The organism is Cellulomonas sp. NPDC055163 (genome assembly GCF_053607065.1).
In genome coordinates this window covers 1-47,665 of sequence record NZ_JBSGSU010000017.1, presented here as the reverse complement: position 1 = coordinate 47,665, position 47,665 = coordinate 1, and the positions used below count along the sequence as shown (strand labels likewise).

At 75.0% G+C, this 47,665-nt stretch carries 44 protein-coding genes and 1 pseudogene; 18 read left to right on the top strand and 27 right to left on the bottom strand.

Going from position 1 to position 47,665, the window contains the following annotated elements:
• The 15 genes and pseudogenes from ACWFNE_RS20950 to ACWFNE_RS20880 form a co-directional block, all read right to left on the bottom strand.
• Nucleotides 1-598 (bottom strand): annotated as a pseudogene (locus ACWFNE_RS20950) (hypothetical protein); the annotation flags it as partial.
• Nucleotides 595-1,293, bottom strand: coding sequence for a C40 family peptidase (locus ACWFNE_RS20945; RefSeq protein WP_452124360.1), 699 nt, complete (start codon nucleotides 1,291-1,293; stop codon nucleotides 595-597). The pseudogene ACWFNE_RS20950 and the gene ACWFNE_RS20945, both read right to left, overlap by 4 nt.
• Entirely contained in the window at nucleotides 1,290-1,742 is a 453-nt protein-coding gene (locus ACWFNE_RS20940) for a flagellar FliJ family protein (RefSeq protein ID WP_452124359.1), read from the bottom strand. Before ACWFNE_RS20940 ends, ACWFNE_RS20945 begins: the two co-directional genes overlap by 4 nt.
• Nucleotides 1,739-3,082, bottom strand: a complete 1,344-nt coding sequence (locus ACWFNE_RS20935; protein WP_452124358.1) for a FliI/YscN family ATPase — start codon at nucleotides 3,080-3,082, stop codon at nucleotides 1,739-1,741. Before ACWFNE_RS20935 ends, ACWFNE_RS20940 begins: the two co-directional genes overlap by 4 nt.
• The gene (locus ACWFNE_RS20930; protein WP_452124357.1) at nucleotides 3,079-3,903 is read right to left on the bottom strand and encodes a FliH/SctL family protein; all 825 of its coding nucleotides are present in this window, start codon (nucleotides 3,901-3,903) and stop codon (nucleotides 3,079-3,081) included. The genes ACWFNE_RS20935 and ACWFNE_RS20930 overlap by 4 nt, the downstream gene beginning before the upstream one ends.
• Nucleotides 3,896-4,900 (bottom strand): flagellar motor switch protein FliG, encoded by a 1,005-nt coding sequence (gene fliG / locus ACWFNE_RS20925; RefSeq protein ID WP_452124356.1) that lies wholly within the window; start codon nucleotides 4,898-4,900, stop codon nucleotides 3,896-3,898. The genes ACWFNE_RS20930 and fliG overlap by 8 nt, the downstream gene beginning before the upstream one ends.
• Nucleotides 4,900-6,501, bottom strand: coding sequence for a flagellar basal-body MS-ring/collar protein FliF (gene fliF / locus ACWFNE_RS20920; protein WP_452124355.1), 1,602 nt, complete (start codon nucleotides 6,499-6,501; stop codon nucleotides 4,900-4,902). The genes fliG and fliF overlap by 1 nt, the downstream gene beginning before the upstream one ends.
• Nucleotides 6,501-6,836 carry a flagellar hook-basal body complex protein FliE gene (locus ACWFNE_RS20915; RefSeq protein ID WP_452124354.1) on the bottom strand — a complete coding sequence of 112 codons (336 nt, stop codon included), beginning with the start codon at nucleotides 6,834-6,836 and terminating at the stop codon, nucleotides 6,501-6,503. Before ACWFNE_RS20915 ends, fliF begins: the two co-directional genes overlap by 1 nt.
• Nucleotides 6,836-7,237, bottom strand: a complete 402-nt coding sequence (gene flgC / locus ACWFNE_RS20910) for a flagellar basal body rod protein FlgC (RefSeq protein ID WP_452124353.1) — start codon at nucleotides 7,235-7,237, stop codon at nucleotides 6,836-6,838. Before flgC ends, ACWFNE_RS20915 begins: the two co-directional genes overlap by 1 nt.
• Complete coding sequence (locus ACWFNE_RS20905; protein ID WP_452124363.1) at nucleotides 7,237-7,581, bottom strand: flagellar basal body rod protein FlgB; 345 nt, start codon at nucleotides 7,579-7,581, stop codon at nucleotides 7,237-7,239. The genes flgC and ACWFNE_RS20905 overlap by 1 nt, the downstream gene beginning before the upstream one ends.
• A 311-nt stretch (nucleotides 7,582-7,892) precedes the next feature.
• Nucleotides 7,893-8,270 carry a hypothetical protein gene (locus ACWFNE_RS20900; RefSeq protein ID WP_452124352.1) on the bottom strand — a complete coding sequence of 126 codons (378 nt, stop codon included), beginning with the start codon at nucleotides 8,268-8,270 and terminating at the stop codon, nucleotides 7,893-7,895.
• Nucleotides 8,260-8,715: a flagellar export chaperone FliS gene (locus ACWFNE_RS20895; protein WP_452124351.1), complete on the bottom strand. Its 456-nt coding sequence runs from the start codon at nucleotides 8,713-8,715 to the stop codon at nucleotides 8,260-8,262. The genes ACWFNE_RS20900 and ACWFNE_RS20895 overlap by 11 nt, the downstream gene beginning before the upstream one ends.
• 66 nt (nucleotides 8,716-8,781) lie before the next feature.
• Complete coding sequence (gene fliD, locus ACWFNE_RS20890; protein WP_452124350.1) at nucleotides 8,782-10,155, bottom strand: flagellar filament capping protein FliD; 1,374 nt, start codon at nucleotides 10,153-10,155, stop codon at nucleotides 8,782-8,784.
• 158 nt (nucleotides 10,156-10,313) lie between these two features.
• On the bottom strand, nucleotides 10,314-11,489 hold the full coding sequence (locus ACWFNE_RS20885) for a flagellin N-terminal helical domain-containing protein (RefSeq protein ID WP_452124349.1): 1,176 nt from the start codon (nucleotides 11,487-11,489) through the stop codon (nucleotides 10,314-10,316).
• Between the two features lie 206 nt (nucleotides 11,490-11,695).
• A complete protein-coding gene (locus tag ACWFNE_RS20880; protein WP_452124348.1) occupies nucleotides 11,696-12,574 on the bottom strand; it encodes a sigma-70 family RNA polymerase sigma factor in 879 nt (292 codons plus the stop codon).
• Between the two features lie 461 nt (nucleotides 12,575-13,035).
• Between ACWFNE_RS20880 and flgN the strand changes: the two genes are divergently transcribed.
• The 6 genes from flgN to ACWFNE_RS20850 all read left to right on the top strand — a co-directional run bounded on the left by flgN (nucleotide 13,036) and on the right by ACWFNE_RS20850 (nucleotide 17,956).
• Nucleotides 13,036-13,521, top strand: coding sequence for a flagellar export chaperone FlgN (gene flgN, locus ACWFNE_RS20875; RefSeq protein ID WP_452124347.1), 486 nt, complete (start codon nucleotides 13,036-13,038; stop codon nucleotides 13,519-13,521).
• 10 nt (nucleotides 13,522-13,531) lie between these two features.
• Complete coding sequence (gene flgK, locus ACWFNE_RS20870; protein ID WP_452124346.1) at nucleotides 13,532-14,965, top strand: flagellar hook-associated protein FlgK; 1,434 nt, start codon at nucleotides 13,532-13,534, stop codon at nucleotides 14,963-14,965.
• Nucleotides 14,966-14,968: 3 nt separating this feature from the next.
• Nucleotides 14,969-15,850: a flagellar hook-associated protein FlgL gene (gene flgL / locus ACWFNE_RS20865; protein WP_452124345.1), complete on the top strand. Its 882-nt coding sequence runs from the start codon at nucleotides 14,969-14,971 to the stop codon at nucleotides 15,848-15,850.
• On the top strand, nucleotides 15,847-16,284 hold the full coding sequence (locus tag ACWFNE_RS20860; RefSeq protein ID WP_452124344.1) for a flagellar assembly protein FliW: 438 nt from the start codon (nucleotides 15,847-15,849) through the stop codon (nucleotides 16,282-16,284). Before flgL ends, ACWFNE_RS20860 begins: the two co-directional genes overlap by 4 nt.
• Before the next feature lie 83 nt (nucleotides 16,285-16,367).
• Nucleotides 16,368-17,591: an EAL and HDOD domain-containing protein gene (locus ACWFNE_RS20855; protein WP_452124343.1), complete on the top strand. Its 1,224-nt coding sequence runs from the start codon at nucleotides 16,368-16,370 to the stop codon at nucleotides 17,589-17,591.
• 131 nt (nucleotides 17,592-17,722) lie between these two features.
• A complete protein-coding gene (locus ACWFNE_RS20850) occupies nucleotides 17,723-17,956 on the top strand; it encodes a DUF2530 domain-containing protein (protein ID WP_452124342.1) in 234 nt (77 codons plus the stop codon).
• Between the two features lie 56 nt (nucleotides 17,957-18,012).
• On the opposite strand, the gene ACWFNE_RS20845 is transcribed toward ACWFNE_RS20850, so the two are convergent.
• The 4 genes from ACWFNE_RS20845 to ACWFNE_RS20830 form a co-directional block, all read right to left on the bottom strand.
• A complete protein-coding gene (locus tag ACWFNE_RS20845; protein ID WP_452124341.1) occupies nucleotides 18,013-21,483 on the bottom strand; it encodes a sacsin N-terminal ATP-binding-like domain-containing protein in 3,471 nt (1,156 codons plus the stop codon).
• Nucleotides 21,480-22,826, bottom strand: coding sequence for a DUF3027 domain-containing protein (locus ACWFNE_RS20840; protein WP_452124340.1), 1,347 nt, complete (start codon nucleotides 22,824-22,826; stop codon nucleotides 21,480-21,482). Before ACWFNE_RS20840 ends, ACWFNE_RS20845 begins: the two co-directional genes overlap by 4 nt.
• A 1-nt stretch (nucleotide 22,827) precedes the next feature.
• Nucleotides 22,828-23,211, bottom strand: a complete 384-nt coding sequence (locus ACWFNE_RS20835) for a cold-shock protein (protein WP_452124339.1) — start codon at nucleotides 23,209-23,211, stop codon at nucleotides 22,828-22,830.
• A 136-nt stretch (nucleotides 23,212-23,347) separates the two neighbouring features.
• Nucleotides 23,348-24,604, bottom strand: coding sequence for an EAL and HDOD domain-containing protein (locus tag ACWFNE_RS20830; protein WP_452124338.1), 1,257 nt, complete (start codon nucleotides 24,602-24,604; stop codon nucleotides 23,348-23,350).
• A 139-nt stretch (nucleotides 24,605-24,743) separates the two neighbouring features.
• On the opposite strand from ACWFNE_RS20830, the gene ACWFNE_RS20825 reads away from it, so the two are divergent.
• Nucleotides 24,744-27,722: a helicase-associated domain-containing protein gene (locus ACWFNE_RS20825; RefSeq protein WP_452124337.1), complete on the top strand. Its 2,979-nt coding sequence runs from the start codon at nucleotides 24,744-24,746 to the stop codon at nucleotides 27,720-27,722.
• A complete protein-coding gene (locus tag ACWFNE_RS20820; RefSeq protein ID WP_452124336.1) occupies nucleotides 27,715-29,409 on the top strand; it encodes a DNA repair helicase XPB in 1,695 nt (564 codons plus the stop codon). Before ACWFNE_RS20825 ends, ACWFNE_RS20820 begins: the two co-directional genes overlap by 8 nt.
• Before the next feature lie 12 nt (nucleotides 29,410-29,421).
• On the opposite strand, the gene ACWFNE_RS20815 is transcribed toward ACWFNE_RS20820, so the two are convergent.
• The 3 genes from ACWFNE_RS20815 to ACWFNE_RS20805 all read right to left on the bottom strand — a co-directional run bounded on the left by ACWFNE_RS20815 (nucleotide 29,422) and on the right by ACWFNE_RS20805 (nucleotide 31,774).
• Nucleotides 29,422-30,405, bottom strand: a complete 984-nt coding sequence (locus tag ACWFNE_RS20815) for an SRPBCC domain-containing protein (protein WP_452124335.1) — start codon at nucleotides 30,403-30,405, stop codon at nucleotides 29,422-29,424.
• Complete coding sequence (locus tag ACWFNE_RS20810) at nucleotides 30,398-30,745, bottom strand: ArsR/SmtB family transcription factor (RefSeq protein WP_452124334.1); 348 nt, start codon at nucleotides 30,743-30,745, stop codon at nucleotides 30,398-30,400. Before ACWFNE_RS20810 ends, ACWFNE_RS20815 begins: the two co-directional genes overlap by 8 nt.
• 249 nt (nucleotides 30,746-30,994) lie before the next feature.
• A complete protein-coding gene (locus tag ACWFNE_RS20805) occupies nucleotides 30,995-31,774 on the bottom strand; it encodes a type 1 glutamine amidotransferase (protein WP_452124333.1) in 780 nt (259 codons plus the stop codon).
• 273 nt (nucleotides 31,775-32,047) lie between these two features.
• Between ACWFNE_RS20805 and ACWFNE_RS20800 the strand changes: the two genes are divergently transcribed.
• From ACWFNE_RS20800 to ACWFNE_RS20755, 10 genes are all read left to right on the top strand, one after another.
• A complete protein-coding gene (locus ACWFNE_RS20800) occupies nucleotides 32,048-34,090 on the top strand; it encodes a TPM domain-containing protein (RefSeq protein ID WP_452124332.1) in 2,043 nt (680 codons plus the stop codon).
• A 94-nt stretch (nucleotides 34,091-34,184) separates the two neighbouring features.
• Nucleotides 34,185-34,910, top strand: coding sequence for a PspA/IM30 family protein (locus ACWFNE_RS20795; protein WP_452124331.1), 726 nt, complete (start codon nucleotides 34,185-34,187; stop codon nucleotides 34,908-34,910).
• A 139-nt stretch (nucleotides 34,911-35,049) separates the two neighbouring features.
• A complete protein-coding gene (locus tag ACWFNE_RS20790) occupies nucleotides 35,050-35,784 on the top strand; it encodes a response regulator transcription factor (RefSeq protein ID WP_452124330.1) in 735 nt (244 codons plus the stop codon).
• Nucleotides 35,781-37,529 carry a sensor histidine kinase gene (locus ACWFNE_RS20785; RefSeq protein ID WP_452124329.1) on the top strand — a complete coding sequence of 583 codons (1,749 nt, stop codon included), beginning with the start codon at nucleotides 35,781-35,783 and terminating at the stop codon, nucleotides 37,527-37,529. The genes ACWFNE_RS20790 and ACWFNE_RS20785 overlap by 4 nt, the downstream gene beginning before the upstream one ends.
• 79 nt (nucleotides 37,530-37,608) lie before the next feature.
• Entirely contained in the window at nucleotides 37,609-38,427 is an 819-nt protein-coding gene (locus ACWFNE_RS20780; protein ID WP_452124362.1) for an HD domain-containing protein, read from the top strand.
• A gap of 89 nt (nucleotides 38,428-38,516) precedes the next feature.
• Nucleotides 38,517-38,807 (top strand): WXG100 family type VII secretion target, encoded by a 291-nt coding sequence (locus tag ACWFNE_RS20775; RefSeq protein ID WP_452124328.1) that lies wholly within the window; start codon nucleotides 38,517-38,519, stop codon nucleotides 38,805-38,807.
• A gap of 252 nt (nucleotides 38,808-39,059) precedes the next feature.
• Nucleotides 39,060-39,731 carry a helix-turn-helix domain-containing protein gene (locus ACWFNE_RS20770; protein ID WP_452124327.1) on the top strand — a complete coding sequence of 224 codons (672 nt, stop codon included), beginning with the start codon at nucleotides 39,060-39,062 and terminating at the stop codon, nucleotides 39,729-39,731.
• Nucleotides 39,728-40,552, top strand: a complete 825-nt coding sequence (locus ACWFNE_RS20765) for a hypothetical protein (RefSeq protein WP_452124326.1) — start codon at nucleotides 39,728-39,730, stop codon at nucleotides 40,550-40,552. The genes ACWFNE_RS20770 and ACWFNE_RS20765 overlap by 4 nt, the downstream gene beginning before the upstream one ends.
• Nucleotides 40,553-40,706: 154 nt before the next feature.
• A complete protein-coding gene (locus ACWFNE_RS20760) occupies nucleotides 40,707-41,252 on the top strand; it encodes a DUF6318 family protein (protein WP_452124325.1) in 546 nt (181 codons plus the stop codon).
• Nucleotides 41,253-41,256: 4 nt separating this feature from the next.
• Nucleotides 41,257-42,198 (top strand): hypothetical protein, encoded by a 942-nt coding sequence (locus ACWFNE_RS20755; RefSeq protein WP_452124324.1) that lies wholly within the window; start codon nucleotides 41,257-41,259, stop codon nucleotides 42,196-42,198.
• Nucleotides 42,199-42,360: 162 nt separating this feature from the next.
• On the opposite strand, the gene ptsP is transcribed toward ACWFNE_RS20755, so the two are convergent.
• From ptsP to ACWFNE_RS20730, 5 genes are all read right to left on the bottom strand, one after another.
• Nucleotides 42,361-44,037 (bottom strand): phosphoenolpyruvate--protein phosphotransferase, encoded by a 1,677-nt coding sequence (gene ptsP, locus ACWFNE_RS20750; protein WP_452124323.1) that lies wholly within the window; start codon nucleotides 44,035-44,037, stop codon nucleotides 42,361-42,363.
• Nucleotides 44,034-44,309, bottom strand: a complete 276-nt coding sequence (locus ACWFNE_RS20745; protein WP_452124322.1) for an HPr family phosphocarrier protein — start codon at nucleotides 44,307-44,309, stop codon at nucleotides 44,034-44,036. The genes ptsP and ACWFNE_RS20745 overlap by 4 nt, the downstream gene beginning before the upstream one ends.
• 69 nt (nucleotides 44,310-44,378) lie before the next feature.
• Nucleotides 44,379-45,329 (bottom strand): 1-phosphofructokinase, encoded by a 951-nt coding sequence (gene pfkB, locus ACWFNE_RS20740; protein ID WP_452124321.1) that lies wholly within the window; start codon nucleotides 45,327-45,329, stop codon nucleotides 44,379-44,381.
• Between the two features lie 85 nt (nucleotides 45,330-45,414).
• Nucleotides 45,415-45,852 (bottom strand): PTS sugar transporter subunit IIA, encoded by a 438-nt coding sequence (locus ACWFNE_RS20735; RefSeq protein ID WP_452124320.1) that lies wholly within the window; start codon nucleotides 45,850-45,852, stop codon nucleotides 45,415-45,417.
• A complete protein-coding gene (locus tag ACWFNE_RS20730) occupies nucleotides 45,849-47,372 on the bottom strand; it encodes a PTS mannitol transporter subunit IICB (protein ID WP_452124361.1) in 1,524 nt (507 codons plus the stop codon). Before ACWFNE_RS20730 ends, ACWFNE_RS20735 begins: the two co-directional genes overlap by 4 nt.
• Between the last annotated feature and the right edge of the window lie 293 nt (nucleotides 47,373-47,665).

The window sequence follows — 47,665 nt, the reverse complement described above, 5'->3', positions numbered from 1 at the left end:
GACCGGCCGTGGTGCCGGCCGTCGCGGCTGCGGGCGACGTCGCGTCCGACGACGCGGCGGTCCCCGGCACGGGCGACGCACCGGGCATCCCGGCGCCGGCCGCCCCGGGGGCACCGGCCGTGGCCGCCGCAGCCACCGCGAGCTGGAGCGCCGCCGCCGTCGCGTCGAGCGCGACCGCCTGCGTCTGCGGGGCCGCAGCGGCGCCGGCGTCCGCGGGAACGGTGGCGTCCGCGACCGCCGCGGCGTCCGCCGCCCCGGTCGCCGAGGCCGTCGAGCCGGTCGCCGAGGACTCGGCCGTGGTCGCGTCGGCCGGGGTCGCGCCGGCCGGGCGGCCCTGCGGCTCGGCGGAGCGCGTCGGGGCACCGGACCGGGTGGTCGTGGGCTCCCCCGCCGGCCGGGTGCGCGGGCCGCTCGTATCGGTGCGCGGACCGGTCGTGTCGGAGCGCGGGCCGGTCGCGTCGGTGCGCGTGGGCCGGTCGCGGAGCTCGCTGCGGAGCACCTGGTCGAACGCGTCGCGCGACGCACCCGCGCCCGCGCGGGCCGTGCTGCGCGTGCTGCTCGGGGCGGCGCCCGCGGTCGCCGTGGTCAGCGCGGTCATGCGGTCACCCCCGCGAGCCGGGCGAACGCCGCGGCGTCGGCAGCGGCTCCCTGGGCGGTCGTGGTGGCGCTCACCGGCGCTGCTCCTTCTGCTGGCAGGACCCGGCGGATCGCCGTCGGGGTCGTGTACACGTCGCGGACGGTGACGTCCTTGCCGGGCTTCGGGGCGTCGACCATCCGGCCGTCGCCCGCGTAGATGCCGATGTGCGTCCCGCCGCCGAAGACGAGCAGGTCGCCCGGCCGTGCCTCGGCGAGCGAGGCCACCGGCGTGCCCATCCCCATCTGCTGGCGCGCGGTGCGGGGGACGTCGGTCACCCCGAGGTCGGCGAGCGAGCGCAGCACGAGGCCCGAGCAGTCGAGCCCGCCCTCGGCGAGCGACTCCCCGCCCCACACGTACGGCGTGCCGACGTACTTCGTCGCGGCCTCGACGAGGCTCGCACCGGTCGGGCCGGCGGCGGGCGCCGGGGTCGGCGTCACCGCGGTGACGGCGACCGTGCCGGCGAGGCCGAGCGATCCCGCGTCGACCCCGAGGGCGGCGAGCGCCGAGGCGAACGTCGCGTCGGACGTGCCCGTCGCGGTCCCGGGGACCGCTGCGGCCGGTGCGAGGGCCGGCGCGGTGCGCACGACGACCGGCTGCGGCGCGACGAGGCGGCCGAGCTCGCTCATGCGGGCCTGGACGGCGGCGATCCCGGTCACCGAGTCACCTCCGGGGAGCCGGACCGCAGCGCGGCGCGGCGCGCGGCCTGCCCGGCGACCTCGTCGAGCACGAGCTGCTCGGCGCGCTCGTCCTCGGCGCGGACCTCGGTCTCGTGCTTCTCCTCGAGCTTCTCGAGCGCCCGGGCGCGGGCCTTGGCGCTCGCCCAGACGGCGTGCGCGCTGTCGACGCCGTCGTCCGCGACGCGGACCTCGACCGTGCGCTCGGCGAGCAGGCCGCTGAGCGAGACGCGCGCCGCGACGGCTGCGCGGAAGTGCAGCTCGTCGGAGTGCGCGGGCATCGCTGCGGAGCCCAGCTGGACCTCGGTGTCGTGCCGGCGGGCCTCGGCGCGTGCCCGGAGCCGGGCGGCCTCGGCGAGCTCGACGGCGGCGCGCTCCTCGGCGGCCGAGCGCAGGCGCAGCAGGCTCGCGAGCCGGAAGGTGCGGCTCATGACAGCGGCCCCATCGCGGCCACGAGCGCGGCGAGCCGCTGCCACGAGTCGTGCGAGCGGGCGGCGTCGGAGAGGTCCTGCTGGAGGAACGCGTCAATCGCGTGACGGTGCGTGACCGCGGCGTCGACGAGCGGGTTGCTGCCCGCGACGTACGCGCCGACGTCGAGCAGGTCCTGCGCCTGGCGGCGTGCGGCCATGACCGAGCGGAGCCGGGTCGCCAGGTCGCGCTGCTCGCGCGTCGTCACGCGGGACGCCACGCGGGAGATCGAGCCGAGCGCGTCGACGCTCGGGAAGTGGCCCTGGACGGCGAGGCGGCGGTCGAGCACGACGTGGCCGTCGAGGATCGAGCGCGCGGCGTCGGCGATGGGCTCGTTGTGGTCGTCGCCGTCCACGAGCACGGTGTAGATGCCGGTCACCGAGCCGCTCGACGCCGTGCCGGCGCGCTCGAGCAGCTGGGCGAGCAGCGCGAACGTGCTCGGCGGGTAGCCGCGGGTCGCGGGCGGCTCGCCGACCGAGAGGCCGATCTCGCGCTGCGCCATCGCGACGCGCGTGAGGGAGTCCATCATCAGCACGACGTCGCTGCCGCCGTCGCGGAAGTGCTCGGCGATGCGCGTCGCGACGAACGCCGAGCGCAGGCGCACGAGCGGCGGCTCGTCGGAGGTCGCGACGACGACGACGCTGCGGGCCAGGCCCTCGGGCCCGAGGTCGTCCTCGAGGAACTCGCGGACCTCGCGCCCGCGCTCGCCGACGAGGGCGATCACGGAGACCTCGGCGTCGGTGCCGCGCGCGACCATCGACAGCAGGCTGGACTTGCCGACGCCCGAGCCCGCGAACAGGCCCATGCGCTGGCCGCGGCCCACGGTCACGAGGGTGTCGAGCACGCGCACGCCGAGGTCGAGGGGCGCGGCGACGCGGGAGCGCTCGAGCGGGTGCGGCGCGGTGCCGTTGACGCCCACGTGGGCGTCGGCGCGCAGCGGGCCCTTGCCGTCGATCGGCCGGCCGAGCCCGTCGAGCACCCGCCCGAGCAGGCCGTGGCCGACCGGGGCGGTCAGCTCGGCACCGGTCGGGCGCACGCGCATCCCGGCGCGCAGCCCGTGCGTCGGCCCGAGCGGCATGCACCGCGCGGTCGAGCCGTGCGCCGCGACGACCTCGGCCGGCACGCGCGTGCCGTCCTCGACGTCGATCTCGACGAGGTCACCCACGGCGGAGCCGGTCCCGGCGATCTCGACGGTCAGGCCCACGACGCCGCGCACGGTCCCGACGACCTCGGGGGCGCTCGCGCCGAGCGCGCGGTCCCAGGCGGAGGTCGCGGCGTGCGGGGCGAAGCCGAGGGCGCTCATGCGAGGTACCCCCGCTGGTGCGGCAGGACGTGGCCGGAGCCGGCCGTCGCGTGCTCGCGGCCCGTCGCTGCCCCGGCCGGCTGGTCCGCGACCTCGGCGAGCAGGACCGCGCGGGCCCGGTCGAGCGCGGCGTCGATGCGCCCGTCGAGGTACCCGTCGGGGTGCTGGGCGATCGCGTCACCGGGGGCGAGCGCGGGGTCGGCGACGAGCTCGACGCCCGGCGTGGCGGGGACCCCGCCGGCGGCCTGGAGCGCCGCGAGGTCGCGCGGGTGCAGCCGCACGGTGTGCACGCCCGGGACGAGCGGGTTGCCGAGCACGCGGGCGAGCGCGGCGCGGGCCGAGCGCTCCCCGTCGGCGAGCTCGGTGCCGAGCACCGCGGCGGCGAGCTCGAGGGCCGCGGCGTGCAGCCGGGCCTCGGCGTGGGCGAGGACGGGCGCGGTGCGGGCGGCTGCGGCCTGGGCGGCGCGCTCGAGCGCGTCGAGCGCGGCGGCGTGCTCCGCGGCACGGCGGGCGTCCTCCGAGGCGCGGCGGGCGGCGACGTGCTCGGCCTCGACCTGCGCCGCGCGCGCGGCCTCGGACGCCCCGGCGGCGAAGCCCGCGGCGTACCCGGCGGACCGGGCGCGCTCGCGCTCGACCTCGACGGCGTGCGCCGAGCCGGCCGACGCGACGCGCTCGAAGACCGCGGGCACGGGCGCCGACGGTGCCTGTGCCGGGGTCGCCGTGGGTGCGCCGGTCTGCGCGGTGAACGCGGAGGTGGCGGTGGGCACGGCCGTGGGCGCGGCGGACGACGGGCGCAGCGTGGCGCTGAAGACGTCAGGCAACGTACTCGTCCTCGCCGTCGCGCCGGATCACGATCTGGCCGCTCTCCTCGAGGCGGCGGATCGACTGCACGATCTGCGCGCGCGCGTCCTCGACCTGGGACAGGCGCACCGGGCCGAGCAGCTCGATCTCCTCGACGAGGTTCTCGCGCGCCCGCTCCGAGAGGTTGCGCAGGATCTTGTCGCGGACCTCCGTCGAGACGCCCTTGAGCGCGACCGACAGCTCCGAGGTCTCGACCGAGCGCAGCACGAGCTGCATCGCCCGGTCCTCGAGCAGCACGATGTCGCCGAAGACGAACATGCGGCTGCGCACCTCGTCGGCGAGCGCCTCGTCGCGGGACATGAGGCCCTCGAGGATGAGCTTCTCGGTCGTCGGGTCGGCGCGGTTGATGATCTCGACGAGCGGCTGGACGCCGCCGATCGCGGACATCTCGGTGGGGGTGAGGACCGTCGAGGCCTTGCGCTGCAGGTTCTCGGCGATGACCTTGACGACGTCCGGCGAGGCGCGCTCCATGAGCGCGATGCGGTGCGCGACGTCGCCCTGGAGCTCGCCCGGGAGCCCTGCGAGGATCGCCGAGGCGTGCTCGGGGCGCAGGTGCGCGAGCACGAGGGCGACGGCCTGCGGGTGCTCGTTGCTGATCAGCGAGAGGACCTGGCGCGCGTCGGCGTTCTGCAGGAACTCGAACGGCTGGCCGGCCATCGTCGTCTGGAGCCGCGCGAGCATGCCCGCGGCGAGCTCGGTGCCGAGCGACGACTCGAGCAGCGCCTGCGCGTACGCCATGCCGCCGCCGACCCCGGGACCCACGACGGACACGTCGTAGAACTCCTCGAGGACCTCGTCCGCCTGGCCCTGCTCGACGCGCTCGAGCCGCATGATCTCGGCCGTGAGGGCCTCGATCTCCGGCGTGTCGAGCTCCGCCATGACGCGCGCGGCACGGTCCCGGCCGAGCTGCAGGAGCAGCATCGCGGCCTTCTGCGTGCCCGTGAGGGTCGCGGCCATCAGCGGCGACCGCTTCCGGACGTGGAGAGCCAGCCGCGCAGCAGGTCGGCCACCTCGGCCGGCTGCTCGTCGGCGAGCGCGGAGATCTCGGCGCGCTTGACGGCGATCGCGTCGGGCAGCTCGGGCACCGTGTCCGCCGCGGGCAGCGCCGGGACGCCGTCGCCGGCACCCTCGATGCCGAGCGGGTCGAGCTCGCGGATCGGCAGGAGCTCGCCGATGTCGAGCGACTCGCGGCGGCTGCGGCGCGACCGGCGGGCCGCGGCGACGACCAGGGCGAGCACGACGAGGAGCACGATCCCGGCGATGGCGGCCTGACGGATCAGCGTCGCCTGCTGCTCCTTCTCGGCGAGCCTGTCGGCGGCGGCGAGCGCGTCCTGCGCGGTCTCGGCGGCGCTCGTGTCGAAGAGCATCTGCTGGACGGCGATGGTGTCGCCCCGCGCGGGGTCGATGCCCGCGGCGGCGCTGAGCGTCGCGGTGAGCGCGGCGATGTCCATGGCGGCGGTCGCCTCGGCGTCGACCACGACGGCGAGCGACTGGCGCTTGACGCTGCCCGGCGCGGTCGTCGTCTGCTCGGTGACCTTGTCGATCGCGTTGGTGACGTCCTCGCTGGTCGAGGAGTACGTGCCGTTGCCGGCGGCGTCCCCGCTCGGGACGGCGATGTTGTCGGGGCCGAGCACGCCGGTCGCGTTGCCGCCGCCGGTCCCCGTGTACTCCTCGGTCGTCGTCGACGACGCGAGCGGCGGGGTCTCGGGCTTCGCGGTGAAGGACTCGCTCGTGCGCTGCGTCTGGTCGTAGTCGAGCTCCGCGGTCATCGTCACGGCGGACTTGCCCGTACCGACGACCTGGTCGAGCAGCGCCTGGACGGCACCCTTGACGCGGGCCTCGTACTCGCCGGTCTGCTGGCCGGACATGCCGCCCGTGGGGTTCGCGCCGACCGTCGAGAGGACCTTGCCGGCCGCGTCGATCACGGCGACGTCGGTCGTCTTCATGCCCTCGATGCCCGCGGACACGAGGTGGATGATCGCCTGCACCTGGTCCCCCGAGAGGTCGACGCCCGTCTTCGTGCGGATGAACACCGACGCGGTCGGGTCGGCCTTCTCGGAGACGAACACGCTGTCCTGCGGGAGCGCGAGCTTGACGGTCGCGGCCTCGACGCCCTGCATCGCGCCGATCGTCTTGCCGAGCTCGCCCTCGAGCGCCCGCTGGTAGGTGACCTCCTGCTGGAACTCCGACGACGTCATGCCCATGTCGTCGAGCAGCGAGTAGCCGCCGCCGTCCGCGTTCGCGGGCAGGCCCGCCGCGGCGAGCTTGAGGCGCATGTTGTAGAGCGAGTCGGCCGGCACGAGGACCGTGCCGCCGCCGTCGGTGAGCTCGTAGGCGACGCCCTCGGCGTCGAGCTGGTCGACCACCGCGGAGGCGTCGGTCGACGACAGGCCCGTGAACAGCGGGCTGAGGCTGGGCTTGGCGGCCCAGCTGCTGAGCGCGACGGCACCGAGCACGAGCACCGCGAGGCCGATGAGCGCGAGCGTGCGCTGCGCGAGCGTGAACTGCTTGACGGCCCCGGTGAGCTTCCCCAGCGCGCCGGTGATCTGCGCGGGCATCAGGCCTGCATCCGCATGATCTCGGAGAACGCCTCGACGGCCTTGTTGCGGACCGCGGCGGTCAGCTCGAGCGCGAGCTTCGACTCGGCGGCGGCGATCGTGTAGTCGTGCACGTCGTCGAGGTCACCCGTGACGGCCTTGACCGAGAGCTCGTTGCTCGTCGACTGGAGCTGCTGCAGGTTCTCGATCGAGCCGAGCGCGGCGGCGAACCCCGCTCCCCCGTCGGTCGGGGCGCCGGCGTCGACGCCCGTGGCGCCCGTCGGGCCGGAGAGGTAGCCGGTCGCGGCGACCGGCGAGACGCCGGCGGAGATGCCGGAGATCGCGGGGATGCTCATCAGGAACGTCCGATCTGGAGGGCGGCCTCGTAGGTGGCCTTGGCGCGGTCGACGATGGCGGCGTTGGCCTGGTAGCCGCGCTGCGCCATGATCAGCTGGGTCATCTGGGACGACATGTCGATGTCGGGGTAGCGCACGTAGCCGCCCTCGTCGGCGAGCGGGTGGTCGGGCTCGTAGACCATGCGGCCCTCGGCGTCGCCGAGCTCGATGCCCGCGACCTGCACGCCGCCGCCGTTCGCGGTGGGGATCTCGCTCGCGATGACGTGCTTGGCCTGGTAGGCCGCCTCGTTGGACGAGCGGACCGTGGACATGTTGGCGAGGTTGTCGCTCACCGCGTCGAGCCACTTGCGGTACACGGTCAGCCCGCTGCCGGCGACGCCGATCGCCCCGAAGATCGTCATCAGCTTGTCCTCATCGCGACGCGCACGCTCGAGAAGGTGCCGTCGACCGCCTGGGTCGCGAGCTGGTAGCGCAGGTTGGTGTCGACGTTCAGCAGCGTCTCGGCGTCGAGGTTGACGTTGTTGCCGTCCTCGCGCGTCGGCTCGAGCGACCGGGCGACGTTCGCGGCCGTGGCGTCCTTCGACCCGGTCCCGACGGCGCGGCTCAGCTCGGCCTCGAACTGCACGCGCTTGGCGTGGTAGCCGGGGGTCTGGATGTTCGCGACGTTCTCCGCGATGGTGCGCTGACGCAGCGCGAGGCCGTCGAGCGCGCTGTTGAGCGCGACGTAGCCGACGGAGTCGAACATGCCCATGCGAGGTACACCTCACCGACGATGGTGCTGAGGTCGGCCGATCCGTGGCCTGCTGGGTGAGCGATCCGTGCTCACGCCTCCCATCGGGTTCCACCCGGGTGACGTGAGACCTTTTCCCCGGACGGGCCGGGCTTCACCCCCGGGTCACCCGGACGGTCGAACCGCTTCGATCGCACATGTCCGGAGGTGTCCGGTGCTCACGCCGTGCGCGGGACGGAACCCCGCCCCCGGGCGGGCGGACGCAGCCGGGGACGACGACGCGCACCGGGGCTCGGGGCTCCGGTGCGCGGACGGGGTGGGCGGGCTCAGCCCTGGGTGTCGAGGTACACCGGCACGGCCGGCGGGCGCTCGCGCATCGCGTCGACCGCGACCAGGTGCCGGCGGCTCAGCAGGGCCGCCTCGGCGGTGCGCCGGGCGACGTCGAGCTGGCGGTCGAGCAGCGCCTGCACGCGCTCGACGAGCGGGGCGGGCAGCGGCCCGAGACCCGTGGGCGGGACCCACGGCTGCGCGCGCAGCCGGACCGGGCCGGCGTGGTCCGCGCGGAGCAGGGCCTCGGCCTGCTCGACGTCGAGCTCGAGCTCGGTCAGCGCGTGCGACCAGGCCGCCTCCCACGCAGGGGCCGTCACGGCGTGCAGGCCGGGGTGCAGCCCCGCGGGGCCGCCGATCCCCGGGTCAGCCGACACCGAGGACACCGAGCCCGGTGCTGGCGCCCGTCTCGGCGCCGAAGCGCTGGGTCGGCACGACGGCGGACGCCGGAGCGGTCACCAGCGACGCCGCGGCCTCGTGCCACGCGTCGCGCAGCGGGGCGATGACCTCGCGGCACGCCGCGGCCTTCTCGGCGCTGCCCGTCATCGACGCCTCGATCAGCTCGGAGAGCAGGAACGTGTAGATCGACATGAGGCCGGGGCCGCCGTCCCACGCGTCCACGTCGAGGCTCGACATGAGCTCCGCGAGGATGTCCTGCGCGTGCGCGAGCTGCTGCGTCGCCTCGACCCTGTCGCCCGCGTGGAGCGCCCTCTCGGCGCGCTCGACGTCGAGCACCATGCGGTCGTACAGCATCGTGAGCAGACGCGAGGGCCCGACCGTCGCGACGGTGTCGGCGAGGAACCGGGAGCGGACGTCGTACATGGCTGTGTCCTTCGGTGGGTCGGGGTCGGTGGCGGGAGCGGGACGCGGTCAGGAGGGCCGGGCGGGTCAGCCGTAGGTCGGCAGCGACGCGAGCTGGCTCGCGAGCCACGACGACTGCGACTTCAGGCCCGAGAGGCTGACCTCGAGCGCGGAGTAGGTGGTCTGCAGGCCGGCCCGGCGCGAGGCGAGGCGGATGTCCCAGTTGGCGATCTGGTCGCCGAGGTCCTTGACCATGCCCTGCTGGCTCGTGATCTTGAGCGTGAGGCTGCCGTCGACCTTGTCCGAGGCCCGCGTGGCGACGTCCGCGACGCGCTGCGCGAGGCCGGCGACGACCTTCTGCACCTTCGCCGGGTCGGCCGCCATCGCGGCGGTGAACTTCGCGTCGTCGAACGTGAACGTGCCGTCCCGGCCGACCACGAGGCCGACCTCGGTGGGCGACGTGCCGTCGACCGGGTAGGACGCGGCGGTCAGGAGCTGCTGGTTGAGGCCGCGGACCGCGGAGTCGCCGCTGAACAGCCCGCCGCTGACGACCACGCGGCCGTCGTCGCCGGTCTTCGTGGTCGTCGCGGTGCGCGACGTGACCTCCGAGAGGACGACCCCGAGCGCGCCGACGAGCCCCGAGGCGAGCTTCTTGATCGCGGCGTCGTCGCGCGCGACGGTCAGCGTGACCGGGGCGTCGTCCGCCTTCGGCAGGGCGGAGACCGTGAAGCTCACGCCGTCGAGCACGTCGGAGAACGTGTTGGACGTCGAGGAGACCGTCTTCTTCAGGTCGGTGTTCTGCGGCCACAGCGTGACCTGGGCGTCGCTCGCCGTCTTGAGGTTGCCGAGGGCGACCTTCGGGCTGGCGTCCGTGATGTCGGCGGCCGCACCGGCGTACACGTCGAACGCCTCGTTCGCGCCGGTGCCGGTCCCCGAGAGCTGCAGGCGGTAGTCGGACCCGACCTTGACGGCGACGGCCTTGACCCCGGCGGCGGACGAGTCGTTGATGGCCTTGACGACGTCCTCGATCTTGCCGGACGCCGGCGTGATCGTGGTCGCGGTGCCGTCCTTCTGCTTGATCGTGAACGTCGGCGGGGTCCCCGCGAACACCGCGGCGGGGTCGGCGACGTCGAGCAGCGACACCTGGTTGCTCGCGAGGGAGTCGACGCGGAAGCTGATCTCCGACGGGAGCGCCGCGGAGGTGGTCGTCGCGGTCACGCTCGTCGCGGACGACGTGGCCTTGTACGCCTGCCAGGACGCCGGCTTCGTCGCGGTCGTCGCGGCCTCGGCGAGGGAGGCGACCTTCGTGTTGAGCGTCTGCAGCGCGGTCACGAACGTCGTGGTGCTGGTCTGCTTGTTCTTGAGGAGCGACTGGGGGATCGCCTCGGCCTGCATGAGCTGGTTGATCAGGTCGGTCGTGTTGAGACCGCTGATCATCCCGTCGATGCCCATCGAGGCCATGAGGTTCCCGTCCTTCGTGCTGTTCCGTGACGGCGGCGTGCGCCGGCTGGTGCTGGATGCGCGACCGGCGGCGGGCGGACGGTTCGTCCACCCACCGCCGGTCGTGTGGTGCTGGTGCGGGCTGCGCGGAGGATCACCCCGCGGCGTCAGCCCTCAGGTCACCGCAGGAGCGAGAGCACGCCCTGGGGGATCTGGTTGGCCTGCGCGAGCATCGACGTGCCGGCCTGCGAGAGGATCTGGGCCCGCGTGAACGAGACCATCTCCGACGCCATGTCGGTGTCGCGGATGCGGCTCTCCGACGCGGACAGGTTCTCGACCGAGACGTTGATGTTCTTGACCGTGTGCTCGAACCGGTTCTGGAGCGCACCGAGGTTGGCGCGAGCCGTGGAGACCGACTCGATCTTCTCGTCGATCTTCGTGATCGAGGCCTGCGCGGCGGTGGCGGACGAGAAGTCCAGGCCGGCCGTCGTGTTGGCGACGACCGTGCCACCGTCGACACCGGCGCCCGGGTCGGTCGCGGCACCGACGGAGCCACCGTTGAGCGCCTTGATCGAGACGCCCGTCGCGGCACCGTTCGCGTCCTTGATGACGTCGACGCTGAAGTTCGCGGCGAAGTTCGTGTCACCGGCGAGCGCGTCGGCGAAGCCCTGGACCGTGGTGGGCGCCGTGGCGAGCGAGACGACCACGTCGGACGTGACGCCCGAGCCGTTGTCGACCGAGAACGTGTAGTCGCCGGCCGCGAGAGCGGTCGAGTCGACGTCGAACGTGGTGCCGCCGGTCGCGAGCGAACCGGTGGTGAGGTCCTCCGCGATCGCCTTGATGTTGGCGCCCGACAGGTCGACCGTGATCTGGCTGTTGGCGTCGCCGTCCGCGCCGACCTGGAACTTCAGCTTGCCCGAGCCGCCGCCGGCGGTGCCGTCGAGGAGCTTGGTGCCGTTGAAGTTGGTCGACTTGGAGATGCGGTCGAGCTCCGACACGAGCTGCGTGGCCTCGGCGTCGATGTTCTCGCGCGCCTTGGTGTTGTTCGAGTCGTTGCCGGCCTGGACGGCGAGGTCACGCACACGCTGCAGGATCGCGTGCGTCTCCGTCAGGGCGCCCTCAGCGGTCTGCACGACCGAGATGCCGTCCTGGGCGTTGCGAGCAGCAACCTTCAGGCCGCCGACCTGCGAGCGCAGGCCCTCGGAGATCGCGAGACCGGCCGCGTCGTCCGCCGCACGGTTGATGCGGAAGCCCGACGAGAGCTTCTCGAGCGACTTGGAGAGGTCGTTCTGGGTGTTGCTGAGGTTGCGGTACGAGTTGACGGCCGCGATGTTCTGGTTGATCGAGAGACCCATGATGGAACTCCTCCTTGATTCGGGTCGAGATGCTGGCCATCCATGGCCACACCGTGCTCATCGGGGGGCCTCCCCCGCTGATGAGAGTTTCGGGGACGAAAAACCCCCGTTCACCCTCTCGGCCCAGCGGCCGGGTGAACGGGGGTTCTCGTGGTGCAGGTCAGAGCCGTGACAACCGCGACCTGCGCGGGTGGATCAGGACACGTTCAGACTGCGGTGCTGAGCGAGCGCTGCTCGGCGGCGACGCCGGGGCGCTGCGTCGGGACGGACGGGCTGAGCGCGACGCCGGCGGCCGAGGCCCCCATCGCGGCACGCGCGGCGACGGCCGCGAAGTAGCCCTGGCGGCGACGCTCGGCGACACCGTCCGGACGCTCGGCGGCCGGGACCAGGTCGGGGTCGAGGCTCGAGTTGAGCCCGTCGCGCAGGAGGCCGAGGGCCTCGGTGCGCAGCTGGCTGATGCGGGACTGGGTGACGCCCAGCTCCTCGGCGAGCTCGGAGACGGGGCGGTCGTGGAAGAAGAGCTGCTCGACGACGACGCGCAGGCGCTCGGGCAGGGTGTCGACGCCGGCCCGCAGGTAGCGCAGGCGCTCGTTCGTGAGGAGGGACTCCTCGGGGCCGGGCGACTTGTCGCTCACGAGCTCCGCGATCGGGTTGACCGTGGAGTCGATGCTGAGCACGCGGCGCTCGGCGTCCTGGCGGGCCTGGTCGACGCTCGCGACGTCGGTGCCGAGCGCGGAGGCGAGCTCCTCGCGGTTCGGGGTGCGCCCGAGCGTCGCGGTGAGGCGCTCGCTCGTGCTGGCGAGCTCACGGGCACGGTGGCGTGCGCCGCGCGTCGCCCAGTCCATGGAGCGCAGCTCGTCGAGCAGCGCGCCGCGGATGCGCAGGGCGGCGTAGCGGGCGAAGGGAACGCCGGTGGTCGGGTCGTAGGCCCGGGCGGCGAGGACGAGCGCGAGGTGCCCGGCGGAGGCCAGGTCGTCGCGGCTGACGGTCGGGGGGACGCGCATGAGGACCTCGGAGACCTGGTAGCCGACGAGGGCCAGGTTCGCGACGACGAGCTCGTCCGTGGGGTGTCCAGTGGTTGTCACATCACGTTTTTCGGGGTCCTGGAGTCCCGGCTTGAGCCCGTGTGAGCGCTCATCTTGCGACTCTCAGGCAACCGTCGAGAACGAACCGGACGATGTGGGTGAGCGAATCGCCCATCCCCACCCATAGGCTCCCCGCTGCGCCAACCGGGTGTGACACAGATCACAGCCGAACATCCCTCAAGCACCCGGGTGAGGGCCCTGACCTGGACGGCCGTCCAGGAACCTCGCGCACCACATGCCCGCGATCGTCCGTTTCGTCGTCGCCCGGCCGGCCTCGCGCGCGCACCCGCGAGAGAGGGGGACCGCGGCCGCGGCCGGCCGCCGGGACCCGCGCCGCCGCACGCGACGACAGATCGCGCCGGAATCGTCAGCATCCGCGCAGGGCGGCCGATAGAGGGGCCGGAAGCACCCGAACCCCTGCGCGACGAGCGCACGAGAGACGAGAGAGGAGGCCCGCCCCCGTGGCCCTTGCACGACTGTCCGACGTCCTGTGGAAGGAACGGCACCTCCTGGAGCTCCTGCTCTTCAAGCTCGAGGAGGAGCAGCTCGTCCTCACGAGCGGACGCACCCGGTGGCTCGGCCACGCGACCCGCGAGGTCGAGACGGTGCTCGAGCAGATCCGCGACGCCGAGCTCGGCCGCTCGGTCGAGGCCGACGAGGTCGCCGCACTGCTCGGCATGGAGCCCGGCGCGAGCCTCCTCGACATCTCCCAGCACGCCCCGCCGCCCTGGGACGAGCTGCTGCGCGCGCACCGCGACGCGTTCGTCACCCTGACCGCCGAGATCGGCCAGCTCGCCGACGGCAACCGTGAGCTCCTCGCGATGTCGCACCGCGCGACGCAGGAGACCCTCATGACGATGCAGGACACCGTCCAGACCTACGACGTGCAGGGCATGGCCAGCACGCCCCACGACCGCAGCGCCCAGCTGCTCGACCGGTCGTTCTGAAAGGGATCCCGTGAGCACCTTCTCCGGACTCGGCACCGCGCTGAGCTCGCTCGTCGCCCAGCGTCAGGCCCTCGAGGTCTCGGGCCAGAACGTGGCGAACGCCAACACCGTCGGCTACACGCGCCAGCGCGCCGCGATGTCGGCGCTGCCCGCGGCCAACGTCGCCTCGATGTTCTCCACGTCCGACGGCGTCGGGCTCGGCGTCAACGTCACAGGCGTCACGCGCCTCGGTGACGCGTTCCTCGACGCCCGCGTGCGCACCGAGACCGCCGGGGCCTCGTTCCTCGCCGCGCAGTCCGCCGCGTACTCCCAGCTCGAGAAGAGCGTCGGGGAGCCCGCGTCGACCGGCCTCGCCAAGCAGCTGACGAACCTCTGGGGCGCGTTCGGCGACGTCTCGAACACCCCCGACAAGGACTCCGCCCGCGCCGTGCTGCTCGAGACCGCGCAGGCCGTCGTCGACCGCGTCGCGTCGCTGTACGACTCCGCCGAGTCGCAGTGGTCGCACGCGCGGACCACGACGGTCGGGCTCGTCGACCAGGTCAACACGACCGCCGCGAACGTCGCCGACCTCAACGCGCGCATCCTCGCGATCACCAACTCCGGCACGGCCGCGAACGAGCTGCTCGACCAGCGCGACCAGCTCGTCGTCCAGCTCTCCGGCCTCGTCGGCGCGACCACCCGCACCCGCCCCGACGGCCAGCTCGACGTCTACGTCGCCGGCAACACGCTCGTCGACGGCGCGCGGTCCAAGACGCTCGAGGTCGCCGGTGCGACGACGTTCGCGCAGGCCACCGGCGGCGCCGCGGTCACGGTCGGCTGGGCCGGCAAGCCCGGCCTGTCCGTCGGGCTCGACGGCGGGCGCGTCGCCGGCCTGCTCTCGGTCACCGCGCCCCCCGGGACGCCGGCCGGCTCGGGCGGCATGCTCACCGAGGCCGCGGCGTCGTACGACGCGCTCGCGACGCAGCTCGCGACCCAGGTCAACGCGCTGCACTCGACGGCGACCCGGGCCGACGGCACGACCGCCGGCGGCGCGTTCTTCGCCTTCGACGCCGGGAGGCCCGCGGCCCTGGGCCTGCGCGTCGCGATCACCGACCCCAGCCACGTCGCGGTGGGCAACCCCGCGAAGGGCCCGCTCGACGGCTCCGTCGGCGACGCGCTCGCCAGGCTCGGCACCGCCAAGGGCGGACCGGACGCCGCCTGGAGCGCGACCGTCGTCAGCCTCGGGGTCACGACCGCGAGCGCCGCGTCCCGCGCGAACGTCGCCGAGGCCTCCCGGGCCGCCGCCGCGTCGCAGCAGCTCGCCCAGGCGAGCGTCGACACCGACGAGGAAGCCGTGAACATGCTCGCCTACCAGCGCGCGTACGAGGGGGCCGCCCGGGTCCTCACCGCCATCGACGAGATGCTCGACACACTCATCAACCGCACCGGCGTGGTCGGGAGGTAGCACGTGATCAACCGTGTGACGCACCAGACGGTCCAGCGCTCGACGCTCGGGAACCTGCAGCAGAACCTGTCGAAGATGGCGGACCTGCAGGCCAAGATGTCGAGCGGCAAGAACATCAACCTGCCCTCCGACGACCCCGCCGGGGCGTCGGACATGCTCCGGCTCCGGGGCGAGCAGCGGGCCCAGACGCAGTTCGCGCGCAACGCGGACGACGGCAACGGCTGGCTCACGACGGTCGACTCGGCGCTCACGTCGTCGCTGTCGACGATGCGCCGCACCCGCGACCTCGTGGTCCAGGGCGGCAACGGCGGGCTCGGCGCCACGTCGCGCGAGGCCCTCGCCGCGGAGGTCGACGGGCTGCGCGCGGCGCTGCTCGAGCAGGCCAACACGAGCTACCTCGGCCGCAGCGTGTTCGCCGGCACGTCCGGCGCCGGCGTCGCCTTCACGGACGCCTACACGTTCACCGGCACCCCCGGGTCGAGCGTCGACCGCCGCGTCGCGGACAACACCACCGTCCGCGTCGACGCCGACGGGGCCGCCGTCTACGGCGAGGGCGCCGACTCGGTGTTCGCGCTCCTCGAGACGGTGTCCGCGACCCTGCGCTCGGGCGGCGACGTCACGACGCACCTGGCCGCGATCGACTCGCGCTTCGAGTCGATGCTGACCCAGGTCTCCGGCGTCGGTGCTCGACAGAACCGGGTGCAGGACGCGCAGGGCACGCTGCTGGAGACCCAGCAGTCCACGAAGGCCCAGCTGTCCGCGATCGAGGACGTCGACCTCGCGGGCATCATCCTCGAGCTCCAGATGCAGGAGGTCGCCTACCAGGGCGCCCTCGGAGCCGCCGGCAAGGTCCTGCAGCCGACACTGATGGAGTTCCTGCGATGAGCCAGACGACCCTCGCCACCGACCACGACACGCACCCGTTCACCGGCGTGCGCGTGCCCGCCACGCTGCACCTGCGCGAGCACCTGCCGGGCCTGCCGGGGCACACCCGCTTCGAGGTCACCTCGCTCGACGACATCGGCGTCCTGCACGCGATCCGCTCGGTCCCCGCGCCCGGCGTGCAGCCCGTGCGGCTGTTCGTCGTCGTGCCGCAGCCGTTCTTCCCCGACTACGCGCCCGCGCTCTCCGCCGAGGCGGTCGCCGCGGTCGGTGCCCCGGCGGAGCGCCTCGTGCTGCTCGTCGTCGTGCACCCCGCCGACGGGCCCCAGCCGGCGACCGCGAACCTGCTGGCGCCGCTCGTCGTCGACCCCGTCACGGGCGCCACCGTCCAGAGCGTCGTCGACGAGGACTGGCCCCTGCGGGCCCCGCTCGCCTGAGCCGCCCGAGCGGTCCCTCACCGGGACCCGTCCCCTGCCGACAGGCGGGCCGACACACCCCTCTCGATCCAGGAGACCCGTCCATGAGCGTGATCGACGACCCGGGCACACCCACGCGCGTGAGCGAGATCAGCGTGCTGCGGCAGCCCGTGGTCTACGTCGACCGGTCCGTGTACGGCTACGCGGTGCGCGTCGCCGCGCTCGACCCGGCGGGCGAGGCCGTCCCGGAGCACGAGATCGCCGGCTACGCCGACGCCGAGTACGCCCGCCTCGACCTCCCGCGCCTCGCGGGCGACCGTGTCGTGTTCGTCCGTGCGACGCCCCGGCTCCTCGCCGGCGAGGTCCGGATCACGCCGCCCCCGTCCGGCGTCGTGCTCGAGGTCACGCCCGAGCTGACCCACCTCGACGACATCGGCGCGCTCGTCGCCCACGCGCGTGAGCGCGGCCTCGGCATCGCCCTCGCCGACTACACGGGCACCGTCACGCAGGACGCCCTCCTCGCGCTGGCCGACTTCGTCAAGATCGACGTCGGCCGCGGCTTCGACCGGCTGTCGATGCTCGTCGCCCGCGCACAGGCCGCCGGCGTCCTCGTGATCGCCGAGCGCGCCGACACGCGCGAGCGCATCAAGGTCGGGCTCGACCTCGGCGTCGAGATGCTCCAGGGCCCGATGTTCCAGCGCGACCCCGAGACCGTCGGCCGCAGCTTCACCGCGGGCGAGCTCCAGTGCCTCGAGCTGCTCCAGCTCCTGACGCAGAACCACATCGACCAGGCCGCGGTCGTGCGCACCGTCGGATCCGACCCCGAGCTCGCCATGCGCGTCCTGCACCTGGTCAACGCGAGCACGTTCGCGCTGCGCCGCAAGGTCGACTCGGTGCACCAGGCCGTCGTGCTCGTCGGTCCCCACCAGCTCTCCGCGGTCGCGATGGCGTCGCTGATCGACGCGCAGCCGACCACGATCGGCCCGCTCTGGTCGATCCTGACCCGCGCGCTCTCGTGCCGGGCCGTCACGGGTGCCGACGCCGCGTACACGGTCGGACTGCTGTCCGCCGTGGCCGCCCACCAGCGCATCGCGGTCGACGACCTCGTCGAGCGCACCGGCGTCTCCGCGGACGTGGCCGACGCGCTGAGCACCTTCTCCGGCCCCTACGGTCCGGCGCTCGCCGCGGTGCTCGCGCTCGAGGAGAACGACATCGAGGGCGTCCGGGCGACCGGTCTCGAGCCCTACGACGTCGCCCAGGCGTGCCTGGCGGTCGTCCCGGAGGCGCTCGCGACCGCGACGGCGCTCGCGGTGGCCGCCCCGGCCTGAGCCTCGGCCGACCGGCTGCGGGCGGTGCTGCTCGACGTCGACCCCCCGGGCCGCCGGGCGGTGCAGCTCGACGGCGACCGCCGGGCCGCCGCGCGGGATCGACGCCCCGCGCGACCCCGTAACCTGGGGCCGTGCCCTCGCTGCTCGAGCTCGTGCTCCACCCCGACCGTCGCAAGCCCGCGCCCGAGCCCGTCCCGGTGAGCCTCGCGCCGGCGTTCGTCGTCGGCAGCGCGGCGTGGGTCGTCGCGCTCACGGTCCTGCTGCTGTGGCCGGGCGTCGAGGTGGGCCCCACGGTCGTCGCGACGTGCTGCGTGGGTGTTCTGCTCGGCGGCCTCGGGCTGCTCTGGGCGCGGCGCCAGGACTAGCGGCACCCACGCCGTCCGCCTCCGCGCGTCCGGGCGGCCCGCTGCTCGCTGTCTCCCTAGGTCGCGGGGTCCGCCGCCTGCTCGACAGCGATCTCCTCGGCGCGTCCCGGCCCGGTGAGCACGATCTCGACCGCGTGCCGGTGCCCCCACCGCCCGGTCGCCTGCGCCATCCCGCGGGCCAGCGCCGCGAGCTGCGTCGCGTGCACGACCGCGCCCGTCCCGGCGCCCTCGACCCACCAGTCCACGGGCACCCCGTCGACGCGCAGCTCGTCGTGCTCGACCCACGTCGCCGGAGCGTCCGGCAGCAGGCGCAGCACCGCCTCCGGGGTCGGGACGACCTCGCCGCCCGCACCGGCGCCGTCGGACGCGCCCGGGTGGTCGGCCGCACGCGCACCGTCCGGCTCGCGGTCGACGACGCCGTCACCGAGGTCCGAGGCCAGCGGCAGCCCGAGCAGCGCCGCGAGGGCCGCAGCGGGCGGGCGCTCGTCGTCGGTGTCCCCGGAGTCGGGACCGGAGGTCCGCGCGGGGGCCGCGGCCGGCGCCGGGACGAGAGCCGCGAGGTCGGTGCGCTGCCACCACATCGGGGAGTCGGCGACGGCGGCGTCGTCGGCGTGCACGACCGCGATGCGCGTCGGCCCCACGAGCGCCGGCACGAGCTCGACCTCGTCGCCCGGTCCCCGCTCCGCCGCCCCGCCGGCCAGCGCCGCCCACGTGCGCCACAAACCCGCGGCGACCTTGAGGTCGACCGGTGCGCCCGGTGCGCCGAGGCCGTCGAGCACGTGCCGCCACGCACCGGGGTCGAGTCCGTCGAGCGACCCGACACCGCCGAGCGCCCGCTGGACCTCGGGGTCGACGCCCGCGAGCACCTCGGGCGCCGCGGGCAGCAGCCGCGTCAGGGCGTCGTCGCGCGCGCCGCGGACGGCGAACGGGCGACCGAGCCCCAGGTCGGCGCGCTCGCGGAGCCACCACGCGGTGTAGGAGGGCGCACTGCCGGCCGTCACGCCCTCGGCCCGCACCGGGTCGAGCAGCGCGACGCGCAGGTCCGGGCGCTCGGCGAGCCGCGCCAGCACCGCAGGCCACTGCCCGGGCGCGACGGCGTCGAGGTCCGCCACGGCGCGCACGTCGGGCACGTACGCACCGCCGCCGAACGCCTCCGCGAGCTCCTCGGCGTAGTCCTCCCAGGCGTCGAGCGACCCGGCGGCGAGCGCGTCCGCCTCCGACGACCCGAGGTCGACCGCCCCGGCGACGACGTCCCCGACGTGCACGACGACGAGGTCCGCGCGCACCCCGGCGGCGACGAGCACGTCCGCGCCCCAGCGCTCGACGAGCTCGGCCTGCACGGGCGCGAGCACGCGGTCGTCGAGCAGCCCTGCGGCCGCCGAGCCGGGGACGACGAGCCCGTGCGCGGGGGTCGGCTCACCGTCCGCGGCGGGGAGCGTGAGCAGCCCGAGCCACGAGGCGACGGTGGCGAGCGGACCGGTCTCGGGCGACGCGTCGCCGCGCTCGGCCACGGCGGCGGAGACGAGCGCGAGGACCGCCTGCGTCACGTCGCTCGCGAGCGCGAGGTCGTCGTCGTCGGCCTGGTCGAGGACGGCCTGCCGCACCGCGGGGTGCGCGAGCAGGCCCGCGGCGTCCGGGGTCGTCGCGCCGAGCCGCGCGAGCAGCGGGTGCTCGGCGTCCGGGTGCACGACGCGCAGCCCCCACCGGCCGAGCACGCCGAGCGCGTCGAGGACGTCGGCGCCGCGCCGGGTGTCGTCGCGGACGTCGGCGCCGGTCCCAGCGTCGTCGCGGACGTCGGCGCCCCGCTCGGCGTCGCGGAGCAGCACGAGGCCGCGCGCGCCGCGGACGACCCGGCCGTCGGCGAGCGGCACGGGCAGCGCCCCGAGCGCCTCGCGCGTCGCCGGGTCGTGCGCCGCCCCGTCGAGCGCCGCGTACAGGGCACGCCACTCCCCCGGCTCCGCTCCCCGGACGGCGGGCAGCTCCTCGACGACGTCCGCGAGCGGGCGGAGCTCGACGCCCAGCGTGCGCGCCGCCGCCTCGCTCCCGGGGCGCAGGAGCACGAGGCCGCGGGCGTGCACGGCGAGCGCCTGCACCGCGACGGCGTCCCGCCCGACCTCGCCCTCGACCGCGACGGCACGCCCGGGCTCGACGAGGCCGGCACGAGCCACGTCGTCCCGGTCGCCGTCGCCCTCGTCGCGCCGGTCGCCCTCGCCGTGCCGGTCGCCGTCGCCCTCGTCGCGCGGGTCACCGCCCGGCTCCCCGTCCGTCCCCGCGACCGCGATCCCCGCGCCGCCCGAGCGCAGCAGCGGCGTGCGCGTGAGGCGCTCGACGACGAGCCCGCGGAGCGTGCCGTCGAGCGACCCGGCGGGCAGCCCGGTCGGGACGAGCGCGAGCGGGTCGTCGCCGCGCTCCACCGCTGCGGACGCCAGCACCGCGTACGCGTGCGCCGCGTGCGCCAGGACGGCGTCCGTGAGCGGGCCGGGGGCGACGTGCCGGCGCGACGGGTCGAGCGGGAGCGTCGCAACCAGCAACGCGGGCAGCGTGCAGGGCTCGTCGGTCGGCGTCGGGGCATGCACGACCGGAGTCCAGGGGACGGCCGGGGGCGCGTCGCCGGCGGGTCCGAGCGCGTCCACCCGGACGGTGCGGGACGCGGCCCGCGGCACGGCCCACGTCACCCGCCACCCCCGCGCGGTGCGCTCCTCGACCGGGCGGTCCGCGAGCAGCGCCAGGTCGAGCTCCCCGTGCGCCGACGCGACGTGCCAGCGCTCGTGCAGGTCCGCGACCCGGCGCACCGGCCGCGGCGCGGCGTCGTCCTCGACGAGGACCTCGACGAGCCCCGGCAGTGCGAGCAGCAGCGGGTCGCCCACCGCGGCGAGCAGCGCGCGCACCTCGTCGGCGGCGACCTCGTCCCGCAGCTCCAGCACCACGGCGGTGTCGTAGCCCGTCGGCGGCGCCCCCTCGGCCGGGAGCGGCAGCCGCAGCGCGGGCAGCGAGCCGTCGCGGCGCCGGACCTCGTCGGCGAGCCCGGGCACGTCCGCCGACGCCTCCGCGAGCAGGCTCACGGTGTCCGCGAGCGAGAACCGCACGCCCCCGGTGGTCGAGAGCACCGAGACCTCGTCGGCGACCGCCCGCACCGCCGCGAACCCCACGCCGAACCGCCCGACCACCGCGGGTCCCCGCCCGAAAGGCTGCGCCGGTGCGACGTAGCCCTCGCGCTTCGCCGACGCGCGCATCGAGGCGAGCGACGCGACGCCGGCCTCGTCGAGAGGTGCGCCCGTGTTGGCGGCGATGAGCACCGACCCCTCGGAGGTCGACGCGAGGCGCAGCAGCAACCGCCCGGGCACGCCCGCGCGCGTCGCCGCGTCGGCGGCGTTCTGGGCCAGCTCGACGAGCACGCGGTCGCGGTAGTACCCGCGGGCGTGGTCCTCCTCGGTGTTGGCGTCCTCGCGCAGCCGCGCCGGCGAGGCACGCCACGCCTCCAGCACGGCCGCGCGCAGCGCAGCGGTGCCGAAGGCGTCCGGGCTCACGGTTCGGGGCTCGGCTCGACCGTCTCGGGGGACACGTCCGACGGCGCGACCGTCTCGGTCGAGAGTGCGACCGTCTCGTCCGGCTGCGTGGCCGTCTCGTCCGGCTCCGTGATCGTCTCGGCTGCCGCTGCGGGCGCCTCGTCCGCGGGTGCGGTTCCGTCGTCCGTCGGTGTGGGCTCGTCCACCGGGTCGCCCGGCTCCGGGTCCGCCTCCGAGCCGAGCTCCGCGAGCTCCTCGCCCGCGAGCGGGTCCGCGTCGGGCTCGACCGGGGTCGGCGCACCGCCCACCGGCTCGACGGCCGCGCCGGAGGGGCTCGCGCCGTCCACCCGGTCACCGGCGACGTCGGAGCCGGCACCGGTCGTTCTCGTGCCGTCGACCGCGTCGACCGTGTCGACCGTCTCGTCGACGATCGCATCGAGCACCGTGTCACCCGACTCGACCGCGAGGACCTCCGGCGCGTCGTCCGCAGCCAGGTCGTCCGCAGCCAGGTCGTCCGCAGCCGCGGCGTCCCCGGCCTCGACGACCGCGCCCTCGGCGGCCGTCGCCTCCGCGTCCGCCGCACCCGTCCCGGCGACCTCCGCGACGGCGGCGGGCGCGAGCTGCACGACCTCGACGTCGTGCTCGTCGAGGTGATGATCCGGCGCCGGCCACTCGCTCGCCAGCGGCTCGGCGTCGGTCTCCGAGTGCGCGCCGCAGCCGTGGTCGATGCTCACGACGGTGCCGTCGTCGGGCGACCACGCGTTGGTGCACACGCCGAAGACGGTGCCGAGCGAGCCCTGGAGCGGCACGAGGAAGCCGCAGCTGCCGCACGCGGCGGCGGACGCGAGCGAGCCGGGCGACGTGGGACCGTGCGGGCCGGCGTACCAGCGGCTCGCCGCCTCGTCGCGGCCGTCGGCCGACAGGACACGGGCACGCGCGAGCGCGAGCTCCTCGATCGCGACGGAGTCCAGCTCCTCGTCGCCCGTCGGTGTCCACCCGGGCTCGAGGCGCGGGTCGTCGGCGCGGAACGGCAGGACGTCCCCGGGACCGATGTCCCCGGGGCGCAGCCGGTCGGACCACGGCAGCCACTCGGGCGCGAGGATCGCGTCGTCGCCGGGCAGCAGCACGGCCTCGCACACGGTCGCGGTGCGCGATCGGGCCACCCGGGCGAGGGTCACGGTCCAGACCCAGCCGCGGTAGCCGCGCGCGGTGCACGCGAAGCGGTGCGAGACGAGCCGCTCGCCGTCGACGACGTGGCCGAGGTGCTCGCCGACGTCGCCCGGCTGCTCGGCGAGCTCCACGGCGGCCTGGCGCGCGAGCTCGACGGCGGCGCCGAGCACGGCGTCCTTCGTGGCGGCGGCCATGTCAGCCCTCGAGGTTGTCGGCGACGGCACGCAGCAGCGACGCGTACTTCTCGCCGGCGGCCTTGTCGGGGTAGCGGCCGCGGCGCAGGTCGTTGCCGACCTTGTCGAGGACCTTGATGAGGTCCTCGACGATGACGGCCATGTCGTCGGCGGGCTTGCGCGTGGCCTTGACGACCGACGGCACCGGGTCGAGGAACGTGACGGACAGCGCCTGCGGGCCGCGTCGCCCGTCGGCCACGCCGAAGTCGACCTTGGTGCCGGGCTTGGGCGCGGTGACTCCTGCGGGCAGCGCGGAGGCGTGCAGGAACACCTCGTCGCCCGCGTCGCTGGCGATGAAGCCGAAGCCGCGCTCGGTGTCGAACCACTTGACCTTGCCGGTGGGCACTGCAACCCCTGAGGTGTCGATGGATGTCGTAACGCTCAAGGTTACCTGCCCGTGATGTGCGCGCGGCACCGGGAACCGGGGAGCCCGGCGCTCGCCCCCGGGTGCCGGACGGGCACCCGCCGCGCGCCGGGAGGGCTCAGGCGTCCCAGCCGTCCGGGCGCTCGACCGGGGAGAACACCGTCGCGAGGAGCGCCCGGGCCTCCTTCACCGCCGTCAGGTAGGCGTGCGAGACGTCGAGCGCCGTGAACGGCGCACCGATCGCCGGCATCGCGTCGACGTCGACCGCCTTCAGGTACGCGTCGAGCACGTCGCACGCCCCGAGGGCCTCGGGGCTCGGGCGGGCCCGGTGCAGCGCGGGGTCGAGCTCGCTCACGGGCACCCGGAGCAGCTCGGACACGATGCGCACGAGCTCCTCGGTGGACGCCTCGAGCGGCGCGCCGGGCGCGAGGAGCTCGGCGGCGCGGGTGCGGGCCAGCGAGCGCAGCGGCAGCTCGTCGTCGTGGTGCCCGGCGGTCACGAGGATCTCGAGCACGAGCAACGCGCGGAACCGCTCGCGCCCGAGGAGCACGAGCGCCTGGTGCAGGTTGCGGACCGGGCGGCCCGCGCCCGCCGCGGAGTTCACGACGCGCAGCACCTTGAGCGCGATCGACGGGTCCGCCGCGGTGAGCCGCGCGACGACCCGGAACGACACCTGGGGGTCGCCGAGGCGGATGAGCAGGCGGCCCGCGACGAGCGCGTGGTGCGCGAGCGCCGGTCTCGTCAGGATGACGGGACGGCGGAAGAAGTAGCCCTGGAACAGGTCGAAGCCCGCGGCGTGCGCGGCCTCGAGGTCCGCCTCGGTCTCGACGCGCTCGGCGATCAGCGTCACGTCGGGCCACTCCGCGCGGAGCTCCGCGGCGAACTCCGCGAGCCGGTCGCCGAGGTCCTCGATGTCGACCTTGACGTAGTCGCACAGCTCGAGCAGCGGGGCGCGGTGGTCGCCGGGCACGTAGTCGTCGAGCGCGATCGCGAAGCCCTGCTCGCGCAGCGACCGGACGCCCGCGAGCACCTCCTCGTCCGCCGGGACGCGCTCGAGCACCTCGAGCACCACGCGTTCCGGGTCGAGCGCGACGGGCAGCGAGCCGACGACGAACGCGCGCGGGACGTTGACGAACAGGAGGCCGTCGCCCGCGACGTCGCTCACCCCGAACTCGCCGAGGGTCGCCGAGATGACGGTCGCCGTCGCCTCGTCGTCGTCGATGCCGGGCCGCACGCCCGAGACGGTGCTGCTCGCGGTCGGCCGGAACAGCAGCTCGTGGCCGACGGGCCGCCCGACGAGGTCGTGGATGCCCTGCCGCGCGATGCAGACCTCGTGGGTGCGCCGCGGGTCGACCCGCACCGGCGCCTGCGTCATCCCTGAACTCCTGCACGTGGGCTGCGCGCCGTGGTGGGCGCGTCCGGCGTCGTCGGCCGGTCCCCCTTCCATCGGCGCGTGCACGGGCGGCTTGAGGACGTGGCGCGGCCGGATGTGGCGCGCACGTATCGTGGAGCGGATGGCCACGTTCAGTGCGTACCTGCGCTCGCGGAGCGACGAGGAGCTCGTCGCGCTGCTGCTGCGCCGCCCCGACCTGGCCACCCCGTCGCCGTCGACGCTGTCCTCGCTGGCCGCGCGCGCCACGAGCCGCAGCAGCCTCGAACGGGCGCTCGCGGGGGTCGACGCCGTGGTCCTGCAGGTCGTCGAGGCCGTCGCGGCGCTGCACGGCCCGGCGGACCCGGTGACGGCGCGGGACGTGCTGCGCGCGCTCGGCGCGACCGGCCCCGAGGACGCCGCGCTCGTGCGCGACGCCCTGGACCGGGCACGCGAGCTGCTGCTCGTGCGTCCCGACGCGCCGGACGCCGTGGACGGCGCGGACGCGGGCTCGCGCGGGTCGACGGGTGACGACGGGGCCGGGACCGCCCCCGCGGACCCGGCGGCCGACGACGCGCCCCTCGTCCCGGCGCCCGGCCTCGCGGAGCTCTTCGGCGCCTACCCGGCGGGTCTCGCCCGGGTCTCGGACGCCGCAGGGCCTGCCGGCACCGGCGCGTCTCCCGGCGCGGACGCCCCCGCAGCGGACCGCGACGCCGTCGAGGAGCTGCTGCGCCGCGCACCCGCCGGGGCGCGCTCCGTGCTCGACGCCCTGACGTGGGGGCCGCCCGTCGGGGTCCTGCCCGCGCCGCGCACGCCCGCGCGGGAGGCGGTCCACTGGCTGCTCGGCCAGGGCCTGCTCGTCCCGGGCGACGCGCGCCACGTCCTCCTGCCCCGCGCGGTCGCGCTCGCGCTGCGCGAGGGACGCACGCACCGCACGCTCGCCCGTCCCCCGGCGGCGCCGGCGGGCGCAGGCGCCCCGGGCGACGCGCGCACCCCGGACGGCGCCGGACCGCCGGGCGCCGACGTCGCGGCCCCCACTCCGCTCGCCGGCGGGGCCTCGCGGGCGTCGCGCGGCACACCCCTGCGCCCCGAGGTCGTCGCCGCCGAGTCGGGCCGCGCCGCCGAGCAGGTCGTGCGCCTCGTCGCCGGGCTCGTGCGCGCGTGGGAGATCGAACCGGCCCCCGTGCTGCGGGCCGGTGGGCTCGGCGTGCGCGAGCTGCGCCGGGTCGCCGGGCGGCTCGAGGTCGACGACACGGAGGTCGCCCTCGTCATCGAGCTGGCCGGCGCCGCGGGCCTCGTGGTCGACGACGAGGAGGAGACCCCGTCGTTCGCCCCGACCGCCGCGGTCGACGAGTGGCTCGCCGCGGAGCTGCCGGCGCGCTGGTCGACGCTCGCCCGCACGTGGCTCGCGACCGCGCGGGCTGCGTGGCTCGTCGGCACCCGGGACGACCGCGGCATCGTCCGCGCCGCGCTCGACCCCGAGCTCGTGCGCCCCTGGGCCCCCCGGCTGCGCCGCTCGGTGCTCGGCGTGCTCGCCGACGTCCCTCCCGGGGTCGCGCTCGACGCGGCGCAGGTCCTCGACCAGCTCACCTGGCGCACACCCCGGAGCGTCCCGCCCGAGCACGCCGTCGCGGCGACGCTGCGCGAGGCGACGCTGCTGGGCGTCGTGGCCGCCGGGGCCCTCGCGCCCGCGGGCCGCGCGCTGCTGACCGCAGTCACCGGCTCGGACGGCGCCCCGGGCCTCGTGCTCGAGCGGCGCGCCGGGCCTGCCGCCGACACCGTCGCCGACGCGCTCGCGGAGGCCCTCGCGTCGACGGTCGACGAGATGCTGCTCCAGGCCGACCTCACCGGGGTCGTCCCGGGCCGCCCGTCACCCGCGCTCGAGGCGCTCGTCGAGCGGGCCGCCCGCGTCGAGTCCCGCGGCGGGGCCCTGACCGTGCGGTTCACGCCCGAGAGCGTGCGGGGCGCGCTCGACGCCGGGACGACCGCCGACGAGCTCCTCGCCGACCTCGCCGCGCACTCCCGCGGCCCGGTGCCGCAGCCGCTCGAGTACCTCGTGCGCGACGCCGCCCGCCGGCACGGCCGCCTCCGCGCGGGCGCGATCAGCAGCTACGTGCGGGCCGAGGACCCGGCGCTGCTCGCGGGCCTCGTCGAGGACCCCCGGCTCGCGCCGCTCGGCCTCGTCCGGCTCGCGCCGACGGTGCTGGGCTCGCAGGGCTCGACGCGCGAGCTGCTCGCCGCCCTGCGCGAGCGTGGGCTCGCACCGGTGGCCGAGGGGCCGAACGGGCAGATCGTCCACGCCGAGCGGGTCGTGCGCCGCGTGCACGGGCGCAGCCGCCGCGTCGCCCCGGTGTCGCCCGCGCACGCCGACGACGGCGCGCCGCCGAGCGCCGCGCGCCGCGAGCGCCTCGCCACGCTCGTCCCCGAGCTGCGCCGCGCCGAGGACGTGCAGCGCGCCGCCCGGGAGGCCGACCGCGCCGCGCAGGCCCGGGCGCTCGAGCTCCGGGAGGCGCAGCAGCGGCTCGTCGAGGCGGAGCGCGCGCGGGCGGCGTCCGGCGAGCACGCACCCGCCGGGCCCACCGACGGCCGGGCCGGGACCTCCGCGACCGGCTCCGCGAACGGGACGACCTCCGGCACTGCGCCGCGCGCGTCGTCGGGCACCGCGTCCACCGGCCCCGCGTCCGACACCCCCGCGGCCGACGCCCCCGCGTCCACCGGAACTGCGTCCGCCGGCCGCGCCTCCGCAGACACCGCGTCCGACGGCCGAGCGCCGGGGACCCGTCCGACGACCGACCCCGCCCCCGAGGGAACAGTCGACCCCGCGACGGCGTTGGGCCTCTTGCGCGAGGCGGTCGCCGACCGGACGCAGGTGTGGCTCGAGCTCGTCGACCACCACGGGGTCCCGCAGCGCCGGCTCGTGCGGCCGCTCCGGGTCGACGCCGGGCGCCTGCGCGCGGTGGACCCGGCGAGGGACGCCGAGCTGACCGTCGCGGTGCACCGCATCGCCTCCGTGACCCGGGTGCCGTCCGCCCCCGAGCCACCCCCCGCGCCCGACGCGGGCACGCACGACGAGCACGACCCGCCGGCCCCGCCCGGCACCCCGACCGAGGAGACGCATGACTGACGGCCCCCTGATCGTGCAGAGCGACAAGACGCTGCTGCTCGAGGTCGACCACGACCAGGCGGAGGCGTGCCGCCGGGCGATCGCGCCGTTCGCCGAGCTCGAGCGCGCGCCCGAGCACGTGCACACCTACCGGCTCACGCCGCTGGGCCTGTGGAACGCGCGCGCCGCGGGCCACGACGCCGAGCAGGTCGTCAACGTCCTGCTCGACTACTCGCGCTACCCGGTGCCGCACGCGCTGCTCGTCGACATCGCCGAGACCATGGCGCGCTACGGCCGGCTCCAGCTGGTCCAGCACCCGGTGCACGGTCTCGTCCTGCACGCGCTCGACCGGGCCGTCATGGCCGAGGTGCTCCGCTCGAAGCGGACCGCCGGGCTCGTCGGGACGCGGATCGACGACACCGACGTCGTCGTCCACCCGAGCGAGCGCGGCCACCTCAAGCAGGTGCTGCTCAAGCTCGGCTGGCCCGCGGAGGACCTCGCCGGGTACGTCGACGGCGAGGCGCACGCGATCGCGCTCGACACCGCGGGCGAGTCGAACCTCGGGCCCGACGGGCAGCCGAAGCCGTGGGACCTGCGCCCGTACCAGAAGCAGGCCGTCGAGGGCTTCTGGCACGGCGGCTCGGGCGTCGTCGTGCTCCCCTGCGGCGCGGGCAAGACGCTCGTCGGCGCGGGTGCCATGGCGCGCTCGCAGACGACGACGCTCATCCTCGTGACCAACACGGTCAGCGCGCGGCAGTGGCGCGACGAGCTCGTGAAGCGCACGTCGCTGACTGCCGACGAGATCGGCGAGTACTCGGGCGCCCGCAAGGAGATCAAGCCCGTCACGATCGCGACCTACCAGGTCCTCACGACGAAGCGGAAGGGCGTCTACACGCACCTCGAGCTGCTCGACGCACGCGACTGGGGCCTCGTGCTCTACGACGAGGTCCACCTGCTGCCCGCGCCGATCTTCCGCATGACCGCGGACCTGCAGGCGCGCCGCCGCCTCGGGCTGACCGCGACGCTCGTGCGCGAGGACGGCCGGGAGGACGAGGTGTTCAGCCTCATCGGCCCCAAGCGGTTCGACGCGCCCTGGAAGGACATCGAGGCGCAGGGCTACATCGCGCCCGCCGACTGCGTCGAGGTGCGCCTCACGCTGCCCGAGCGCGACCGCATGCTCTACGCGACCGCCGAGCCGGAGGACAAGTACCGCCTCGCGGCGACGGCCCCGGGCAAGAACCGGGTCGTCGAGCAGCTCGTCGCGAAGCACGAGGGCGAGCCGACGCTCGTGATCGGCCAGTACCTCGACCAGCTCGAGGAGCTCGCCGACCACCTCCACGCCGACGTCATCACGGGCGCGACCTCCGTCACCGAGCGGCAGCGCCTGTACGACGCGTTCCGCTCCGGCGAGATCACGAAGCTCGTGGTCAGCAAGGTCGCGAACTTCTCGATCGACCTGCCCGAGGCGTCGGTCGCGATCCAGGTGTCGGGGTCGTTCGGGTCCCGCCAGGAGGAGGCGCAGCGGCTCGGCCGGCTCCTGCGCCCCAAGGGCGACGGGCGGACGGCGCACTTCTACGCGGTGATCGCGCGCGACACGGTGGACCAGGACTTCGCGGCGCACCGCCAGCGCTTCCTCGCGGAGCAGGGCTACGCGTACACGATCCTCGACGCCGAGGACCTCGCGGCGGGCGAGCCCGCGGCGGACTGACCCGCCCCGCGCTCACCCTCCCGCGCGGGCTCCGGCCACGCTCGCGACGAGCTTGTCGAGCGTCTGCTCGAGGCCAGCGAGGGACATCTGCCGCGTCGCCTCGGCCGTGTAGCCGAGCTCGGTGACGGTCAGGCGCGTGCCGCCCGTGGGGAGCGCTTCGAACGTGAGGACGTGCGGCACCGGGACCGGGATGCCCGGGGGGAGGCCGAGGTCCACGGGGTCGACGACCCGGCCGGCCGCGTCGCAGAACTCGAGGGCGAAGTCGAGCCGGTGCGGTGCGTCGACGGCCGAGTACGTCCAGAGGTTGTGCATGTCGTGGCCGTCGGGCGACCGCATCGTCACCCGCGACGAGCCGCCGACCCGCACGTGCATGACGGCCTCGGGGCACGTCCAGCCCGCCGGTCCCCACCAGGCCCGGACGTCCTCCGGCTCGGTCCAGGCGGCCCACACGCGCTCGACCGGCGCGTCGACCGTGCGGCTCGCCACGACGTCGAGCCGCTGCGACGTGTGCGCCGGTGCCGCAGCCTGCCGGACCAGGGCGTCGAGCCGGTCCGTCGCCTCCCGGATCCCGGTCTCCATGTCGGTCGGGACCCACCCGTCGCGGTCCTCGACGGACTGGAACAGGACCACGCTGGTCAGGGTCGTGGCGCCGTCGTGCTCGGCGAAGGTGTCGGTCGTGAGCTGGAGGTAGCCGGGGCCGCCCCCCTCGAGCTCGAACGTCGCGACGATGCGCTCCCCCGGCACGACGTCGTGGTAGACGCCGCGGAACGCGTACTCCGTGCCGTCGGTGCGGTGGGTCGTCACGAAGCGCCAGCTGCCGCCCCGGCGCACGTCCATCTCGTCGACGCGGGTGTCGAACCGGGAGCCGCCCCACCACGCGGGGATGCGCGCGGAGTCGGTGTACGCGGCCCAGACGAGGTCGGCGGGCGCGTCGAAGGTCCTGCGGATGACGAGGTCCTGCCGGCCGGGCTCGACGATCAGCTCGGTGTCAGTCATGGTCTGCCCCTGTCGTGTCGCGCTTCAGTCGTCGGATCTCGCGGTCGAGCAGGTCGAGCCGCTCGGCGAAGGCGTTCCGGTACCGGTCGAGCCACTCCGACGCGGTGTCGAGCTGCGCCGGCTCGAGCCGGCACGGTCGCCACTGCGCCTCGCGGCTGCGGCTGATGAGGCCCGCCTGCTCGAGGACCTTGAGGTGCTTGGACACGGCGGGGAGCGTCAGGTCGAACGGCTCGGCGAGCTGGTTGACGGTCGCCTCCCCCTCGGCGAGCCGGGCGAGGATCGCACGGCGCACCGGGCTGGCGAGCGCGGCGAACGTCTGACTGAGCGGGTCGGCAGGCACGTCCTTACTGTACCGCTCGGTTAATTATCTCATGTGGAAAGTACGCGCGCTCCGCCCGGCGTGTCAACGGTCCGGGACACCGGACGACCGCGGCGGCGCGCACGACCCCGCTCGCGCCGCCGCGGAGCCGGGCCGCGCGAGGCACGCGCTCGTCGGGCTTGGCAGCGCCGCCCTCCCCGACATCGCCGCAGACGCGCGCACCCCCGGCCCACGAGGGACCGGGGGTGCGCGACCCGCGTACGGGGACGGTCAGACGAGCTCGGGCATCGTGTCGGCGCGCTCGTTGACGAGCGCCGCGAACGCCTGCGCGACGGCTCGGCCGCCCGCAGCGACGTCGTCCGCACGGCGCGCGTACTCGGCGCGCACGGCGTCCACGTCCACGTCGTCGTGCGTCGCGGCCCAGGCGGCGAGCAGCTCGGGGCCGGCCTCGGGGTGGAACTGCACGCCCCAGGCCGAACCGACGCGGAACGCCTGGTACGGGTACGTCGCGGACGACGCGAGCCAGGTAGCGCCGCGCGGCAGGTCGACGACGGCGTCCGCGTGCATGCTCGGCTGCGGGGTGGAGCGCCGGTCGTCGGCGAGGTCCAGGTCCTGGAGCCCGTCGAGGATCGGGTCGCCGACGGCCTCGGGGCGCCACTGGACGTCGATCACGCCGGCCTCGCGCCCGGGAGGGGCCGCGACCTGGAGGCGGCCGCCGCGCGCGACGGCGAGGAGCTGCGCACCGAGGCAGATGCCGAGCGTCGGGACGCCGGCGGTCGACGCGTCCGCGAGCAGCGCGCGGACGGCCGGGAGCCACGGGGCGACCCCGTCGTCGACGGCCGACATCTGGCCGCCGAGGACGACGAGACCGTCGCCCACCTCGTCGGCCGACGCCGGGACGGTCTCGCCCGCGTACGCGTGGACGGTCCGCAGCTCGACACCGCTCAGCCACTCGGCGAAGCGGTCGAGCGGGACGTCCGGGCTGTTCTGGATGACGGTGACGACACGGGCGCCAGAAGTGGCGGGGACACCGGGAGTCTGGTAGGTCACGGCGCGACGGTACTCCCGGCCTCCCCGGGAACGTAAACCCGCACGTCACGCGGTGCACCGATCGTGTGACCCGGCTCACGAATGCCCGACCTGTCCGGGTTCGTCCGAGTGCGCCGCGGGCGCTGCCCGCTCCGGGCCTCCGCCGAGCGCCCGCCCGCCGGGCCGCCCGAGCTGCGCGCGGGTCGCCGACCGGCCCCGACCAGCACCGACACCTCCGGGCGAACCCGTGGGCCCACGTTTGCACGCCCGCGCCGCCCGGTCGAGGATCGACGGGTGAGCCACCCCCGCGTCCCGGCCCCGTCCGCCCCCACGTCCGTGCTCACCCGTGCGACGCCCGTCCCCCGGTTCACCCGCGCGGCCGCGGCCCTCACCGTGCTGCTCGCGACCCTGGGGCTCGCGGTGCCCGCCGCCGCGGTCGAGCCGCTGAACCTGCCGAGCCAGATCACCGACCAGGTCGGTGCGCTCGACGGCAGCACCGCGGAGGTCCAGGCGAGCCTCGACCGCCTCTCCGACGACACGGCGTACGACCTCTTCGTCGTCTACGTCGCCGACTTCTCGGGGCGCGACGGCGAGCAGTGGGCGCGCGAGACGGCGGCGGCGTCGGGCCTCGGCCCGGAGGACGTGATCCTCGCGGTCGCGGTCGACGAGCGCCGCTACGGCATGTGGGTGCAGAGCGCGGGCGAGATCACCGAGGAGGAGGCCACGAGCGTGCGGGTCGACCTCGTCGAGCCGCGCCTGGCGGAGGACGACTGGGCCGGTGCGGCGATCGCCGCCGCGGACGGGCTGCGCGACGCCGCGCTCGGGACCGGCACGGCGGCGTCCGGCGGCGGGCTCGGCCTCGGGACCCTGCTCGTCGTCGGCCTCGTCCTCGTGCTCGTGGTCCTCGTGGTGCGGTCCCTGCTGCGCCACCGCGGCGGTGCCGGCCAGGGCGCTGCGCAGCCCGCCGGCGCCGCGCCGCAGGGGCTGGCCGCGCTGCCGACCCCCGAGCTCAACCGGCGTGCGAGCCAGGCGCTCGTGGCGATCGACGACGCGCTGACCACCTCGGCGCAGGAGCTCGGGTTCGCGCAGGCGCAGTTCGGCCTGGAGGCCACCCGCCGGTTCGGCGCCGCGCTCGAGGAGGCCCGGGCGCGCGTGTCCGAGGCGTTCCGGTGGCGCCAGCAGCTCGACGACTCGACGCCCGAGACCGAGCCGCAGGCGCGGCAGATCATGATCGCGATCCTCGAGACGTGCCAGGTCGCCGCGGACACCCTCGACGCGCACACCGAGGAGTTCGAGCAGATGCGCGACCTCCAGGCGCGCGCACCCGAGGTGCTCGACGACGCCGAGCAGCGCGCGACGGAGGTGTCCGCCCGCGTCGAGCCCGCACGGGCCACGGTCGCCCAGCTCGCCACGACGTACCCGCCCGCGGCGCTCGCGTCGGTCACCCCCAACCCCGACCAGGCCGCCGCGCTGCTCACCGGCGCGCAGGAGTCCGTCGCGCGCGGTCGCGAGGCCCTCGCCACCGACGACCGCGGAGCCGCCGTCGGTGCCGCCCGCGCCGCGCAGGACGCCGTCGCGCAGGCCGTCACGCTGCTCGACGCGGTCGAGCGCGCCGGCCAGGACCTCGCCCGGGCCGGCGCCGACCTCACCGCCGCGGTCGCCTCGATCAGCGCGGACTTCGCCGACGCCGACCGCCTCGCGCCGCGCGAGCCCGCGGTGCAGGCCGCCGTCCAGGCGGGCCGCGCGGCGGCCACGGCGGCGGAGGCGGCCCGCTCGGGCGGCGACCCCCTCGCCGCGCTCCGGGACGTGCGCGCCGCGGAGGCCCGGCTCGACGAGACGCTGGAGCCGTTCCGCGAGCGCGCCGAGCACGACGCCCGGGCACGTGCGCAGCTCGACGACCTCCTCGGCCGGCTCGCCTCGCACATCCGCGCGGTGCACGACTACATCGAGACCCGTCGCGGTGCCGTCGGCCCCGAGGCCCGCACGCGGCTCTCGGAGGCCGCCCGCCTCGCGCAGCAGGCCCACCGGGACGCCGCGACCGACGCGACGGGCGCGCTGGCGCTCGCGCACCGGGCCGGCGAGCTCGCGGGCCAGGCCCAGCAGCTCGCGCAGCTCGACGTGCAGGACTGGGAGGACCAGCGCCGCCAGCGCTCCGGGTACGGCGGCATCGGCGGGGGCGGGTCGAACGTCGGCGGCATGGTGCTCGGCGGGATCCTGCTCGACTCGCTCCTGCGGGGCGGCGGCGGGGGCTTCGGGGGCGGCGGCTTCGGCGGAGGGGGCTTCGGCGGGGGCGGCGGAGGCGACGGCGGTGGCTTCGGCGGGGGTGGGCGCTTCTGACGGACCCCCGCGACCCACCGCAGGACACGGACGACGCAGCAGCAGGCGCGACGACGGCCCACCCGGGCGCGTCGCACGACGAGAGGGACGCACGATGACCGAGAAGCAGACGATCCTGGGCCGCATCACGACGCTGGCCCGCGCCAACATCAACTCCATGCTGGACCGGGCCGAGGACCCCGCGAAGATGATCGACCAGCTCATCCGCGACTACACGAACAACATCGCCGAGGCCGAGGAGGCCGTCGCGCAGACGATCGGCAACCTGCGCCTCGCCGAGGCCGACCACCGCGAGGACGTGGCGTCGGCGTCGAGCTGGGGCCAGAAGGCGCTCGCCGCGTCGTCGAAGGCCGACCAGCTCCGCACGAGCGGCGACGCCGCGGGCGCCGACAAGTTCGACAACCTCGCCAAGGTCGCGCTCGGCAAGCAGATCGCCGCGGAGCAGGAGGCCAAGGACGCCGAGCCGCTCATCGCGTCGCAGACGGAGACGGTCGAGAAGCTCAAGGCCGGGCTCGCGGCGTCGAAGGAGCGCCTCGCGGACCTGAAGAACCGCCGCGACAACCTCGTCGCACGCCAGAAGAGCGCCCAGGCGCAGTCGCAGCTGCAGGACGCGCTCGGCTCGATCAACGTGCTCGACCCGACGAGCGAGCTCTCGCGCTTCGAGGACAAGGTGCGCCGCGAGGAGGCCCGCGTCCAGGGCCACGCCGAGCTCGCCGCGTCGTCGATCGACGCGCAGTTCGAGGAGCTCGAGGCGTCCGGCCAGAACCTCGAGGTCGAGGCCCGGCTCGCCGCGCTCAAGCGCGGGTCCGCGCCGGCCTGACGCACCACCGCTCCCCCGCCGATGCCCGCGCGCCCGGACGCTCACCCGCGTCCGGGCCGCGGGCGCCGGCGTGCCCGGCGCCACGCCGCCCGCAGCGTCCTCCCAGGCCGCTCCCAGCCCGGCGACGCACACTGAGGGCATGACGGGGACCCCTGTGCAGCCCGAGGCGCGCCTGCTCGTCGTCGACGACGAGCCGAACATCCGCGAGCTGCTCGCAACGTCGCTGCGGTTCGCCGGCTTCGAGGTGCACGCCGCCGCCGACGGCGCGTCCGCGCTGCGGCTCGCGCGGCAGGTCGAGCCGGACCTCGTCGTCCTCGACGTGATGCTCCCCGACATGGACGGCTTCACCGTCACCCGGCGGCTGCGCGAGAAGGGCCAGCACGTCCCGGTCCTGTTCCTCACCGCACGCGACGACACGTCGGACAAGGTCACGGGCCTCACCGTCGGCGGCGACGACTACGTGACGAAGCCGTTCAGCCTCGAGGAGGTCGTCGCGCGCATCCGTGCGGTGCTGCGCCGGACCCACCCGGGCGACGTCGACGAGTCGAGCATCCTGCGCGTCGGCGACCTCGAGCTCGACGAGGACAGCCACGAGGTGCGCCGCGCCGGCCAGGTCGTCGACCTCTCGCCGACCGAGTTCAAGCTGCTGCGCTACCTCATGCTCAACCCCGGCCGGGTCCTGTCGAAGTCGCAGATCCTCGACCACGTCTGGCAGTACGACTGGGGCGGCGACGCCAACATCGTCGAGTCCTACATCTCCTACCTGCGCCGCAAGGTCGACCAGGTCACCGGGCCCGGCGGGCAGCCCGTCGAGCCCCTCATCCAGACCAAGCGCGGCGTCGGTTACCTGCTGCGCCGCGTCGCGACCCCGTGAGCGCGACGCCCGCCGGCGCGCCTGCCCCCGACCGGCAGGCCGCCGGTGGCGAGGCGCGGGACGCGGCGCCGGACGCCGCCGACGGTGCGTCGACCACCGGTCCGGCGGCGGCGGCGGGCGAGGAGCCGACGGCCCCGGCCGGCACCCCGTCGCCGTCGTCCCGCGCGTCCCGCGCGGCCGACCGTGCCCGCGCCGCGTGGGCCGGTGTCCCGCTGCGCGCCCGGCTGGTCGGGATCATCACGGCACTGCTCGCGGTCGGCCTGCTCGTCGCCGGGCTGACGACGGCGACGCTGCTCGAGCGCTACCTCGTCGGGCAGGTCGACCGGCGCCTCGAGACGGAGGCCGCGTACCTCGCGCAGCGTGAGGCCGACAGCCTGTTCGGGGACAGCCGCCCGGGCGACGCCTCGTTCGTGCCGACCGACTACGTGCTTGTCGTGACGGACGTCCTCGGCGGCCGCAAGGCCTCCGGCCGCGACACGACGTACCGGGAGTACGGGGTCCCCGCGCCGCCGGAGCTGACCCCCGCCGAGGCCCGCGCGACCGATCGCCGCCCGTTCGACGTCCCGAGCAACCGCCCCGCGTCCTCGTGGCGCTTCGTGGCCTTCTCGATGTCGAGCGGCGGCGAGCCCATCGGCACGGTCAGCGTCGGCCTGCCCCTCGGCGACGTCCAGCGCACGGTTCAGCGCATCACGCTGCTGCTGCTCACGAGCGGGCTCGGCATCGTCGTCCTCGGTGCGCTCGCCGGGAGCTGGGCGGTCCGGCGGTCGCTGCGCCCGCTGCGCGAGATCGAGTCGACCGCCGCGTCGATCGCTGCGGGCGACCTGTCCCGGCGCGTCCCGACGGCACCCGAGACCACCGAGGTCGGCCGGCTCGGGGCGGCGCTCAACGGGATGCTCGCGCAGATCGAGAGCGCGTTCGCGGACCGCACGGCGTCCGAGGCGCGCATGCGGCGGTTCGTCGCGGACGCCTCGCACGAGCTGCGCACGCCGCTCGCGGCGATCCGCGGGTACGGCGAGCTGTACCGGATGGGTGCGCTGACGGAGAAGGAGCAGGTCGACGACACCTTCCGCCGCGTCGAGGAGTCGGCGACCCGGATGGGCGGGCTCGTCGAGGACCTGCTCGCGCTCGCCCGGCTCGACGACGGGCGACCGATGCGCCTCGACGACGTCGACCTCGCGGTCCTCGCGGCCGACGCGCTGAGCGACCTGCACGCGCTCGACCCGTCGCGCCCCACGGCCCTGCTCGGTCCGGACGGCGCCCCGCTGCGCTCGTGCGTCGTCGCGGGCGACGAGCGGATGCTGCGCCAGGTCGTGTCGAACCTCGTCGGGAACGTCGTGCAGCACACCCCGCCGGGGACCCCGGTCGAGCTGTCCGTGGGGCTCGTCGCGGGCCGTCCCGGCGAGGGGGTGCTCGAGGTGCGCGACCACGGGCCCGGCATCGACCCGGAGCACGCCGCGCGCGTCTTCGAGCGGTTCTACCGCGTCGACGCCAGCCGCACGCGGGGCGGGACAGCGGGCGGCGGCACCGGCGGCGGTGCGGGTCTCGGCATGGCGATCGTGGCCGCGATCGTAACGGCCCACCGCGGCGAGGTGAGCCTGGCGCAGACCCCCGGCGGCGGGACGACCGTGCGGGTCGCACTGCCCCTGGCGCGCCCGGGGGACGTGGACGACGAGGCCGCCGACGAGATGGGCGCGGGGGCGGCCGACGCGCGCACGACGGCCACCTCCGCGGAGGATGAACACTGACGCGACGCGTATGTGCTCGCGCGGCACCGTGGTTACGATGTCGGGTCCGAAGCAAGGGTCACCGTTCGTGAGGCTGGTCATGGGCGTCTACGACGCACCGCAGTGGTTGCTCTCCGCGTTCGTCCGCAGCGCACTCGGGGCCGGGGCCACCGCTCCGCCCGAGCAGATCAAGGCAGCAGGGGTCGCCCTCGTGGACCGCTGGTCCGCCAAGGGACGCGACTTCCACAACCTCAAGCACCTCGTGGACGTCCTCGCCCGGGTCGACGAGCTCGCCGCCGAGACCCACGAGCCGGACCTCGTACGCCTCGCCGCCTGGTACCACGGGGCGATCTTCGACTCGGCGGACGCCGCGGCGTACGCGAACCGGGGCGGCGAGGACGAGCTCGCGAGCGCCCGCCTCGCGCTCGAGGAGCTCACGGCGCTCGGGGTGCCCGAGAAGCGCGCCCGCCGCGTGCACGACCTGGTGGTAGCGCTCCGACGCCACACCACCGACGCGTCGGACTTCGACTGCGCCGTCCTGTGCGACGCCGACCTCGCGATGCTGGCCGCGGAGCCGCAGCGGTACAAGTCCTACCTGCACGACATCCGCGCCGAGTACGCGCACCTGCCCGTCGAGCACTACGTGCGGGCCCGCGTCAACATCGTCCGCAAGCTCCTCAGCCGTACGAGCCTCTTCGTGAGCCCGCTCGGTGCGGCGTGGGAGGAGGCCGCGCGCCAGAACCTCGGCGCCGAGCTCCAGCGGCTCGAGAAGGAGCTCGCGAAGATCGATGCCGCGAACGCGGAGTCGGGCACGGCGGCCTCGGACGGGCATACGCCGGCGGCCGACGCGGATGCCACGGAGCCGCCCGCGAGCGCGCAGCCGTCGCTCGCTGCTCAGCCGCCCACAGCCCGTCGCTGACGCGCGGCGCCGGCGACCTCCGGGACCGGGGGCTCGACGGTGACGACGCCTGCGTAGCGTCCGGACCTCCACGAGCACAGGAGGACGGAATGAGCAGGTACGAGGTCGACAGCGCGCTGGTCGCCCAGGCAGCCGCCGGGGTCCAGGCCCGCACGGCGGCGGTCCGCAGCGAGGTCGCGGCGATGCAGCGCCAGCTCGCCGAGCTGCAGGGCGCCTGGCGCGGCGGTGCAGCCACCGCGTTCGCCGGCGTCATGACCGAGTGGTCCGCGACGCAGGCCCGCGTCGAGCAGTCGCTCGACCACATCACCGCGGCGCTCTCCGTCGCCGCGCGCACATACTCCGACGCGGAGGACCAGGCGTCGCGGCTGTTCCTGCGCTGACGGCGGGAGGGCTCGGCGGCCCGCTCGGGCAGCGGAGCGGCGCGGTCGCGGCGGCCGCGCAGGTCGTGACACGGCAGTGGAGCGGTGGGAGGACGCACGGGCGCCTCCCACCCTCCATCCGCCGACCTCGGTGTCACACCATCGACGACGGGCGCCGCGACCTCATGCTGCGCTCCGTGCCCTGGCACGAGTGCACGAGCCGTCGCACGTGGCGCTTCACACAACTCTATCGTTAGCGCTAGGGTTGTGTGCATGGTTGACGTCGGTGTGGCTGAGGCCGCGCGCATGCTCGACGTCTCGCCGGGGCGGGTACGCCAGCTGATCTCGGCGGGTCGGCTGCCCGCGCGGCGGATCAGCGGGCGCTGGATCGTCGACCTCGCCTCGCTTCCCTCCGCCCCCCGACGTGGACGCCCCATGAGTCCGCGCATCGCCTGGGCGCTCGTCGAGCTCGGCGAAGACCGGCGCGCTGCATGGACGAGCTCGAGCGAGACGAGCCGGCTGCGGGGTCAGCTGGACCGCCTGGCCCGCGACCAGGAACCTGAGCTGCTGCTCCGCTCGTGGCTCGCGTCGCGCGCCGTGCGCCACGTGCTGTCAGCCCCCGACGCGGGACGCCTCCGGCAGGACTCACGAGTCGTCCTGTCCGGCATCAGCGACCCGCGGTCCCGGCTGTCACCCGGAGACGATCTGGAGGCCTACGTCCACGACGACGACCTGGCAGCCGTGCGGGCTGAGCACCTCCTCGTGCCTGCCCGAGCCAGCCGTGCCAACGTCGTGCTGCACGCCTCGCCGATCCTTCCCGCGCAACCCGTACCCCTCCTGCTGCTGGCGGCTGACCTCGCCGAGCACGACAGCGACCGGGAGCTCAGCAGGTCTCGCGACCTGCTCGTGACAGCACTCCAAGCTCCCGAGGCGGTGGGGGCTTGACCATGGTCCTGCCTGCCATGAGCGGCTCTCAGGTGAGTTCATGGCACGCGCTCCTCGATCTTCACGAGGCGCACCCGACCGGCTGGACGCTCGTCGGTGGGCAGATGGTGCACCTGCACTGCGCAGAGCGAGGAGCCGCGCCTCAACGACCCACCGATGACGTCGACACGCTCCTCGATGTAAGGGCCGAGCCACACGTCCTACTGGCCGTGACGAGCATCTTGCACAACCGGGGCTTCCGCCCGGCGGGAGAGACATGGACCGGCCATCAGCACCGCTGGGAGCGGGACGGCGCAGTCGTCGACATCCTGATACCGCGTCATCTCGGGGAGCGGGCAGCGAACCGCAGAGGTGTTACGGGTGGCACCACGATCGAGACGCCGGGCGCGCAGCAGGCGCTGGACCGCACTGAAGCGCGCGGGGTGAGCGTTGCAGGGAGGGAAGGCGCGGTTCGACGCCCAAACCTCTTGGGTGCGCTCGTCGCCAAGGCAGCAGCCAACACCGTGGCCCTCGATCCTCGTCGCGGTCGGCATCTGAGCGACTTCGCCGTCCTCGCGACCCTGCTCCGTCCCGACGACGCATTGGCGTCGGCAGGGCCGCGAGACCGGCATTACCTCGACGGGATGCTCGCCGCGATGGCAGAAGACCGCCGACCCTGGGCTCGTGTTGACGGCGCTGAGGAAGGACTTGATCGTCTGAAGCTGGCGCTGGGCGCTGCACCCACGTCGGCCTCGACGAGGTCGCGTGCTTCGTGGCCGCCTCCGCGGACGCATGGCGCCGGCGACAGAGCCGGAGCAGACGTGGAACGGAGCCCTGACTGATCGTCCACAGATGTCGGACAGGCCGTGACCGGCTCGCCCCGGTTTCGGTACGTTCGCGGGCATGCCTTCGCCTCGTGCGGCCGACGACGCCCACCGCCCTTCCCGACGTCGTCGCCGCGGCGGGCACCGTCGGGCACGCGCCGCCCTCGGCGCCGTGGCGGTGCTCGTGGTGATGCTGACCGCGTGCACCGGGGAGCCGTCAGCCCAGCCGAGCCCGTCGCGCACCGCGACGGCGAGCCCGACAGCGTCGCCGACGCCCACCCCGACCACCACACTCGAGCCCGAGCGCCCTGCCGCGATGGACGACCCCGGCGTCGACGGGGCGGTCGCCGCAGCGACGTACTTCCTGTCGCTGTATCCCTACGCGCACGCGACGGGCGATCTCGCCGCCTGGAAGGCTATGAGCCACCCGGAGTGCGTCTTCTGCGCGAGTGTGAGCGAGGGTGTCTCGACGATGCATGCCTCGGGGAAGAAGCAGACCGGCGGCGTCTTCGCCGTTCGATCGAGCCGGCCGACAGAAGTCGAAGCGACGAAGTTCTACGCGATCGAGCTCGATGTCGACCAGGCGGAGTCCGTCGAGACCGACGCCAGCGGCACGATCACTTCGACGGTCCCGGGCGGCCACTACTCGTTGACGTTGCTTGTCATCCGTGAAGGCGATGCCTGGCTCATTCGAGCGAGCGAGGCGAAGAGTGCGTGAGCGGATGGAGAACGCGCTCGGACGCACCGGCGTCCTCGTCGTAGCAATGCTGCTGGCCTTCGGCGTCGGCGTCCCTCCAGCAGCGTCCAACGGTGAGACCGGCGGCGTCGGCGGCTATTTGCAAGACAATGTCGCAGAGGTATGGAACAAGGCAGCCGAAGGCACCATGCAATCCGATCTCGGCAAAGGCGCGAACGCAGGCGCGGCCCTTCTCGTGCAGTACCAGCGGGGTCGCCAGTGCAACGTCGGCTCCGCCACGCCGATCACCGAGCTGACCGCGCCGTGTCCGGGCGCCGACGGGTACGTCGACCCGCCGTTCTGCGGTGAGGGCGTCGCGCACCTCGAAGCGCTGTGGCGCCGGAACCGGGATGCTCCGACGAACCCCAACTGGGGACCGTGGACCTTCGTCGCACCGGCGACGTGCCCTCAGGACGTTCTCCCGGAGTTCACCGCCGAGGACTTCCGCCGCCTCCCCCTCACCCCCTCCCCGGTCACCCCACAGCCCGCGAACCCCGACCTGCTCACCGGACTCGGCCTCGTCGTCCACACCACCGCCGACCCCCAGGACCACCCCACCACCCTGCTCAACTTCCCCATCACCGTGCGCGCCACCCCCACCCAGTTCACCTGGGACTTCGGCGACGGCACCCACACCACCACCACCCACCCCGGCACCCCCTACCCCACCGACCACGACCACCACCCCGGCGACCCCGTCTACCCCACCGGAGTCATCGGCCACCCCTACCCGGCACTCGGCACCTACACACCCACCCTCACCACCACCTGGACCGGCGAGTACCTCATCGCCGGCACCACCACCTGGCACCCCATCAACGGCACCGCCACCACCACCACACCCCTGCCCACCGTCACCATCCACGACGCCACCAGCCACCTCGTCGCCGACACCTGCCTCGACAACCCCCACGGCCCCGGCTGCTGACCACCCTGGACGTCGCACCGCCGAGGCGCTGCCACCGCCCGGGAGGGCGACGGGCGAGGAACGACGAACGACGCGGCCGCCGGGGTGAGTCCGGCAACCGCGTCGTTCGTCGTGCATCCGAGCGTGTTGCGCCGTGAGCAGCGAGCAGTGAGCAGTCAGCAGTCAGAGCGCCAGGATCTCCCGCACCTCCGGGTCGACCTCCGCGAGGCACGCAGCCCGCGCGTCGGCGGCCGTGCGAGCCGCCCGAGCGACCTTCGCCAGCCCCCGGCAGTCGTCGAGCGAGTGCCGGCTGAGGGCGAACCGGACGCCTGGTACGGCGGCGGGCGACATCGACAGGCTCGTGACGCCCATGCCGGTGAGGACGAGGGCCATGAGCGGGTCCGCCGCCGACTCCCCGCAGACGCCCACGGGTTTGCCGGCGGAGGTGCCGGCTGCGGCGGCGGTCGCCACGAGGTCGAGCACGGCGGGCTGCCACGGGTCGAGCAGGTCGACGAGCTCACCGAGGAGGCGGTCGGTGGCCATCGTGTACTGCGCGAGGTCGTTGGTGCCGATCGAGATGAAGTCGACCTCGGCGAGCAGGTCGGCGGCCCGCAGCGCCGCCGAGGGGACCTCGACCATGACGCCGACGGTGCGGACCCCGGCGTCCCGTGCGAGCGCCGCGAACTGGGCGGCCTCCTCGACGGTGGCGACCATGGGTGCCATGACCCACGGCTCACCACCGGTGCTCTCGGCCGCGCGCGCGATGGCCCGGAGCTGCGTGAGCAGGAGGTCCTCGGCGGCCCGGACGAGCCGGAAGCCGCGGACGCCGAGCGCCGGGTTCTCCTCGCCGTCGCGCGTCACGAACGCGAGCGGCTTGTCGGCGCCCGCGTCGAGCGTGCGGATGACGACCTTGCGGCCCTCGAGGCCGCGGAGCGCGCGGGCGTACTGCTCGGCCTGCTCGTCCTCGGTGGGGGCGGTGGTCCGGCCGAGGTAGAGGACCTCGGTGCGGAACAGCCCGACGCCCTCGACGGCCGCGCCGGTGAGGCGCTCGGCGTCCTCGGCGGTGCCGATGTTGGCGAGCAGCGCGACACCGTGGCCGTCGGACGTGCAGCCGTCGTCGGTCGTCTCGGCGAGGGTCGCGAGGCCGCGGCGGCGGACCTCGACGCGGGCGCGGACGTCGTCGTCGGGGTCGACGACGACGGTGCCGGCTGCGGCGTCGACGGCGACGAGGGTGCCGTCGGTGAGCGTGGAGGCGCCGACGGCCCGCACGACGCACGGGATGCCGAGCTGCCCGGCGATGATCGCGGTGTGCCCGGTGGGACCGCCGCGCTCGATGACGATCGCGAGCACCTTGTCGAGCTCGAGGGCGGCGGTGTCGGCGGGCGAGAGGTCGTCGGCGACGACGACCGCGGGCTCGGTGAGCGCCGGGACGCCCGGCTCGGGCTGCCCGGTCAGCAGCGCGACGACGCGGTCACGCACGCTGAGCAGGTCCGTGACGCGCTCGGCGAGGTAGCCGCCGGCCTGCGTGAACAGGTCCACGAACTCGGCGACGGCCCGGTCCACGGCGAACGGCGCGGACTGCCCGGAGTCGATCCGGACGGCGACCTGGTCGGTCAGCTCGGCGTCGCGGGCCATCGCTGCGGTGGCGGTGAGGACGTTCGCGACGGTCCCGCTCGACCGCTCGGCGCGCGCCTCGAGCGTGTCGGCGACGGACGCGAACGCCGCGACGACGGACGCCGTCGCGGCCGCACGGTCCCCCTCGGCGGGGGCCGACGCGTCGACCACCGGCGCGGCGTGGGCGCGCGCGACCGGGCCGACCACCGCGCCGCGGCCGACGCCCGCACCCCGCAGCGTCGTCACTGCGCCACCGCGTCCAGGTCGGAGGCGAGCATCGCCGCGAGCTCGTCGAGCGCCGCGTCGGCGCCCTCACCCTCGGCGGTCAGCGTGACCTCCTCGCCGAACTTGGCGCCGAGGGTCATGACGCGCAGGATGCTCGACGCGTCGACCGGTGTGCCGCCGTTCTTCGCGATGAGCACCTTGGTGCCCGTCGCGGCGGCGGCCGCGGTGAAGAGCTTCGCGGGCCGCGCGTGCAGGCCGACCTTCGATCCGATGGTGACGGTGCGCTGGGACATCGGGAGTTCCTTCCGGGGTGACGCCGCTACGGTGCGGCGAACGGGTGCGGCGGACGGGTTGCGGGTGGGTCACAGCTCCTTGAGCGCGATGTCCGGGTGGGGCGACTCGAGGATGCGCACCTCGTCGAGGCGCACGTCGGCGGGCGTGGGCACGGCGGTGCCCGGGAGCAGGACGGCGGCGCGGCCCCACGCGACGGCGGTCGCGAGCCGGGTCGCCGGCTCTCCGTCGACCTCCGCGAGGAAGCCCGCGAGGGTCGCGTCACCGGCGCCGACCGTCGAGGCGGGCACGAGCGGCGGGCCGCCGGCCCACCACACGGACGTCGCGTCGACGAGCAGCGCACCGTGCGCCCCGAGGCTCACGAGCACCTGCCGCGTACCGCGGTCGACGACGGACCGGGCGGCGTCGACCACGTCGCCGACGACGACCATGTCCCGCCCCACGAGCGCGCCGAGCTCCTCGTCGTTGGGCTTGACCACGTCGAGCCCGCCGGCCTCGACCGCCGCGACGAGCGGCTCCCCGGACGTGTCGAGCGCGCACGGGACCCCGTGCCGTCCGGCGAGGGCCGAGAGCCGGACGAAGAAGTCCGTCCCGGCGCCGGCGGGCAGGCTCCCGGCGCCCACGACGAGCCGCGCACCGGCCGAGACCTCGGCCTCGACCGCCGCGAGCAGCGCCGTGACGTCGTCGGGCCCGAGGGCCGGTCCGGGGGCGTTGACCTTGGTCGTGACCCCGGTGCGCTCGACGAGCGTGATGTTCGACCGGGTCTCCCCGGTCACGGGCACGGCGTGCGCGGGCACGCCCCGCTCCTCGAGCAGCCGGACCAGGAGCTCGCCGTCGGGTCCACCGGCCGGCAGGACCGCGCGGGTCGCGTGCCCGTGCGCCACGAGCGCCCGCGACACGTTGATGCCCTTGCCGCCCGCGTGCACGTGGGTCTCGTGCGCCCGGTTGACCTCCCCCACCGCGAGGCGGTCCAGGTCCAGCGCGCGATCGACGCTCGGGTTGGGGGTGACCGTGACGATCATCGGTGTCTCCTGGCTGCTGTCCGGGTGCGGCGGGTCGGGGCGGCGGCCCTCGGTGGTGGTGCGCCCACCACCGAGGGCCGCGCCCTCACTCCTCGTTCACCTGCTGGAGGACGACGTACAGCTCGGCCGCGGTCGGCGCGTCGAGCACGCGCTGGACCTGCTCCATGTCGGCGAAGACGAGCGCGATCCTCGACAGGATCTCCAGGTGCTCGTCGCCGACCCCGGCGATGCCGACGACGACGCGGACGGGTTCGCCGTCCCAGTCGACCGGCTCGTCGTAGCGCACGAGGCAGAGCGCGGAGCGCGTGATGGTGCCCTTCGCCTCCTCGGTGCCGTGCGGGATCGCGAGGTAGTTGCCCATGTACGTGGACAGGGACCGCTCGCGCTCGAGCATCGCGTCGACGTACGCCGGCTCGACGGCGCCGGCCCGGACGAGCACCGCGCCCGCCTCCCGGACGGCGTCGGTCTTGGTGGCGGCGGACGCCGCGAGGACGACGTCCCCGGGCGCGAGGATCTCGCTCATGCCGTGGCCCCTTCGCTGTCGCCGGCGAGCTCGCGCACGATGTCGTCGTACACGGGGCTCGACAGGAAGTTCTCGACCGAGACGTGGCGCGCGGTCGGCGCGTAGCTCCGGGCCCGGTCGGTGAGCTCGCGGTGCGTGATCACGAGGTCGGCGGAGTCGTCGAGCTTCGCGACCGCGCGGTTGACGACGGTGACGTCGGTGCGGCCGGCCTTCTTGAGCTTGTCCCGCAGGATGCTCGCGCCCATCGCGGACGAGCCCATGCCCGCGTCGCACGCGAACACGATCGAGCGGACGGGCCGGGTGTCGGTCGCGGCAGCACCGGCCATCACCTCGAGCGCCTCGAGCGCCGAGCTGGACTTCCCCTTGTTGGCCTCGGTCTGGGCGATCGCCGCCTGCAGGTCCCCGCCGCCCGTCGCGAGGTCCCGCTTGCGCGAGGCCCGCAGGATGACCGCGGCGATGAGGAACGTGACGACGAACGACAGGACGACCGACAGCGTCACACCGAGGAACGAGCCCCGGGCGGTCGTCGCGTACACCGCGAAGATCGACCCCGGGGCGGCGGGGCCGCGCAGACCGCTGCCGAACGCGGCGTTCGTCGCGACCCCGGTCGCACCGCCGGCGATCGCGGCGATGATGAGGGCCGGCTTCATGAGGACGAACGGGAAGTAGACCTCGTGGATGCCGCCGAAGAACTGGATGATCGCGGCGCCCGGTGCGCTGCTCCGCGCCATGCCGACCCCGAAGACCGTGTACGCCATGAGGATGCCGAGGCCGGGCCCGGGGTTGGCCTCGACGAGGAACAGCAGCGACTTCCCGGTCTCCGCGACCTGCTGCGCGCCGAGCGGCACGAGCGCGCCGTTGCCGATGGCGTTGTTGAGGAAGAGCACCTTGGCGGGCTCGACGATGATGCTCATGACGGGCAGGAGCCCGTTGTCGGCGAGCCAGCCGACGCCGTCCCCGAGCCACTCGGACACCCGCGTGATGAGCGGGGCGAAGCCGAAGAACGCGATGACCGCCATGGCGGCACCGGCGATCCCGGCGGCGAACATGTTGACGAGCATCTCGAAGCCGGCCCGGATCTTGCCCTCCCAGAGGCCGTCGATCTTCTTCATGACCCACGCCGAGAGCGGGCCCACGATCATCGCGCCCAGGAACATCGGGATGGTGCTGCCCGTGATCATGCCGATCGCGACGATCGACGCCACGACGGCGCCCCGCTCGCCGTAGACGACACGGCCGCCGGCGTTCGCGATGAGCAGCGGCAGCAGGTAGGTGATCATCGGCCCGACGAGGCCCACGTACTGGCGGAACGTGGTGCCGTCCTCGGCCTGCGCGAGCGCGGTCGCGGCGCCCTGCCAGCTCATGACGTCGGCGTTGCCGAAGCCACCGAGGATGCCGTTGGGCCACCAGCCCACGGCGATGAACAGGGTGGTGATCAGTCCCCAGGCCAGGAAGGCCGGGAGGTTGGGCATGATCATGCTGCTGGCGAAGGCGCCGAACTTCTGGAGCTTGACCTGCATGGCCTTGCCCCGGGTGGCGGTGCCGGCGGCCGGTGCCGTCGTAGCGGACACGGGCTCACACTCCCATCGTGGTGGTGCGCGTCCGGGCGTCGGTGCCCGGGGCGGCGCTGATCGTCGTTGACCTTGTCTCGCCCCTGCGCCCCGGGGCGGCGGGTGGGGGGGGGGGGGTGTTGCGGCCCCCCCTGCCCCCGCACCCCCCCACGCCCACCGCGTCAGCGGAGCCGGCCCCGCCGCTCCGCGGGCCGAGCCTGTTCACCCGAGGGTGACGGCGGGCGGGACGTTCAGGTGCCGTA

Bases quoted from the DNA above. Each gene is read 5' to 3' on its own strand.
- ACWFNE_RS20940 (WP_452124359.1), bottom strand. From the start codon at position 1,742: ATGAGCCGCACCTTCCGGCTCGCGAGCCTGCTGCGCCTGCGCTCGGCC.
- ACWFNE_RS20935 (WP_452124358.1), bottom strand. From the start codon at position 3,082: ATGAGCGCCCTCGGCTTCGCCCCGCACGCCGCGACCTCCGCCTGGGAC.
- fliG (WP_452124356.1), bottom strand. From the start codon at position 4,900: ATGGCCGCGACCCTCACGGGCACGCAGAAGGCCGCGATGCTGCTCCTG.
- fliF (WP_452124355.1), bottom strand. From the start codon at position 6,501: ATGCCCGCGCAGATCACCGGCGCGCTGGGGAAGCTCACCGGGGCCGTC.
- ACWFNE_RS20915 (WP_452124354.1), bottom strand. From the start codon at position 6,836: ATGAGCATCCCCGCGATCTCCGGCATCTCCGCCGGCGTCTCGCCGGTC.
- flgC (WP_452124353.1), bottom strand. From the start codon at position 7,237: ATGACGATCTTCGGGGCGATCGGCGTCGCCGGCAGCGGGCTGACCGTG.
- ACWFNE_RS20905 (WP_452124363.1), bottom strand. From the start codon at position 7,581: ATGTTCGACTCCGTCGGCTACGTCGCGCTCAACAGCGCGCTCGACGGC.
- ACWFNE_RS20895 (WP_452124351.1), bottom strand. From the start codon at position 8,715: ATGTACGACGTCCGCTCCCGGTTCCTCGCCGACACCGTCGCGACGGTC.
- fliD (WP_452124350.1), bottom strand. From the start codon at position 10,155: ATGGCCTCGATGGGCATCGACGGGATGATCAGCGGTCTCAACACGACC.
- ACWFNE_RS20885 (WP_452124349.1), bottom strand. From the start codon at position 11,489: ATGGGTCTCTCGATCAACCAGAACATCGCGGCCGTCAACTCGTACCGC.
- ACWFNE_RS20860 (WP_452124344.1), top strand. From the start codon at position 15,847: ATGAGCCAGACGACCCTCGCCACCGACCACGACACGCACCCGTTCACC.
- ACWFNE_RS20855 (WP_452124343.1), top strand. From the start codon at position 16,368: ATGAGCGTGATCGACGACCCGGGCACACCCACGCGCGTGAGCGAGATC.
- ACWFNE_RS20840 (WP_452124340.1), bottom strand. From the start codon at position 22,826: ATGGCCGCCGCCACGAAGGACGCCGTGCTCGGCGCCGCCGTCGAGCTC.
- ACWFNE_RS20830 (WP_452124338.1), bottom strand. From the start codon at position 24,604: ATGACGCAGGCGCCGGTGCGGGTCGACCCGCGGCGCACCCACGAGGTC.
- ACWFNE_RS20825 (WP_452124337.1), top strand. From the start codon at position 24,744: ATGGCCACGTTCAGTGCGTACCTGCGCTCGCGGAGCGACGAGGAGCTC.
- ACWFNE_RS20820 (WP_452124336.1), top strand. From the start codon at position 27,715: ATGACTGACGGCCCCCTGATCGTGCAGAGCGACAAGACGCTGCTGCTC.
- ACWFNE_RS20815 (WP_452124335.1), bottom strand. From the start codon at position 30,405: ATGACTGACACCGAGCTGATCGTCGAGCCCGGCCGGCAGGACCTCGTC.
- ACWFNE_RS20795 (WP_452124331.1), top strand. From the start codon at position 34,185: ATGACCGAGAAGCAGACGATCCTGGGCCGCATCACGACGCTGGCCCGC.
- ACWFNE_RS20790 (WP_452124330.1), top strand. From the start codon at position 35,050: ATGACGGGGACCCCTGTGCAGCCCGAGGCGCGCCTGCTCGTCGTCGAC.
- ACWFNE_RS20780 (WP_452124362.1), top strand. From the start codon at position 37,609: ATGGGCGTCTACGACGCACCGCAGTGGTTGCTCTCCGCGTTCGTCCGC.
- ACWFNE_RS20775 (WP_452124328.1), top strand. From the start codon at position 38,517: ATGAGCAGGTACGAGGTCGACAGCGCGCTGGTCGCCCAGGCAGCCGCC.
- ACWFNE_RS20770 (WP_452124327.1), top strand. From the start codon at position 39,060: ATGGTTGACGTCGGTGTGGCTGAGGCCGCGCGCATGCTCGACGTCTCG.
- ACWFNE_RS20755 (WP_452124324.1), top strand. From the start codon at position 41,257: ATGGAGAACGCGCTCGGACGCACCGGCGTCCTCGTCGTAGCAATGCTG.
- ACWFNE_RS20745 (WP_452124322.1), bottom strand. From the start codon at position 44,309: ATGTCCCAGCGCACCGTCACCATCGGATCGAAGGTCGGCCTGCACGCG.
- pfkB (WP_452124321.1), bottom strand. From the start codon at position 45,329: ATGATCGTCACGGTCACCCCCAACCCGAGCGTCGATCGCGCGCTGGAC.
- ACWFNE_RS20735 (WP_452124320.1), bottom strand. From the start codon at position 45,852: ATGAGCGAGATCCTCGCGCCCGGGGACGTCGTCCTCGCGGCGTCCGCC.
- ACWFNE_RS20730 (WP_452124361.1), bottom strand. From the start codon at position 47,372: ATGCAGGTCAAGCTCCAGAAGTTCGGCGCCTTCGCCAGCAGCATGATC.